This window comes from Nitrospira marina (assembly GCF_059568365.1).
Map to the genome: position 1 here is coordinate 4094280 of NZ_JCANTH010000001.1, position 57671 is coordinate 4151950.

At 49.0% G+C, this 57671-nt stretch carries 46 protein-coding genes (2 of these 46 cut by a window edge); 19 read left to right on the plus strand and 27 right to left on the minus strand.

Annotation, left to right across the window (positions count from 1 at the left end):
* Together LX98_RS17680 and LX98_RS17685 are read left to right on the plus strand one after the other, a co-directional pair.
* Positions 1-437, plus strand: partial view of an HD domain-containing phosphohydrolase gene (locus tag LX98_RS17680; RefSeq protein WP_496430110.1) — the final stretch only. The gene continues 667 nt to the left of window position 1, outside the view; the window shows 437 of its 1104 coding nt (coding positions 668-1104); its start codon lies beyond the left edge, outside the window; it ends in the stop codon at positions 435-437.
* Between the two features lie 494 nt (positions 438-931).
* Positions 932-2305 (plus strand): HD domain-containing phosphohydrolase, encoded by a 1374-nt coding sequence (locus LX98_RS17685; RefSeq protein ID WP_496430111.1) that lies wholly within the window; start codon positions 932-934, stop codon positions 2303-2305.
* Between the two features lie 69 nt (positions 2306-2374).
* Here the strand turns inward: LX98_RS17685 and LX98_RS17690 are convergent, their stop codons facing one another.
* Positions 2375-2743, minus strand: a complete 369-nt coding sequence (locus LX98_RS17690; RefSeq protein WP_496430112.1) for a hypothetical protein — start codon at positions 2741-2743, stop codon at positions 2375-2377.
* A 297-nt stretch (positions 2744-3040) separates the two neighbouring features.
* Here LX98_RS17690 and LX98_RS17695 point away from each other — a divergent pair, with 297 nt between their 5' ends.
* The 3 genes from LX98_RS17695 to nhaB all read left to right on the plus strand — a co-directional run bounded on the left by LX98_RS17695 (position 3041) and on the right by nhaB (position 8382).
* Positions 3041-4762, plus strand: coding sequence for a GAF domain-containing protein (locus LX98_RS17695; RefSeq protein ID WP_496430113.1), 1722 nt, complete (start codon positions 3041-3043; stop codon positions 4760-4762).
* A 139-nt stretch (positions 4763-4901) separates the two neighbouring features.
* Positions 4902-6593, plus strand: coding sequence for a SulP family inorganic anion transporter (locus LX98_RS17700; RefSeq protein WP_496430114.1), 1692 nt, complete (start codon positions 4902-4904; stop codon positions 6591-6593).
* A gap of 196 nt (positions 6594-6789) precedes the next feature.
* The gene (nhaB, locus tag LX98_RS17705) at positions 6790-8382 is read left to right on the plus strand and encodes a sodium/proton antiporter NhaB (protein WP_496430115.1); all 1593 of its coding nucleotides are present in this window, start codon (positions 6790-6792) and stop codon (positions 8380-8382) included.
* A gap of 141 nt (positions 8383-8523) precedes the next feature.
* Here the strand turns inward: nhaB and LX98_RS17710 are convergent, their stop codons facing one another.
* From LX98_RS17710 to LX98_RS17760, 11 genes are all read right to left on the minus strand, one after another.
* Entirely contained in the window at positions 8524-9603 is a 1080-nt protein-coding gene (locus LX98_RS17710) for an OmpA family protein (protein WP_496430116.1), read from the minus strand.
* A 470-nt stretch (positions 9604-10073) separates the two neighbouring features.
* Positions 10074-11582, minus strand: coding sequence for an NADH-quinone oxidoreductase subunit M (locus LX98_RS17715; protein ID WP_496430117.1), 1509 nt, complete (start codon positions 11580-11582; stop codon positions 10074-10076).
* A 133-nt stretch (positions 11583-11715) separates the two neighbouring features.
* Entirely contained in the window at positions 11716-13893 is a 2178-nt protein-coding gene (locus LX98_RS17720) for an NADH-quinone oxidoreductase subunit L (protein ID WP_496430118.1), read from the minus strand.
* 30 nt (positions 13894-13923) lie between these two features.
* Positions 13924-15393 carry a proton-conducting transporter transmembrane domain-containing protein gene (locus LX98_RS17725; RefSeq protein ID WP_496430119.1) on the minus strand — a complete coding sequence of 490 codons (1470 nt, stop codon included), beginning with the start codon at positions 15391-15393 and terminating at the stop codon, positions 13924-13926.
* Entirely contained in the window at positions 15390-15770 is a 381-nt protein-coding gene (locus LX98_RS17730) for an NADH-quinone oxidoreductase subunit K (RefSeq protein WP_496430120.1), read from the minus strand. The genes LX98_RS17725 and LX98_RS17730 overlap by 4 nt, the downstream gene beginning before the upstream one ends.
* Positions 15760-16209 carry an MnhB domain-containing protein gene (locus tag LX98_RS17735; RefSeq protein WP_312645979.1) on the minus strand — a complete coding sequence of 150 codons (450 nt, stop codon included), beginning with the start codon at positions 16207-16209 and terminating at the stop codon, positions 15760-15762. The genes LX98_RS17730 and LX98_RS17735 overlap by 11 nt, the downstream gene beginning before the upstream one ends.
* Positions 16206-16739, minus strand: coding sequence for a DUF4040 domain-containing protein (locus LX98_RS17740; protein WP_312645978.1), 534 nt, complete (start codon positions 16737-16739; stop codon positions 16206-16208). The genes LX98_RS17735 and LX98_RS17740 overlap by 4 nt, the downstream gene beginning before the upstream one ends.
* Positions 16736-17035: a monovalent cation/H(+) antiporter subunit G gene (mnhG, locus tag LX98_RS17745; protein WP_312645977.1), complete on the minus strand. Its 300-nt coding sequence runs from the start codon at positions 17033-17035 to the stop codon at positions 16736-16738. Before mnhG ends, LX98_RS17740 begins: the two co-directional genes overlap by 4 nt.
* Complete coding sequence (locus LX98_RS17750; RefSeq protein ID WP_496430121.1) at positions 17036-17302, minus strand: monovalent cation/H+ antiporter complex subunit F; 267 nt, start codon at positions 17300-17302, stop codon at positions 17036-17038.
* Positions 17302-17793, minus strand: coding sequence for a Na+/H+ antiporter subunit E (locus tag LX98_RS17755; RefSeq protein ID WP_496430122.1), 492 nt, complete (start codon positions 17791-17793; stop codon positions 17302-17304). The genes LX98_RS17750 and LX98_RS17755 overlap by 1 nt, the downstream gene beginning before the upstream one ends.
* Before the next feature lie 485 nt (positions 17794-18278).
* Positions 18279-21299, minus strand: a complete 3021-nt coding sequence (locus tag LX98_RS17760) for a putative inorganic carbon transporter subunit DabA (RefSeq protein ID WP_496430123.1) — start codon at positions 21297-21299, stop codon at positions 18279-18281.
* A gap of 542 nt (positions 21300-21841) precedes the next feature.
* On the opposite strand from LX98_RS17760, the gene LX98_RS17765 reads away from it, so the two are divergent.
* On the plus strand, positions 21842-22186 hold the full coding sequence (locus tag LX98_RS17765) for a Na-translocating system protein MpsC family protein (RefSeq protein ID WP_496430124.1): 345 nt from the start codon (positions 21842-21844) through the stop codon (positions 22184-22186).
* A gap of 251 nt (positions 22187-22437) precedes the next feature.
* The gene (locus LX98_RS17770; protein ID WP_496430125.1) at positions 22438-23034 is read left to right on the plus strand and encodes a hypothetical protein; all 597 of its coding nucleotides are present in this window, start codon (positions 22438-22440) and stop codon (positions 23032-23034) included.
* Between the two features lie 342 nt (positions 23035-23376).
* Here the strand turns inward: LX98_RS17770 and LX98_RS17775 are convergent, their stop codons facing one another.
* Positions 23377-24954, minus strand: a complete 1578-nt coding sequence (locus LX98_RS17775) for a di-heme oxidoredictase family protein (protein ID WP_496430126.1) — start codon at positions 24952-24954, stop codon at positions 23377-23379.
* A 431-nt stretch (positions 24955-25385) separates the two neighbouring features.
* Between LX98_RS17775 and LX98_RS17780 the strand changes: the two genes are divergently transcribed.
* Both LX98_RS17780 and LX98_RS17785 read left to right on the plus strand, forming a co-directional pair.
* Positions 25386-26192 (plus strand): right-handed parallel beta-helix repeat-containing protein, encoded by an 807-nt coding sequence (locus LX98_RS17780; RefSeq protein ID WP_496430127.1) that lies wholly within the window; start codon positions 25386-25388, stop codon positions 26190-26192.
* A gap of 109 nt (positions 26193-26301) precedes the next feature.
* A complete protein-coding gene (locus LX98_RS17785; protein WP_496430128.1) occupies positions 26302-26742 on the plus strand; it encodes a hypothetical protein in 441 nt (146 codons plus the stop codon).
* A 24-nt stretch (positions 26743-26766) separates the two neighbouring features.
* Here the strand turns inward: LX98_RS17785 and priA are convergent, their stop codons facing one another.
* The 6 genes from priA to LX98_RS17815 all read right to left on the minus strand — a co-directional run bounded on the left by priA (position 26767) and on the right by LX98_RS17815 (position 37542).
* Positions 26767-29082, minus strand: coding sequence for a replication restart helicase PriA (gene priA, locus LX98_RS17790; RefSeq protein ID WP_496430129.1), 2316 nt, complete (start codon positions 29080-29082; stop codon positions 26767-26769).
* A gap of 614 nt (positions 29083-29696) precedes the next feature.
* A complete protein-coding gene (locus LX98_RS17795) occupies positions 29697-31085 on the minus strand; it encodes a sigma 54-interacting transcriptional regulator (RefSeq protein ID WP_496430130.1) in 1389 nt (462 codons plus the stop codon).
* A gap of 3 nt (positions 31086-31088) precedes the next feature.
* Complete coding sequence (locus LX98_RS17800) at positions 31089-33014, minus strand: ATP-binding protein (RefSeq protein WP_496430131.1); 1926 nt, start codon at positions 33012-33014, stop codon at positions 31089-31091.
* A 326-nt stretch (positions 33015-33340) separates the two neighbouring features.
* Positions 33341-33865: a hypothetical protein gene (locus LX98_RS17805; protein ID WP_496430132.1), complete on the minus strand. Its 525-nt coding sequence runs from the start codon at positions 33863-33865 to the stop codon at positions 33341-33343.
* Between the two features lie 132 nt (positions 33866-33997).
* Positions 33998-35797 (minus strand): SulP family inorganic anion transporter, encoded by a 1800-nt coding sequence (locus LX98_RS17810; RefSeq protein WP_496430133.1) that lies wholly within the window; start codon positions 35795-35797, stop codon positions 33998-34000.
* Positions 35798-36150: 353 nt separating this feature from the next.
* Positions 36151-37542 (minus strand): alginate export family protein, encoded by a 1392-nt coding sequence (locus tag LX98_RS17815; RefSeq protein WP_496430134.1) that lies wholly within the window; start codon positions 37540-37542, stop codon positions 36151-36153.
* A 494-nt stretch (positions 37543-38036) separates the two neighbouring features.
* On the opposite strand from LX98_RS17815, the gene LX98_RS17820 reads away from it, so the two are divergent.
* The 6 genes from LX98_RS17820 (at position 38037) to LX98_RS17845 (ending at position 45676) form a co-directional block, all read left to right on the plus strand.
* Positions 38037-38165, plus strand: coding sequence for a hypothetical protein (locus LX98_RS17820; RefSeq protein ID WP_496430135.1), 129 nt, complete (start codon positions 38037-38039; stop codon positions 38163-38165).
* Between the two features lie 279 nt (positions 38166-38444).
* Complete coding sequence (locus LX98_RS17825; RefSeq protein ID WP_496430136.1) at positions 38445-39833, plus strand: sigma 54-interacting transcriptional regulator; 1389 nt, start codon at positions 38445-38447, stop codon at positions 39831-39833.
* A gap of 1561 nt (positions 39834-41394) precedes the next feature.
* Positions 41395-41970: a c-type heme family protein gene (locus LX98_RS17830; protein WP_496430137.1), complete on the plus strand. Its 576-nt coding sequence runs from the start codon at positions 41395-41397 to the stop codon at positions 41968-41970.
* A gap of 176 nt (positions 41971-42146) precedes the next feature.
* Entirely contained in the window at positions 42147-43850 is a 1704-nt protein-coding gene (locus tag LX98_RS17835; RefSeq protein WP_496430138.1) for a SulP family inorganic anion transporter, read from the plus strand.
* A gap of 33 nt (positions 43851-43883) precedes the next feature.
* Positions 43884-45230: a sodium:proton antiporter gene (locus tag LX98_RS17840; RefSeq protein ID WP_496430139.1), complete on the plus strand. Its 1347-nt coding sequence runs from the start codon at positions 43884-43886 to the stop codon at positions 45228-45230.
* Positions 45227-45676, plus strand: a complete 450-nt coding sequence (locus LX98_RS17845) for a CBS domain-containing protein (protein ID WP_496430140.1) — start codon at positions 45227-45229, stop codon at positions 45674-45676. The genes LX98_RS17840 and LX98_RS17845 overlap by 4 nt, the downstream gene beginning before the upstream one ends.
* 58 nt (positions 45677-45734) lie before the next feature.
* Here the strand turns inward: LX98_RS17845 and LX98_RS17850 are convergent, their stop codons facing one another.
* Positions 45735-46196: a hypothetical protein gene (locus tag LX98_RS17850; RefSeq protein WP_496430141.1), complete on the minus strand. Its 462-nt coding sequence runs from the start codon at positions 46194-46196 to the stop codon at positions 45735-45737.
* A gap of 212 nt (positions 46197-46408) precedes the next feature.
* On the opposite strand from LX98_RS17850, the gene LX98_RS17855 reads away from it, so the two are divergent.
* The 4 genes from LX98_RS17855 (at position 46409) to LX98_RS17870 (ending at position 50750) form a co-directional block, all read left to right on the plus strand.
* Positions 46409-47422 (plus strand): zinc-dependent peptidase, encoded by a 1014-nt coding sequence (locus LX98_RS17855; protein ID WP_496430142.1) that lies wholly within the window; start codon positions 46409-46411, stop codon positions 47420-47422.
* Between the two features lie 148 nt (positions 47423-47570).
* On the plus strand, positions 47571-48434 hold the full coding sequence (locus LX98_RS17860; protein ID WP_496430143.1) for a universal stress protein: 864 nt from the start codon (positions 47571-47573) through the stop codon (positions 48432-48434).
* A 688-nt stretch (positions 48435-49122) separates the two neighbouring features.
* Positions 49123-49947, plus strand: a complete 825-nt coding sequence (locus LX98_RS17865; RefSeq protein WP_496430144.1) for a class I SAM-dependent methyltransferase — start codon at positions 49123-49125, stop codon at positions 49945-49947.
* A 302-nt stretch (positions 49948-50249) separates the two neighbouring features.
* A complete protein-coding gene (locus LX98_RS17870) occupies positions 50250-50750 on the plus strand; it encodes a hypothetical protein (protein WP_496430145.1) in 501 nt (166 codons plus the stop codon).
* 355 nt (positions 50751-51105) lie between these two features.
* Here LX98_RS17870 and LX98_RS17875 read toward each other — a convergent pair whose 3' ends face one another.
* The 7 genes from LX98_RS17875 to LX98_RS17905 form a co-directional block, all read right to left on the minus strand.
* Complete coding sequence (locus tag LX98_RS17875; protein WP_496430146.1) at positions 51106-51564, minus strand: IPT/TIG domain-containing protein; 459 nt, start codon at positions 51562-51564, stop codon at positions 51106-51108.
* Positions 51565-52258: 694 nt separating this feature from the next.
* Entirely contained in the window at positions 52259-52576 is a 318-nt protein-coding gene (locus LX98_RS17880) for a tetratricopeptide repeat protein (protein ID WP_442432881.1), read from the minus strand.
* Positions 52577-53198: 622 nt separating this feature from the next.
* A complete protein-coding gene (locus tag LX98_RS17885) occupies positions 53199-54098 on the minus strand; it encodes a response regulator (protein WP_496430147.1) in 900 nt (299 codons plus the stop codon).
* A gap of 45 nt (positions 54099-54143) precedes the next feature.
* Positions 54144-54509: a response regulator gene (locus tag LX98_RS17890; RefSeq protein WP_496430148.1), complete on the minus strand. Its 366-nt coding sequence runs from the start codon at positions 54507-54509 to the stop codon at positions 54144-54146.
* A gap of 89 nt (positions 54510-54598) precedes the next feature.
* Positions 54599-55048, minus strand: a complete 450-nt coding sequence (locus tag LX98_RS17895) for a cupredoxin domain-containing protein (RefSeq protein WP_496430149.1) — start codon at positions 55046-55048, stop codon at positions 54599-54601.
* A gap of 433 nt (positions 55049-55481) precedes the next feature.
* The gene (locus tag LX98_RS17900; protein ID WP_496430150.1) at positions 55482-56195 is read right to left on the minus strand and encodes a response regulator; all 714 of its coding nucleotides are present in this window, start codon (positions 56193-56195) and stop codon (positions 55482-55484) included.
* Between the two features lie 11 nt (positions 56196-56206).
* Positions 56207-57671, minus strand: the 3' portion of a protein-coding gene (locus LX98_RS17905) for an ATP-binding protein (protein WP_496430151.1). 509 nt of this gene lie beyond the right edge of the window; only the last 1465 of its 1974 coding nucleotides appear in the window; its start codon lies beyond the right edge, outside the window; it ends in the stop codon at positions 56207-56209.

Here is a 57671-nt window from a genome sequence, read left to right on the forward strand (position 1 = left end):
TCCTCTTGAAACCCGGAAAATTAGATCCCGAAGAATTTGAAATCATGAAACAACATACGGTCATCGGCGCTCAACTCCTCTCCAACAGCCACTCTCCCGTCCTACAAATGGGAGAAGCGATCGCTCTTACTCATCACGAAAAATGGAATGGCTCAGGATACCCAAATCGCCTGGCCGGAAAGGATATTCCGTTAGTCGGCCGAATTTGTGCCATCGCCGATGTTTTTGATGCGCTCTCATCCAAACGATGCTACAAGGATCCCTGGCCTCTGGATAAAACGCTCAAGGAAATGCACTCCCTTTCAGGAAAACAGTTCGATCCTCATCTGGTGGACCTGTTTCATGAACTCCTGCCAGTCATTACTGACATTCAGCAAACCCACACGGATATAGAGATTCCCAAATTCGACCTGCTGAAAACCAACAACCACGTCTAAGCAACTCACTCCCACCATTTGCGCTCCGTGGACCCGTTTCCACTCTTATCCACCCACTTGCTCATCTTGTTAGTATGCTGGATTTTCTCACCCGCACTTGACGTTCAGAGAGTGTTCCATTCATTGCGTATCCAAATAGACCCGTGTGGTCAATAGGATTTGATCCTCTTCCCCAGATCCTTTGGCTCCAGGAGAATTTCGCACAAGTCTGATTGGTGTGGATGTCATGACCCCTCGGGATAATGCGGGATAAATGCCCTGCCTCAACTTCCCCCATGGCCCTCATTCACATTTCTTTGTTACTTTTTTCCCGGACTTCCCCTTAATTTTACATTCTTTCCTTCCGACAAAGTCAGTAGCAACACTGTTGTAGAATAACAGCCCACAACGGGGCAGATATTTGGCATATTCTTTGCCCCATGACCACACACAACCCTAGGTCTCAATTGTCAGACAAACCCGATCATGACGTATGACTAAAATCGAGAGTTAACATGTCCTTCGTTCCACTTCATGCAACCGCTCTGCGACTGGGATTGTACATCAAGATTGAGGGATCCTGGTTCAGTCATCCATTTCCAACCAACTCATTCAAAATCGAATCGGCGAAAGACCTCGAAACACTTCGTGGACTCACGAAGGTCAAGTTGTATTTCGATCCAGATCGTTCGGACCCGGAAGGGATTCCTCCCGACCACACTAAGGCGCTTGACCGGAAGGGGGTTCAAAGCGCCGTAGAACCGAACAAAGAACCTTTAAACGAACCTGAGATCATCACCCCACACGATTTCTTGGAGGAGGAAGCAACGCCGGAAGATCCTATACAACGAAAAGTCGCCCAACACCAAGCCTTCCAGGTCTACCAAGAACATTTGCAAGCAGTTGGTGGACAATTTCAGGAGGTGGTGCAAGAAGCCAAACAGGTCATGCAGGACGTGATCACTGGCCGCCCTCGAGGTCTCCGGACGGCCCAGAAAATTGTCGGAGAGCTTTATGAGATTCTCGATATCGCTGACAACTCGAGAGCACTACTGAACCTCATCGGTTCCAACGAACCGAATGAGGAATTTTTTCTGCATGCGCTCAATGTCTGTTCACTATCTCTCATGGTCGGGCAGGATTTGGGATTATCGCGTGAGGAGGCTGAAAAACTGGCTCTCGGAGCTCTGTTCCATGACATTGGCGAACTCAAGTTTCCGGCAGAGCATTTATTACGAAAAGGGTCGATGTCAGCTTCCGAACGGAAGAACTTTTTGAGTACGCATCCGAAGTACGGCGTGGAGTTGGCCGAGAAATTGCCTAACTTCCCTTATGAAGCGATTGACGTGATTCGCCAACACCATGAACGCCTCAACGGGTCAGGATTCCCAACAGGGAAAAAAGACGATCAAATCAGTAAGTTCGCCAAAATTGTCATGGTGGTGGATGAGTACGATGAATTGTGCCATCACCCGGATCCAGCCAAATCTCTCATTCCCTCAGAGGCCCTATCCTATTTATACGTCAAATGCCGTCACACCCTATGGCATGACGTGGTCGTCTCGTTAATCAGTCAGTTGGGTGTCTACCCTCCAGGCTCACTGGTTAACTTGAGTAATCAGAAGATTGGAATCGTCACCAGCGTGAATCTCGCGAACCGGCTCAGGCCGGTCATCCTCGTCTATGATGAACATACCTCTTCGGATGAACCGATTATTTTGAACCTGTCTGAAGAGGATGAGTCGCTCTCTATTGTCAGTGCCATTCGACCCATTGACCTTTCTGCCAAAATCAGGGAATGCCTCAACCCTCGCCGAATCATTAGCTACTTTCCCTCTTCCGCAGATTCCGGAGTCGGAGGTCTGCGAACTTTAGCCGGGTCCACATAATCCCTGCATAGGAAGGCCTCGTTAGACCATTCTCACGAACACACCTCGTGTTTTGTGCGACATGGAAATCTATGGGGGAAGGGACCGCCCAACGATCTGACGGATCCAGGCCACCCATGTTTTCCTCGCTTCAAGAGGAGCCTCGGGATCAGGATACTCCACCCAAAGCTCCTGATTCCCAAGATACTGCTCACCAATAAAGATGCGTTGGGTTCGTAATTGCCGATAACCCCTCTCATGCAACATGTGAATGAGACCGTGCAGGACCTGGTCTTCGGTAGGAAGGGGATCGACATCTATCTGAAGCGATTCATAGCGGAGCTTGGCCTGGAATCCTCCTTCACAGGAAATGACATGAATTTGCCGATTAAATCCACGGTCACGGTCATCCAACCCGGCAACATGATAGATATGGACGTGAGGAGATGTGGAACTCATACGCGTAAGGGCCTATCATACCTCGACTTGACATCATCGCATAAGAGGAAAAAGGCCGTCGAGCCCTCGGATGCACCAACAGCCCTTGTCCGTCCCCATACAGATCCTCTTCAGTCCACAGCAGGCCTTCGTCCAAAAGTATGCGTTCTGGACTGACGGCATAAGCCATCATTTTCCGCTGACTCCTCTTGCACTCACTGGCGTGCTTTTCGTATCGTGTTCCCGAAGTATTGTCAGTGAATGTTGGGGGAATATTTGTGTCGTATTCCCCATTTTCATGTATTCCCATAAGACCCCATGCCAAGTCCACTGTCCCTGCAAAACTCGGTTGAACGCCCTCAAAAAAACCGGGGGCAAGTCTTAGGTCTAGCCTTGCTAGTGGCCACAGTGGTCTTCGTCGTGGACCTCTTCCTCCCCATGGGAGTCGCCGAAGCGGTCCCTTATGTCGCTAGCGTGCTGATTGCCCTCCGGTCTCCGGATAAAAATGATCCGTTGCGTTTGGCAGGCCTCTGCACCCTTTTAACAATCATCGGGTTTTATTTTTCGCCTTCGGGGGCTGAACCATGGATTGGCATGACGAATCGATCGATTGCCTTATTTGCGATTTGGTCGACCGCCCTGTTAGCCATGCAGGTGAGAGAGTCTGACGAGGCGACTCGTGACCAGAGTTCCATGCTGACCGGCATTTTGTCGAATATGCCGGCCGTGGCATTTCGAATCGATCAGGAAGGGGTCATGCATGATTCCTTCGGTCGCGGCCTGGCTCGTTTCGGGTTAAAGGAACTGGCCGCCATTGGCCGTATTCCCTTGGAGCCACCTGATCGGATAAAAAACCAAGTCAAGCAAGGAACTCTTGCCAATTCGGTGTTTTACGAGAGCAATGGAATCCTGCAGGGGAAGCCCTGGTGGTTTTTAAATTGCCTGTGCAAATTGGAAGGCGACCAACCGGACCTCATTGGGTTTGGCATTGATATTACTGATCGCAAGCGTGCAGAGCGACGCCTGGCCTTGCACGATGCCATCGCAGACATCCTGACCACCGCATCTAGCATTTCTGAAACATATCCCCAAATTCTCAAAGCCATTTGTCACACGCTGGATTGGAAGGTGGGCATCCTCTGGCGAATGGACTATCACCGACAGGCTCTGGGAGCCGCCGTCATTTGGCCATCGGACTCTCCTCAAGCTCAAGCGATGTCATCATCAAACTCCAGTTGGGCGCTCACGCCTCCTGTAGGATTGGCTGGACAGGTGTGGGACATTCGAAACCCTCTCTGGATCAGAGACCTTGCCGACTACCACAAAGACCCTAGAAGCCAGGTGGCCTTGGAAGTGGGACTTCACGCCGGATTCGCCATTCCCATTTGCCTGGCTGGGAATACGAGAGCGGTGCTCGAATTCTTCTCCCCATTCCCGGAGGAAGCGGATGATATGCTGCTTCAACGGCTTTCGAATATTGGTTTTCAAATTGGCCAGTGTATCGAACGAGAGCATAAGGAACGTCGACTGGCCACGCATCATAGTTTAACCAATGTTCTCGCCGAATCAGCTGGAATGACTCAGGCGGCTTCCCTTATCCTGGAAGCCATTGGTGACAATTTAGGATGGGATCTCGGAGCTATCTGGACACTGGACCCCTCGCAACAGGTCTTGCGTTGCCTCAATGTCTGGCATTCCCCTCACTTAAACCTGGATGCCTTCCGACAGGCCTCCCAAGCGATAACGTTTGCACGGGGAGTGGGATTACCAGGTCGAGTGTGGAAAAGCGGCCAACCGTCATGGATCACCGATGTGGTATCCGACCCAAACTTCCCGCGCGCGGCCGCTGCCGCACAAGAAGGTCTCCATTCCGGATTCGCTTTCCCCATGAAATCGGGGACCGAAATTGTTGGCGTCATCGAATTTTTCCACAGAGATATTCAAAAGCCCGACGAAGAACTGTTGGCCATGTTTGCCTCCATTGGCCTTCAAATTGGCCAATTCATCCAGCGGACCGCCAAGCAAAATTTCAATGGATAATCGATAGTCTCGTGAATTAATTTTTGGCCTGACTGATTGGTAACCACGACATGCACGGGGCATATCTTTTCCTAATAGCATTTGTGACCTATCATCGGAATCTACCGCCTCCCTCCTAAAAATGACTGCTACTTATCCAGTGCTTTCATGGGTTCATGGCCTTCATTTCAATAACTTACGGGGGGACCTGTATGGTGGATTAGTGGCGGCGGTCGTGGCCTTACCGCTAGCCTTAGCCTTCGGAGTGACATCTGGACTCGGGGCCATTGCCGGTCTGTATGGAGCTATTTTTGTCGGGTTTTTCGCAGCCCTCTTCGGCGGGACTCCTGCACAGGCCTCAGGACCAACCGGTCCGATGACCGTCGTGATGGCCGGCATCATCTTGAACTTTGCCGGTGAACCGGCATTGGCATTTACGGCTGTCATCCTCGGCGGGGTCTTCCAAGTCTTATTTGGACTGATGGGGTTTGGTCGGTATATCACTTTGGTCCCCTATCCGGTCATTTCAGGATTTATGAGCGGCATCGGAGGAATTATTCTCATTCTTCAGGTTGCCCCCTTTCTCGGTTTGGAAGCAAAGTCCAAAGTCGTGGCCAACCTCATGGCCATGCCTGAGTACCTCGCATCGTTTTCTCTCCCCGCCATGTTGGTAGGTTCTCTCACATTGGCCATTGTCTATCTCACTCCTCCCACTATCGGCAAACGCCTTCCACCGGTGTTATTGGCTCTCATCGTTGGAACGATGGTCGCTGAGATGTTCTTTCCAACCCTTCCGGTTATCGGAGACATTCCCACAGGATTTCCCTCGCCGATTTGGCCAACCATGCATATCAATGCTCTCGTCATAATGGTTGAAGAAGCCCTCGTCCTGGCATTATTGGGAACAATTGATAGCCTACTGACTTCTCTCGTGTGTGACAATATGACACGGACCCAACATGACTCCAACCGGGAATTGATCGGCCAGGGCATTGGGAATATGGCTGCGGGGTTTTTCGGAGGCCTTCCAGGAGCCGGCGCCACCATGCGATCCGTGGCAAATATTCGAACTGGAGGCCGCACGCCTCTCTCTGGCATGTTTATGGCGGTCGTTCTTCTCGGCACTCTGCTTGGCTTAGGCCCTCTGGCTGAAAAAATTCCACTGGCGGTTCTTGCCGGTCTGCTTATCAAGGTCGGAATCGATATTATTGATTGGCGATTTCTGAAACATATGGCGCAAGCTCCACGAACCGAAGTTTTAGTGATGATCGTAGTCCTATTAGTCACGGTTTTGGTCGACCTCATCACGGCGGTGGGAATTGGCGTGGTACTGGCCAGCGTGATGTTCGTGAAGCGAATGGCCGATCTGGAACTTGAAAACCTCAGTGTGATCACGGGTGCCTCGAATGAAACACCGCTGTCAAAAGAGGAGCAACGCATCCTGAACCGAAACCGCGAGCGCATTATCATGATTCATGTGAATGGACCGATGAGCTTCGGATCAGCTAAAGACATGGTTCGTCGCTTAGAATCGGTGAAAAATTTCAGTACCTTTTCCAGCGTAATTCTCGATCTCACATCGGTACCTTCCATCGACGGAACGGCTGCATTAGCTATCGAAGACATGGTGGTGATGGTGAAAACGCATCAACAGGATGTCTTTTTTGTGGGTATGCGTCCGGGAGTTGCTCGAGTTCTCAAAGGACTCGGGGTGCTCGATAAGGTCCCGCCCGAGCATCGATACCCTCTTCGGTTGGATGCATTACGCCATGCGGCTCATACAGGCGGATCCACCCATCCGTACGATGTCCCTCCCACGGAAATTCAATCTGAACATCCCAAACCTTCATGAGGTATGTTTTTTGATAATGTAGCCTTCTCTGGTTCTGAAGCATTCATAGTGGCGCTGAGAAACTCTGCCCTGCGCCCATCCCTTTAAAGGCCTGGATGCGAGAAAGATCCCCAATCAGTGTATTGACCCTAACAGTATTGGTTTAATCAGTCAGACTCTATCTGGAACCACCGGTCCGAAAGGTTACCCAACTGAAATGAAGACAACAGTTCCTCAAGCGCTCATACAGAATTTCCTGAACCACACTCCAACCTGGTACAAACTGACCATTCTGGGATTTTTAATCCTCAATCCCATCTTGTTGATGAGCATTGGGTCGTTTTACACCGGATGGGTCCTCATCCTGGAGTTTATTTTTACGCTGGCCCTGGCTCTCAAAAGTTATCCGCTACAACCCGGTGGCTTGCTCGCACTTGAAGCCGTCCTATTGGGAATGACCACACCCGCTACGGTCTATCATGAAGCGCTCAATAATTTTCAGGTGATCCTGTTATTGATTTTCATGGTGGCCGGGATCTACTTCATGAAAGATTTGCTCTTGTTTCTGTTTACAAAAATTTTATTAGGCGTCCGTTCAAAAGTTTTGTTGGGACTCTTGTTTTCCATCATGGGTGCCTTCCTTTCGGCATTTCTCGATGCCTTGACGGTCACGGCGGTCATCATTGCCGTCGCCTTGGGTTTTTATAACATTTACCACCGGGTGGCCTCTGGCAAATCGTCTCAAACCTCTCATGATTCGACAAGCGATCAGGAAATCGGCTCGCTTCACCGCGAAAATTTAGACAGCTTCCGAGGTTTTCTTCGAAATTTATTAATGCATGGAGCAGTGGGAACAGCATTGGGCGGAGTTTGTACTCTCGTGGGGGAACCCCAAAATTTATTGATCGCGGACAAGGCGGGCTGGGAATTTATGGAGTTTTTTTTGCGCATGGCCCCTGTGACAATTCCAGTTTTAGCCACGGGATTGTTAACCTGTATGTTTGTGGAAAAAATACGATGGTTTGATTATGGCTTTCAACTCCCGGATCCCGTTCGCCTCATTTTGGTGGAATTCGAAACTGAACAGCAGAAACGACGGGATTCCGGGGACACGGCCAAGCTTATTATTCAAGCGATTGCCGGCATTTGGCTGATTGTTGCCTTGGCCTTTCACCTGGCGGAGGTGGGAATTATCGGACTCACGGTGATCGTATTTATTACCGCCTTTAACGGGATTATCGAAGAGCATCAGCTTGGAGAAGCGTTTAAGGAAGCGCTTCCCTTCACGGCTCTCCTCGTCGTCTTTTTCGCCATTGTGGCGGTCATCCAGGATCAGAATCTGTTTTCCGGCATCATCGGGTATGGATTAAGTTTGCAAGGATCTCATCAAATCGGCATGTTTTATTTGGCCAACGGTGTTCTTTCGGCTATCAGCGACAATGTCTTTGTTGCAACGGTTTACATTCAGGAAGTGCTCCGTGCCTTCCAGGCGGGCACCATTACCCGCGACCAATTTGACCTTTTGGCCGTTGCGATTAATACCGGCACGAATATTCCCAGTGTGGCAACCCCCAACGGACAAGCCGCATTTTTATTTTTATTAACCTCCTCACTGGCTCCGGTTATCCGCTTATCCTATGGAAAAATGGTATGGATGGCACTTCCCTATACGTTGACCATGGCCAGTGTCGGCCTGTTTTCCGTGTATTTTTTGTTGGATCCGGCGACAGCATATTTATACGAGACCGGACTCATCCAACACCATAGCTTGGATAGCTCGGGCCATCCCACAGAACCGCTGGCACATTAATGGTTGAAGAGGTCAGATAATAAGATAGGGAAAAGAAACGGCATCTCTGCAGCAAGGTTGACGCATGGCTCGATGCAAGAGAGGAATGAAATGGTGAACCACTTCTGAAGCCCAATCGTTGGTTGTGGCCCTCGCCTCTTATTACGGGGCGAGTGTCGCCACAGTTTCATTGCCCTGAATCACTCGTTCCGGATAGAGGACAATTTCCACACGACGATTTTGGGCTCTTCCCTCCTCGGTCTCATTCGTCATCACCGGTCGCATATCGGCATAGCCCGTCGCTGAAAATTGTTTGGGATCCATTCCGGTTTGTTCAATCAGATACCGTAACACTGTCGTGGCGCGTGCCGTTGAAAGTTCCCAATTAGTGGGGTACTGTTTTTGTAGTTGTCCATATATGCGGTGGTTGTCCGTGTGGCCTTCAACTTGAATATTTTTCCCCGGCACGGTCGCTAACACCTGGCCCACCTGCTTCATAATCCTCAGACCCAGAGGGGTCAAATCCGCTTCACCGGATTCAAACAGGACTTGTCCCAGCATGGTGAGGACTAATCGATCATGGTGTTGAGTCACCACCAGACTGTTGCCAAATTTGTCCTCAAGCGCCTTGGTAATGCGATCAATCTCCTCTCCGACTGTGAGGACTTCATATTTGACCTTTTCCAGTTGCGCTTCCTGAGCCTCCCGAGCTTTTCGGACCAATTCCAACTCATGCTTTAAACGCTCCACTTCTTTGAGCCTGGCCTCCAGCGCCGAAAGCTCTTTTTCCAACTGACCATTCTGTTCACGAAGGTGAGACATCTGGCTGATTTGCCCGTCTAAACCCGACCTGACCTTTGTGAGCGCGGCTGCCAAATCATGAAAATCCACCGGTTCTCCTCCAAAAAGAGGATCGGTTAAAGAACCGGCTCCTTCCGAATTTACGAGTTTTCGGATTTGCGTATACAACGCTTCCACTTCTTGTTGGACCGCGGCTAATTGTTCTTCCTTAATTTGGTCTTGCACTTCAACGGTATGCTCAAGGGCTGTCTTGGTTTCTTGAAGCTGCAGGACTTCAGTTTGTTTCTCTTCAACAGCCTGCTGCAAGCGTTCAAGTTCCGCTATCGTGGACTCTTGATTTTTTTCGTATTCTTGGAGGGCACGTTCATGTGATTGTTGACTCACGCAACCGACCACAACCGTACATGCCACTGCCACAAGTAAAGTGTTCCCCAGTTTCATAGTGCCTGCTCCTTCACGTTTACCGCCTCTCCTCACCCCAGGTTCTCTACTATCAATGAAACCTGAGCATTCAAGACTGGTTGGTAACTTTGGGCCTCTATGGCTTCAATTTTCTCTTCTGGGTGCCATGGCCAACCTTAGTGACCGGAAGGTTCTTTCGCCACCAGAGAGAGCAGTGAAGATTATTCTCGGCAGTCTGGACAGGACACTTGAGAAAACCTGCAGGAACAAGGAAGTAGCTGCTCAAAGAGGTCAGAATGACCTGTCAATATTACCCAATGAGCACCACCGACACTGTTTCAATTCGCAAGGGACCAATGCAGAAAGATGAAAAGAAAAAATGTTGGCGCGGAAGGGTACTGGGGATGGGAGAAGTTTAATCGTTATCTCTCGTTCTCAACAACGGAGAGATGTCCAAGCCATGGTTCATCGAAAACTATCGTCTTTATCGCGACTGCAGGCTTCGTTCCTCACCGAAGGGACACCTCGTGGATTATCCCCACCTGGTACTGTGCCATATGCTGAGCCAAGTGCGTGACGCTCGAATCCATCATTTCCATGAGTGGTGACGGATACAAGCCGATCCCCAAGATTAAAACGGCAAGAGGGATCACCGTCACCAACTCTCGCATATTCAGATCCGGTAGTTGTGCAATGGTCGAATTTTTTGGTTGACCCAACACCACCCGTTGGAGCATCCAGAGCATATAGGCCGCCGCAAGGACAATGCCCCCCATGGACAACAACACCATGACATAGCTTTCAAAAGACGTTCCGACCAAGACCAAAAATTCTCCAATAAAATTGCACGTCCCAGGCAGTCCGAAGGATGCCACTGAAAACAGACAAAAAAGTGCCACAAACCGGGGCATGGATTTTTGCAATCCTCCGTAATCCTGAATCGACCGGCTATGGGTCCGATCATACAATTGACCGACAGCCAAAAAGAGGGCTCCTGTGGTTATTCCATGGTTCACCATCTGCAAGATGGCTCCTTGAATACCATGGTTATTGAACACGAAAATTCCCAATGTCACGAATCCCATATGCGAAATGGACGAATACGCCACCAGCTTTTTCAGGTCAGACTGGGCCAAGGCCATGTACCCCCCATACACAATAGCCGCCACGGATAACCACAAGATAAACGGTGCAAAGGTCACTGAGGCTTCAGGAAACATGGGGAGACAAAATCGTAAAAATCCATATCCACCCATTTTTAAAAGCACCCCAGCCAGCAGGACGCTTCCGGCGGTGGGAGCTTCGGAATGGGCATCCGGTAGCCAGGTATGAAACGGCAGCATGGGTAATTTAATGGCAAAGGCTAGGAAAAATGCCAAAAATATCCAAAACTGGGCCTCGGGGGAATAGGTGTTCTCCCCCAACGCTAAAATATCAAATGTCCGCCCCCCTTCCACGTACAACCCGAGTATCGCCAAGAGTAAGATCAGGCTGCCTGACAAACTGTACAAAACGAATTTGATGCCGGCTGCTATGCGTTGGGGGCCTCCCCACAGAATGATCATAAAATACATAGGAATCATCGTGACTTCCCACAACATGAAAAACAAAAACAGGTCCAGAGCGGTAAACACCACAATCATGGCCCCTTCGACCAACAGAATCATGGCCATAAAGGAGCGTACACGAGTGGTAATTGACTTCCAGGAGCACAGGACGCAAAAGGGACAGAGCAGAGTCGTGAGTAAAACCAGAAGAAGACTAATACCATCCACTCCGACAGCATATTGAATATTAAAGGTCGGCATCCATGCCATCCGCTCCACAAATTGCATGGCTTGAGTGGAAAAATTAAATTCTCCCAGCAGCACAAGTGCAAGAACAGCGTCACCCAGCGTGCACACCAGAGCTACGCGCCGAATCCATTCCTGATCCTGAATACACGCGATGATCCCAATACCCAAAAACGGCATCGCAATCATGATACTCAAAAGATGCTCAGTGAAGATTGTATTCATAGTCTCCCCTTCATGACATGCCGGTCATGGTACATCCAGGATGAAGGACGCCCTCTCATTTTTCCCACTCCGCGGGCTTGAATTTCAGTGTCGTGTTCGTTATCCCTCAATCACTGACAAGCTATCTGCGGAATCACACGACATACCAAAACAACAACCCAATCCCCACAATCAGCCAAAAAATCATGACCAGTAAATGGTGCTGTAACGTGCGAGGTTCCAGTTCCTGTATCATATTCCCTGTGCTCGCGGCTTGATTCCCGGCACGAACCACATTCTTGTCGAGAACCTTGATTTCGATTCTTTTCCATAGCCAGTTGGCGATACCTAGGCTCCGATGGCCGATACCCACGACGACCCGATCGACACCGCGAAGGTCCACCACCCGCCAGAGCCAACCGGCTATTCCTACGCTATTCCGTCCCAGACCTACTACCAGCCCGTCTATTCCCCGAAGGTCCACCACCCGCCACATCCATTTCGCCGCCAACACTGACCCATTTGCGATTCCCATGATGAGGGCGTCAAACACATTCCGGTCGACAACCCGCCATAGCCATCGGGCCAAGCGGAGAGTGGGCACCACAACATACGCCTCATATATTTCATCGAAATACAATTTATTCAGGAAGTGGACATACCATCGCTTGCTCATTTCCGATTGTTGGACCCAGGAACCCGAAAATTTTGTCAAAGAAACGTACCCAACCGCGATACCGAGTCCAGCCACAGCAAATGCAATAAGAAGTTGCAAGCCGGTCTCACTCGAAGTTTCCTTTGGAATCTGAGCCACCCGATGTCCCACAACAGGGGACAGAAATTCCGAAAACCAACTCCACAGGACCAGCAACAGGCTTCCAAAAATTCCAATAACAGCCAAAATTCCCAGAAAGTGGATGGGGGAAAAGAAACGAGGCTGGATGGCCTGGCTCCCCACTCCACTCCCATACCCTATCGCATGCGGTTGACCAAACAAGACCAGGACACCACGCATGACATACATGGCAGAAAAAAATACCGTCAGAAATCCCAAAATCCAAAATGTCCATTGGGCGGAAGATCCCGATTGAATCATCCACAATTGTTCATACGGCCCGAAAAAAATGAAAAACGGCGGAAGACAGGCCAACAGCAAAGCGCCCAACACTAAGGGCCCCATAGAACGCATTGATGACCCATGAAGAAAATGCGACGAAGACACATGTCCATGGGAGCCAACGGAACGAAGTGCATTTCCGGTCGATAGAAATAAAAATCCTTTCAAACATCCATGGGCCAGCATATGAAAAATAGAGATGACAAAGGCTCCGACTCCGCAGGTCATGATCATAAAACCGATTTGACCAATGGTGGAAAACGCCAGCATACGCTTAATATCCACCTGAGTCAGGGAGACAAGGGTTCCAAACAGTGCGGTCACCCCTCCGATCAATGCAATGACGGTCATGGCTTCTGGCGAAAGCATCACGAGGGGACTCATGCGAACCAACAAAAATGGGCCGGCATTCACCATGGTCGCGGCGTGAATCAACGCGGAAACAGGGGTGGGCGCTTCCATCGCGAAGGGGAGCCAGACATGGAATGGCACTTGTGCAGACTTTCCCATGGCTCCCAGGAAAAGAAAAAGTGTAATGAGGGTGAGGATATGAACGGACACGTCCAGCCCTAGCCAGCCGAACAGGTTGATGGTGTTTCCCTGTAGGGATGAGGCTTCCCCTAAAATCGTCTGAATATCCAGTGTCCCAAAAGTGGAATAGGTCAGAATGACCCCGAAACCTAAGCCCACATCCGCGACCGAATTCACGAGAAAGGCCTTGGTCGCGGCCTGGGCAGATGATTGCCGCTCCCCCCAATGAGAAATTAACAAATAAGAACAAATCCCCATGATCTCCCAGGATACAAACAGCATGAGCAGATTATTGCTCATAACCAGCATGATCATCGAAAACGTAAACAGCGCGATGACTGCAAAGAAACGGTTATACCGGGGATCGCCGATCATATAACGTGACGCATACACATGCACCACGCTGCTCACACCGGTCACCAAGAGCAGGAGCAACACCGTGAGCTGGTCGACATAGAGACCCAAATCTACAACCAGGTCTCCCGATTTAAACAGCCGGTAGAGTGGGATGGAGAAGGCCCCGTCTGATGCCACTCGAGCAAACGCGATGGTGGAAAACGCGAAGGAGAGAGCCATCGCAGGAATGCCGATCTTATGGCCTTGCTCTCCAAGCCAGGGTTTCCCCAGCACGAGAATCAGGACGGCCATCAGAGGAAGGAGGGGAATAAGGATGAGGAATGTCATAATCAGGATGTCACCATATGCCCGATCCTGCTAAAGCCCGGGTGGAATCGCGTTCTTGAGGAGAAAGCTGACAATGTGATCGCTCATCAATCCCAAAACAATGACCGCCACCGACGTGGCGCCGAGACTAATTTTCACCGCCAATGGAATCTCACGTATGAGAGCAGGTTGCTGGGCGGAGCGGTCCCGAAATACCCGTTCAAATAATTTCACGAAGTAGGCCAGAGTTAACAGAGTCGCAATCAGCACCGCGACAATGGCAAGGTAATTTTGCGCTTCCACCGCGCCAAGAATGATATACCATTTCCCAAAAAATCCCCCGGTTGGAGGAATCCCGATCATTGATAGGGCTATGACGACCAGGGCCACCGACATCCATCCCGCTCCTCCCTGCAGTCGTCCAAGATCCTCAATAGTGCGAACCCCGTAGAGATGAATAATCGCCCCCGCCCAAAAAAACAATCCCGCTTGCATCACGGCATCATTCAAGAGGTAAAACACTCCTCCGACAAAACCGGTTTGATTTCCGAGACTAATCCCCACCAAAATCAATCCGATATGCGAAAGCCCTCCATACGCAAACATGCGTTTGATTTCTACTTGGGACAGAGCCAGGAATGCGCCAACCAGGGCTGCAAGAGCCCCAAGAATCCCCACTAATACCAAAAGGCGGATCTGATAAACCACCGCCTGGGCTCCAAGAACCCAAAACATAATGCGAATCCATCCATACAGCGCGACCTTCGTCACTAAAGATGCCAGCATCGGTGACACTCTATCTGGCGCATACGTATACGCATCCGGCAACCACCCGTGGAGCGGTACCAATGCCATCTTGATACCCAGCCCGATGAACATGAATAACACACCAACGGCAAGGGCCTTGGATGTCACCAGAGGGGGTACCCGCTGAGCCAGATCTGCCATATTGAGCGTACCCGTCTCGGCGTACAAATACCCCACTCCCAGGAGATATAAGGAGGCTCCGAAGGTGCCTAAAATTAAATACCGGAATCCGGCAACAAGCGCTTTCCCGCCGGCCAACCCGACCAAGGCATAGGCACACAGGGCGGATACTTCTAAAAACACGAAAAGATTGAACAAATCCCCGGCAAACACCATGCCGGTCAGACTCGCGATCAATAATAAGACCAGGGTATAAAACGGGACAATCCGGCTACCAAGGTAAGGAAACAAGACTGAACTGAGGAAGGTGATACACACCAATCCAACGAGACTCAAAGCCACGGTCATGACGCTGGCCAAGCCGTCCGCCACCCACTCAATCCCGACCGGAGCGGCCCATCCCCCAAAGTCATAATGAATGGTCCCGTTTTGAAGAACTCCTACCAGATTAGCGAAGGAAACCGGGACCATCGCAGCCAGCACACCAATCGATAATGGCCGACACCACTCACGATGCTTGGTCCCGATCAATGGTAAACAAATGGCCAAACCGAGAGGTAAGAGGAAAAGAATTGCGGGAAGGTGTCGCGTCATTCCAGCCTTTTGAGAATTTCTTCTTCGTCCAGGCTGCCGTATTTTTTATAAATGGCATCGGCCAGCGCCAAAGATACTCCCAGGGTGGCAACACCCACTACAATCGCCGTCAATGTCAGCACATGAGGGAGAGGATTCGCATAGACTTCCGGTTGAACGATCTCGGTAGTGGAGAGCAAAATGGGCACCGTGGCGCCTTGCTTGGCACTTGTGGTGACAAGGAAAAAGATCACGCTCGTTTGCATGAGATACATCCCGATGAGTTTTTTCACCAGATTGTACCGGGTCACCATAATATAGATGCCCCACAGAAACAGCAGGACAAAGGCAATGTAGTTGGGGCGCTGCAGCCACCCTCCAATCATCTCAAACATCATATTCCTGCTCGGTATCGTGATAGGCCAAGCTGAGAACGATAGAAATCCCTGTCACCGCAACATCCACGGCCACGCCGATTTGTGCCAGCAAAATCCCTGTATACCGACGGGCGGGAGCATCCAAACCCGGAATCTCCAAATTGGCATAGTTCAGAAATTCCCCACCCCCGATGAGGCATAAGCCACCTACTCCTACAAAAATAATCAATCCGATCCCATCGCCATGCAAGACCTTTTCCACCAAACGTCCCTGGGGTGACTTCAGCCCGAACACCAAAAAAGTCAGAATCATACTGGTGGTCCAAATGACGCCGGCGACAAATCCTCCTCCAGGACCGTACTGGCCGAAGAACAAGACGTACAACGCAAACAACTGGGCCAGAGGGATAAGCAAGCGACTCATGGTCTGAACAATGATGCTGTCGTGGATCTGTTTCATGAGCCTGGCTCCCGTAATAACAAGGCACAGGCAATACCGGCCGTAAATATCACCACGGTTTCTATCAACGTATCAAATGCCCGGTAGTCCATCAGCACCGAGGTGACCACATTCGGCGTGAGCGTGTCCGCATAGCTATTCTGTAAGTACACGGGAGAAATGTGCACGTTGGGCGGAGAGGTAGGGTCGCCAAACTGAGGAAGATCATTCGCCGCTAATAATAACAGCAGGCCCAGCAAGGGCAGTCCGAGGACTCCCGCTAGAGGAGGAGGGGGACGACGAAGGCGGCTATCCTTGGGAGCGGTATCAAACAACGTGATAAGGAACAACACGGTACCCAACCCGGCGCCAATAACGGCTTCGACAAATGCCACATCCACTGCGCCTAACCAAGCCCAAACCAGGGACAAAAAGAAACTATACGACCCGAGGATAAACACTGAACTCATCAATTCCTTGACCAAAAATGTGGCGCTGGCCGCGGTCAGGACCAGAAGTAACAGCAAGGCAATATTCACGGAATACATCATTGGTCTTCCTCCGTCTGAGGTTTAAGGCCAGACCGATAGGCCGCTCGAATCGTGGCATGAGCAATGACCGGATTCAACAGGATGAGCAAGACCAGAACGACCAGAATCTTCAACATATTGATCCCGAAGCCCTGGTACAAAGCAAGGCCCGCGAGAACACAAATGGCCCCTAGGGAATCAGTCAGGGAGACCGCATGGGATCGCGAAAACACATCAGGGAGGCGTATTGTGCCAATTGCGGCCACCACCAGGAAAAATACTCCTGCCAGAATTAATCCGATAGCAATAACGACCATTTAGGGTGCTCCTCGTTGCTCAAGAAATTTGGCAATGGCAAACGCTCCCACCAGGTTCAAAAGCGCATACCCCGTGGAGATGTCCACGAACATCTCCACACGGTCATAGACCGTTCCTATGACGACGCCCAGAATGATGGCTTTGGTCGATATTCCCGCCAATCCTAATACCCGATCAAACACCGTGGGACCCTGGATCACCCGGTATAAATACACGAGGATCAGAAATGACAACGTAATTAATAAAAACAGAAAAAAATCAATCATCACAAATTCGTGTTTTCCTGAAAGACCTTGGCAATTTTGCGCTCCATCCGGCCGGTGGTGAGATCATTCCCTGCTGCCTCATCTATGGCGTGCACAAGGAAAGTATTGTCGTTAATTTCCACGGTAATGGTGCCTGGCGTGAGGGTCACAGAATTCCCAAGCACAACGATCGCGCCCCGATGTTTTAAATGAGATCGATAGGTGATAAGTCTGGGCTTAATGGGTAACGACGGATTCAGAATGAGTTTCGTCAAATGCAGACTACTCTCCACAATCCGTAAAAAAAGCCAGGGGCCGTACAGCACCATACGGCCCCATGGGAATTGCTGAAAGGGAGAATGAGGGAACCCCGTATTCAACCATGCAATTCCACAAGAGGCCGTGAATCCGAGAACGAGGTGAAAATTGTCGTATTTCCCTGATAACACAAGCCAGCCACAGAATAAGGCCAAGGTGTTAGCGATAAACTGTTTGGGAAAGGAAGATTTCATCTAAATGATCTTTAGATTAAAACCTGAACGGCTCGAATCAACCAACCCGATTAAGTATAAAAAAAGCCAACCAAATGTTTTTCGAATGAGGTGTTCAAAAAACCTGGTTGGCTTGTACTTTCTCCAGCCAATCGGAACTAACCCAATGCTGGGAACCCTACTGCCATGATGAACGTTATTTCGGCTAACCGGATGCTCCCACTCTCCCAATTCAGCCTGCGCCAAATAATAAAAGGGGGCCTCATCCTTTTGAACACTCTGCAAGCCTCCGACCTTATACCAGGCACCCTCTTCCATTCACAACTCCGAATCGAAGCGATAGGTTCGACTGGAGTTGTTTAAATAACCTCCTGAGGGCTGCTTGATCCCGTAGAAGGAACTGAACGCCCTCAGGAATACTCATCCCTCGTGGGAGATGATAGGAGATTCGATCAGGAATCCAAGGCACGGCGGAAGTCAAAACGTCATTCATTCTTTTCGTGAAATCATATGTTCATCGTGACTGGTTCCCAGGTTAAGTCAGAGAGATACCGTGAAAAGTTTTTAGAGTCCGGATCAAACGCGATGAGGTTCATCCATTGGTTATGGAATACATGCTGAAGCAAAGCGTGCTTCTGAATGATAGACCGTATTCGATCCGGCGGCGCCTCAATGATGGCCAGTAAGCGCATGGGTTCATGATAGTGCCGCGCCCCATCGTTTACCGATTGGAGAGGAAGACCTTTTTGCAGGTCACTTTGACTCCCTAACATCACACCAACTCCGGCAACCATATTATGAATGACCTTGCTCCCACCCCCATAGGCCCAAGGATCCACCGAGGAAAAGTAATACGTTAAGTTAATCAATTCGCCCACGATGAGAGGTGCGGTCATAATTTTTTCAAGAAGACTCCCATCAGAATCCGGGGCAGGGTCGTAAGAATGCAAAAAGACTCTCCCGTCCAAATCCAGACCTTTGGTAAGTGTCCGCTTTCCAATCAAAAATGCGGCATTCCCTGACAATCCCCATTCGGGACGCGAATTAGCCCAATCCATGCTCCGCTTCCTGACATGCTTGAACGCGTCACTGGGAGACACCCCGGTGGGAGCCCCTGGAATGCGCTGGCATCGGTCCAATGCCTGATGTGTGCCAGCCTGCTCCAAGTCCCTCACCAACAGTGCTAAATCCTCTACATGGGTAGCAGGAACATCGCCCAGGTCATACATCGTCACTCGGTCTGTGGTCGTGTTGTGTTTGGCGGGAAGAAACCAGGTGTCTTCTGGGATGACCAGACCATGATCGCTCAGAATGCTCCGAACCTCCGGATTATTGGCCATGGCTGCAAAGACACGAGCATTCGGGTCACCATGACTGCCTCCACATGCGCCACAATCCAGCGCCGCATAGTAAGGGTTGTTTTCGGACTGGCTCCCATGACCGCAGACCATCACAAACCGGCCAAAGTTTTTCGTGAGCCCGATCACTCGCAATCCCCCCTCCACAAAGGCCGCTTGCTCCAATGGGGTGAAACCCATGGCCAGTGCTCCCCATCGAGGATGTCCCTGCTCGTTTCCACGTGAAGCCTCAACGGGAATTTGCGTGGCAACGGTGCCCCCCAACCACTGCTGCAACCACTGCTTGACGGCATCGAACGATGTTCGAAACAGCGTTTTTCCTACCAACCCGACGCTAAAAAACATCCCCAGCACATCAATCAACATAAAAGAAGCAAATGGATTGTGTTTCAGATCATGGAAGAGATGATGACTGAGTTGATGCCACCTCGTTCCCGAGAGGTAGTCCTTCACCCGATCATTCTGCCCGACTCGGGGAACTTCGGTCACTTCCGCATTTGGTGTCAACAAGATCGGACACAAAGCCAAGTGGTCGTGGCTATCAAATGCCACATGACTCATGGGCACACCGAAAAATCCCGCATATCCAAATGTTTCATACGACCCCTGAGCTTCAAGATGACGCCGAAACGACTCCGAGCGCGCATCGATACAAAAAATCCCTTGTGCCCGCGGCCGCTCATTGTTAACGGATGCCACCCCTTGATGTCCGCTGATGGTTCTCAGCAAATACTCCCGATAGACGTCCTCATACGCTTCAAGCCATACCGGTCCATGTTCAGATTGGGGGAAGAGGTCCAGCCACTCCAGTAAGGTTGACATGTCGCTGTACGACAAGTCATGGACCTCAATTGGGGTCAATTCCAAAAACTGAGCCAAGTGAAAAAGTCGCCAAGCTTGATGACACACCGCATGAATATTAGGGTCGGAGACATGAGAAGGAGGAAGGCCCAACGCCTGTTCACGTTGTTCGTTCCAATAAGCGAGGAGTGCAGGTAGCGTCCCCTTGATGCCCCATTCCCGTTGGCAAAGTCCCTCTACCATTCCAGATTCATAAAAAAGGCGAACGGCCAGATATTGCAGTGGATCAATAGGGTAATGTTGTTGGGCAGGATACCCGGTGTGGTCACTACGCCATCGGATAAATCCTGCCCAACCTGGCAATTGAGCCAGATGCCGTGAGAAATAGTTTTGCCAACGTTCCTTTGGAATTTTGAGATCTTCCAGATGTTTGCACAACATTTCCTCCGGTGCATCGGACAGTTCGCCGAATTTTTGTCGAAGATCTGGAATCCCGAGGAATCTGCCCGAGAGATCCCCTTCGCCTAATTCTCTCCATGCAGCATAAAACCCTTTGTCTCTTGAAGGCATACTCCATCCCGCAACACCTTCGTCGACAAATGCCCCAATCCATTTGATCATGTGGGCATTGATGGTCTCAACCAACACGCTACCCGTCTCACTATCCAGCCAATCGCCCAGCGTCCTGTCTATAGGTAAATCAACCGGGACGAATGCAGTCTCACGTTCTGATGCATTAGCGCTCCGACTGGGATCAGGTGCATGGAAAGAAGGCAGACCCGACACAGGGTCAGACAACTGGCACGCCGCCAACGAACTTTTCCAGAGGTTATGCAGATAGGCGGTTTCCGGATCCTGGCGGCACTTCTCGCACTCCCGAATCGTTCGGTCAATAATGGAGGAACGAGAATCCTCCGGAAGATCGGATCGAAATCGTGTGGTCAGACCCTCCAATTCCAGGGTCCACGTCAGCATCACAGCAGGTAGGATTTCAATTCCGTATGCGGCATGAATGCGCCAGACATCGTGGATATGTATGGTGCGTGCTCCAACTCGAATGGTAGCCCGTGAAGGTAATGGGGGCCCTACCCGCCGAAGTGCCCGTTCAAGAGCCGGCAGAGTAATCCGACCTTGATAAAAAAATTGGCGATACTCTTCAACCGGCAGAAATCCCCTGGCGCCCAGCAACTGATTCGCTTCCTCAATCGCACGGGCAAATGGTAAATGCTCGAGGTCCCGAATGGGATTGTAATAAGCAAAGGTTTTCATCGGCCAATACGGCCCGATGGGCTGACACGCCTCATCAACGATTTCTCGCAGCCATTTCCAATTCGTCACCGTTGAACGATCTTGCTCAAGCCTGTTCATTGCCCCCTTTCCACCATTTAAGAGCACGGACATCCCATAACGTCAAAATAAGGTTTGGAGAAATCATTTGTGCTCTTCCTGGTTAAAATAATGGGAATCAGGGTGAAATGGCAGAGGGGAAAGCCTGACAAGACCATGCACTCACCTCGTTAGATCTACGTCAATTTAGCAGCGTGCAATAAACTCTATTGACAATAAAAAAGCCAACCGATGGGTGTCTCCTCTTTTTAGCTTCAGGAGATCACTCGGTTGGCTTATTCTAGCGCTTGCCTCAATCACATGGTGAATGAGCCAAGCGATCCGACAAAGCCGTTCTACGATCAAGGTCAAAACCAGCACATTACCACCCTCCTCCGGCATTCGAGGAGAAGTATATTCTCTTCTTGACCTCACATGAACAATACGCTTATATCAGGGCGATAGGTTGTTCCTCAAGTTCCTGAGATTCTTTCCTACGGCGATTGTGATAGATTCATAGTGAATGGGCAAGGTCCGTCTTGGCGGAAAGCATTACTCTATGCCCCCCCTTCACACGAGGTGAAATGGAATCGGCGATCCGGAATGCCATTATTAAATTCGAACAGGAATTCATGGGCCGCGGCCCCACCGATGTTCGAGCCAGCATTCTACGCGACACCATCCTCATTCGGCTCAAAGGCGTTCTTACCCCAGCCGAACGCCAGCTGGCTAAGAGTGAAGAAGGCATTGGAATGGTCAAACAGATGCGGCAAAATCTCATTTCACAGGGAAGAGAGCAACTGTGGCGTGAAATGCTGGAGATCACCGGTGCGGAAACGACTGCCCTGTTTACGGATATCGATACCCGGATCGAAGAACACATCATCGTCCTGACTTTAGATCGTGATTTGGAAGCGACATTCCGGTAAACAGTCTCATTTTGAGACATCAACCACCTCAGAGGTACCCTGTTCATAACCTGGGCGGCTAGGCCGTCTGCGAGTCTCATGGACCGGATTTTTATTTCCTTTTTTCTCCATTTCCCGGCTTTTGGGATGGACAGATAAATTTGAGTCTTGACTTCCAGGGGATTTGCCTTATCTTTAAAAGTATGAAAGCACAACGTATTTTAACACATGATGAGAAAAAAGCTTCTGAGGCGGCCTTTCGGGGCTTGCCAATGAATGATTCGTGGACGGATTCTGCCAAAGCCGTTTACGAAGGTCTTCTTCGAGCACTAGGGAAGACACCTTTGAACGATCTTCCTTCAAAAAGTGAACACACCCAGTCTCCGGAAAGTTCCGATCTTTTGCCTTCAGATTTCTCTGAACCGTCTCAATCGGCTCTTCCACTGAGTTCAGGGGATATTCCTGCTGAATTTGAATCACTCCCGATCCGATCCCGGAAAGAAGCCATTGAATCCGGAATACTCAAAGATGTCACACCAATCGCACAAAGCGTGGGGCTGGATTTCTGCGTGGGCATGACCAACCCCCTCTGGGATCAATACATCACTCCTTCCCCGGATTACACAGAAGAACTAATTCAATCCCGTCTACGCGATACACTCGTGGCTGTCCGCCTCAGGTTGGCCATCCTGAAAACACCAACTCCGCTGGTGGATGTTCCTATCATGTTACAATTCCCCCCTGAACCCACCCCTCAGCTCTGCCTCACCTTTGCACTATTTCACAAGGATCCGGTTGATGGTGATTGTCTGCTCCTAATTCATCCAGGCGAGGTCTTCGCAACCCGTCAAGCATTTGAGAACAATTAACTCCCTCACGTGCCATATTTCAGGACATGCTTGTCGGCAAGCAAAGTCTTCTCCGATTCCACCCCCATACCGATTGTGATTGCTGCCGGACGATATAACTCAAAATAGACCCTCAACATTTTTTGTGGCGGCTGACTATCAGTGATGAGGCGAAAAGCAAGGGGAATGAGACGCACAGAATTTGAAACCCATGTGGTGTGGTCCTCCTGCTTGTTCCACCGCACAAATATTAAAAAGGCAAAGGCGGGACATCTCTCATTGCAAGAGAGGGTTCAAACCCGTGAGCTTATAGCTCACGGGTTTGATGCCAAGAGGCAGGGAAGAACGAGGTAAAAAATCCCTTTATTCTAAATCGCTTGGATCGTTGAATAATGAAGGCAACGCAATATTGCCATGGTCGTACTGAGGGAAATTATGTGATTGCGAATCACCCGGATTCAAATTGGAAGCCGTATCGTCAGGTGGAAACAACACCAACGTCTGGAGAAAATCAATTACCTGCCCTTGCTTCACTTCCGGTAATCGGGCAAAGCGATCACGAGCATGTTGCGCTTCACCACCGTGCCGCATGATAACTGACCACAAATCAATACTTCTCCCGTCATGCCCATAAGGGGCAGTCGTCCCCACTCCCCATAGCGGTTCGGTCATCAACTCTTTGGTCAAGGTACCATCCCAATTGCGTTCCCAGAAATTGGGGCCAAGATTATGCCGTTTGAAATCCGCATAAATATTCTTCACAACAAACCGCTGACCCTTGGGTTCTTTCACCGATGGAGTACCTGAACCAGGAACTTCTTGGAACAAAGGAGTCGCCACGGCAAACAGGTCATTGAAAATCCCTCGGCGGCTGTCAAATGAAGTTTCCACATCAGCCACCCGTCGATCTTTTTCAATGACTAAATTTTGGATATGGCAACCGGTGCATTGAATGTCCTGAAAGAGTTTCTGCCCTTGCTTAGTATCTCTGGTCTGGCGGCCTATGCCGGGCTTAAAATAATTCAACAAATAGAATTCCAGGTGGTCCACCAGACTCACGGGAATTTCATTGGCCACCCCATCCAGATCCGGATCATCACTTTCACTCAGAGCCGGAGGTGCTTCGATGGTGTCAACCTTTCCATTCAACACCATTCCCGATGGCGTTATCACTTCTCCACCCTTAGCCGCCTTGGCCAAATCCGGATCAAAAGCCTCCATACCCATTTCTCCATTCAATGCCCCGACAACAAATTCCCTGATGGAAATGGTGCCGCCATGATGAAAAAATGGCCGTACCCGAAGATCCTCATCAACCCCTTCTAATCGGGATGGATCCACCGAACCGTCAGGATTCACTCTAATGTTTCCATAGGAAATCCCCTTACTCTTTAACGACACCTCCACCGATTGTCGTCCCCCCTTGGCTTTGGCAATGGCCTGATCCCGGGTTTGCCGGAGGTCTTGAGAAATTTCATCCGCAAGCATTTCGATAATTCCTAACCCGAACAAATGTGGGGCATCCCGGCTATCCGGACGGGTAAACACAACTCCACCAAATCCCGCCGATCCTCGTGGCCGTCCGTGGCAGGCCGCACAACTATCGGCTAACCCTGCGCCCAGCGAAGCATCGGCGCTAATATCTCCGAATCCGTCACCATTGCGTGGGCCCATTCCTTGAGATATGGTGAATTTTCGTTGAAAGAGATTTCGACCACGACGAATGGAGCGAAACGGATCCCGGCTAATGATGTACAGCGAGGAATCGGGAGTGTTAATATCTCCCCGGCCAGCCCCAATTTGCTGCTCCAAAGATTTCTTAATCCCTGCCTGTTCAGTATTAGGATGTTGAAAAATATCCGTTTCCTGTGCCTGCGCTCCAGGGAAACCTGTTATAAACGATAACGTGCTCAGCACTATGAACACAAAGAACATGGACATACCATTCTTCTCATACCGTCGCATAAGGAAGCTCGCTTTCCTGGGGGAAAACAGTTGAAATTATTGAGGGGGAGTCAGAATTCTCTGACAAAAGCAGTTGAAATTATTGATGGGGAATCAGACTTCTCTTTTAATGCAGAAAAACTCTTCGATCATTCAAAAATACATTTAGACAAAAAAGACTTTAGAATTTATTTTTTGTACAAGGAAAAAACTTAATCAATTTCTATACCAGAAGAGGAAATGGCAAAATTACAGATATTTTTCCTTATTTTGGGCATTGGATGTTGGATAATGAAATGTCAATCTAAGAAATTTCTGTATGATTCACCCTTCGGTTTGTCTTCGTCTACTTAAGGACGTTCAATACATTTTCACCGTAAATTTGATGGCCCTCGTTTGACAGAACCATTTTGCAATAGGAGATGGCCTTGTCCGCTGAACACTCACCTCTTCACGAACCGCCACCCAATCCTTTCGGAGGAAAAACGTTAATTGTAGATGCGGAGCACCCAGATTGCTTCACCCTACCCAGCGAAGCTCTCGCTCACGCACAACAAGATGATCAAATATTTATTCGACCGGGGGTTTATGAAGATCGGTTGGTAATGACTGAGCGAACCATCCATCTTGTCGGCGCCGGTCGGGACCAGGTCACAATATTCAATCGTCGGAGCGGTCCTTGCTATCTACAACGAGTTTCCGGCGGACAGATCAGTGGTATCACGTTCCGGTATGTGGGCAGCGACCAACATTCCGCCCTGAATATTTTAGATTCGGTGTGCACCATATCTCACTGCAGGGCCACAGAAGGGCTTTTATCCGGAGTCGTGATTTATGGACCGGATTGCCGCCCGACCTTGCTCGACAACGAGATCTCTCATAATCGGGAGTCCGGTATTTTTTCGTTTGCCGGAGCTCAACCGTATCTTCGGGAAAATACATGTTTTGGCAATCATCATTTTGGAATGGCCGCACGGGACGAGGGCACTCGACCCGATATGATTAAAAACATCTGTCGGGAAAATATGCTAAGCGGCATTCTTCTCTTTCACCTCGCCAGGGCGCTTATCCTCGAGAATACTTGTGAAGAAAACGCGCATTGGGGAATTGTGCTCACTCCGGATTGTGAAAGCACTCCAAAATCTGATGACCTCCCACAATCAAATCATTTGGCACATAACCCTCGCGGGGCCTATACCCTCACCACCGAACCTTTGGCTGATATTGGTCGCTAGATCGAATCGGCGCACGACTGGTCATACACCAAGACCATACAGGATGCTGGGTAACGAGGGTCTATGATATGGTGCGCAACGTTGACAGGACTTTCCAGGACGATTCGAGATGAATGATTATTTGTGGCATCAACTGAACGCTGTATTGGGTAGCCTCACCGTGACGGTGGGACTCTGGTTATTAGTGGGAGCCTTATCGGTACCTATGGGGATGGCTCTGGCCATCGGATTGGCCCTCCTATTGGCCTGGAAAAGTCCGTCTATTGGAACTACCTGGGCGATTTCCACACTCCTCTTAGGAGTGGAAAGTTTGGCGTGGCCCATCATGCAAATGACCGATCTTCAAAAGCTGGGGCCAGAACCTCCATTAGAAGAATTGGAACGGATTTTCACCGCCGTGTTGTTTGGCTTGTTTTCCGGCGTGTTCTGGATGACCTTTGCCTATGGCATTTTCAAACGCACTCGAGAGAAGAACACCCCGACCTCCCCTTCACCATCCCTTCCCAAAACAAAAAACCAGAAGAAACAGTCAAGAAGGCGATCAGGCTAATCCCGTGATAAGGCCAAACCCCTGCTATTGAATGTCCATGGGGTCCACATTAAATTCAACGATTACCGGATCTTTGGGAAATTCTGCTTCGTACGCCCGCCGAAGGCTGCGAAGATCTCGCTGTGCTTCCGATAAATCAGCCGTTTTCATCAGAAAAATTATACGATTTTTCTTGATCCGCCCTGGTTTCTTGGATGCCATCGGACCCAGGACCATTGGGGTTCCCATGCCCGCTTTTCCCGCTGCACCTTGAGGTCTTCTCCCTTCAAACTCCTTCAATCGTTGATGGAGAAAGTCCACGATTTTTTGCACCCGTGGCGCCTGCTCCCCCGTCACAACCAACAAAATTACGTGAGTAGCCGGGGGATACCCTAAGAGATTACGCAACTCCAGTTCCTGGTCATAAAACATTCGGGGACACTGGTGCCCAATGGCTGTGAGTACATGATGATCAGGTATTCGGGTTTGGAGAATCACCTCCCCGGGCTCCTGTCCATACCGGGCCAATCTGAGAGCCCTCGACAACATCTGAAACGTTCGTTCGGCTGATCGGAATTCAGGAATATGGAGCCCAAGATCAGCTTGAGGTAACCCAATGACCGGAGCCGTAGGTGGCTCTGATTGATGAACTAAAAATTCCGTCCCGATCATTACCCCAATATCCCTCTGCCGGAATTGGCGTAACATCGTATCAGCCGCTTCGGGGGTTTTTACATTCTCCCGATCGAACCGAGCAACCGGGACTGCGGGAAAAAGACGCCTCACCTCTTCTTCCAGTCGCTGCGTTCCCATGCCGGAAAATCGAAACACCCTGCCCTGACACGTGGGGCAGGTTTCAGGGGTTGGTTGAATTCCCTCACAGTAGGTGCACACCAAACGGGAAGGTCGCTGATAGAGTTTCAAGGCAACTCCGCAGGTGGGGCAACTCGGAGCCTTTCCACAATCCCGGCACACCAGCGCGCCGGAAAACCCTTTACGATTGAGAAGTAAAATTACTTGCTTCCCCTCGTCCAAGGACTGCGTGATCCTGGTGACTAAAACTGGGGACATGATGGTCTCATACGGTAAGGTTCGTAAATCAACCATATTCACATGGGGAATCTGCTGTGATGAGCGTTCCAATGCCTCACCGACCTGCTCTGTAAATCGTCCGTAGAGTTCCAAGGAAGGCGACGTCGAACCATATACTACGAGAGCCTGGTCATATTCTCCCCGCATTCGTGCGACTTCCCGGGCGTGAAAATACGGAAGATGCTCATCTTTGTAGGACGGATCCTCCTCCTGATTGATCCAAACGAGCCCCAAATTTGGAACTGGCAGAAATAGTGCTGATCGAGTCCCCACCACGACCTGCACGTCGCCCTGTCGAATTCGTTCCCATCGAGCAGCACGAACTATTGTCGAAAGATGGCCATGGTAGATCTCAACCTGAATATTGCCAACAAGTCGTACCTGTTCGCCAAGGATTTCGGCTTGCTGAACTTCTGGAGCAAGGATGAGGACGCGACGGCCTTTATTCAGAATGGTCTTAATCATCGTGAACAGCAGATCCTGTCGAATTGATTCCGATCCCACAACAGGCACCTCCTGAAAACCGCCGGTTTGGACGGCAGAGAACAAGTTTTGCCATACCTGGTTGTCTTTAAAGCTGGACGCCGAACGTTGAAGAGATTCCGGGAGTTCCCCTGATTCTTTAGGAGAATCAAATAGGCCACGGGAAGTTGAATGCATGGGGTTTCGTCCAACTTTGCTTCCACGAACCGGACGTTGAACCTTGGATCCTGAAGGCAGGTTCGTCTGTTCAATAATCCATCCCTTCTTTTTCGCACGAGTTAAAGTATCTGAAACATTTTTCATCGTTCGCATAAGAGAGGATCGGAGCAATCCCCTGGGAGCCTGTTTTAACTTGCGAAGCAACAATTGGACGTTAGATGCCAGCGAGCGGTCCAATAAGGCCTGTCGACCGTCGTCCGTTAGGGATATTCGCCTTACTACTGGTATCGAATGTGGGGGGACAATCAACCGCAAGCATGCGGGGAAAGGAGCCAGATAATAATCTGAAATTTTTTCAACCAGCCGAAGAAGGTTGTGTTCCAAAGGACGGTTCACGGCATCGGCCTCCAACGAAAGAATGGCACGTAACGGTTTTTGGCCGAACTTCGGTTGCTGGGAAAAAAAGTTTTGTGTTTCAAAAAGCGACACGACTACTCCAGAGACGACAGTAGAGCCTAAAGGTACCGCCACGGGACTTCCTACATGCAACAGAGAAAGGAGATGGGGGGGGACTTGATAGGTAAAGACCTGGAACCGTCTGGCCGGCAGGACAACGTCAGCAAGCATGAGTGATTACGGTTTTCATGAGGACACAATTCTATCAGCGAGTTATTCTGCCTACAACGCTATTCCACCTCAGCCCTCAGATCAACAAACATCTTGAGGGCCACAGGCAGGTAAGCACTGAGCTATAAAAAATTTCCAACCGACTTGCCTGCTCATCCTCATAATCAATACCTAGCATGCTGGGTAGAAGAAAATCAGGTTATCATGTTTCATCACTGAAGCTTCCAGCATTCCTGTTTGATACGGCACCTTGACGATTTCGATAAAAACAGGAAAGATAGAAACGACCGGATGAAATCCTATCCAGCCGGTTAGGCAAGAATCGGTCGGTTCACAGGCTTTTGCCCATACAACACACCGCAAGAGAGATCAATACCGAGGGCACACAATCGGAGGAGGATAGCAAGATGGGAGGCTTGGAAACACTTGGAATTTTGGCTCTACTGATTGGGGTCATTGGCATCGTTGTGCTTCTAAAAAGTCGAAAAAAACCCCAATAAGGACCGGACAATTCCCCCTGACCACCTCAATGCATCAACTTGTTCTCTTGTTCTGAAAAGACGAACATACGAACACCATCATTTGGCGGACATTTCAGACACCGCCAGATAGGATCAAGACTCGGGGATTTTTTTGAGACGGCGGTCCAAAGCAAAGCGAGTAATGCCAAGATATTTGGCAGCGAGACTTTTATTATAATCGGATAACCGCATGACTTCTTCGATCAAATCGCTTTCAATGCCCGCAAGGGATTGTTCTCCGAGAATCATTTCCATGCGCACCACCTTTTGATCCCCTTGAGTGACCGCAATTACTGAGGAACGAGCCTCTTCATGGACTTCACGGGGCAGATCCCCTTCCGTCAAACTTTTCCCACGACAAAAAATAGCCGCACGCTCCATAATATTTTCCAGTTCACGAATATTTCCCGGATAGGGATAGCGCTCCAACAGCCGTTGGGCCTCCGGCTCAATAGCCGAAACCTCTTTGCCAAGGTCGCTGCTTTGTCGAATTAACGTCGCAAGAGCCAGAGGGATAATATCTTCTATCCGATTCCGTAATGGTGGGAGATTCAATGACACCACATTCAGCCGAAAAAACAAGTCCTCCCGGAATCTGCCTTGCGCCACATCTTTGCGCAGATCACGATTGGTGGCCGCAATCAGACGAAAATCCACCTCAATATCCTCTTGCCCACCCAACCGTTTAAAGGAACGCTCCTGTAACACACGGAGCAATTTCGCCTGCATGGAAGGATTGAGGTCTCCAATCTCATCTAAAAAGAGCGTCCCTCCTTCCGCCTGCTCACAGAGACCGGGTTTGCGCTGGTTCGCACCCGTGAAGGCCCCACGCTCATAGCCAAACAATTCACTTTCAAATAATTCCTGAGGAATGGCGGTGCAATTCACCCCCACAAAGGGACCTTTGTCCCGAGGGCCGTTATGATGAAGGACTCGAGCGACAAATTCTTTCCCTGTTCCCGTTTCTCCAAACAGGAGGACCGTCGTTTTCAAATTCTTTGCCATTTCCTGAATTTGCCCAACCAATTCCTTCATACTGGGACTATTGGCAATCAAACTGTTGAAGGCATATCGACCAGGCCTATCCTGCGTTTCAAAATCGATACGGCGCCGTAAAGATAGATAATCCAGCGCACGATCGATCACAGGTTCCACACTGGAGAAATCGACGCTTTTAATCAGAAAATCATAGGCCCCGAGTTTGATGGCTTCCACGGCATCTTCCACCGTGCCATAGGCCGTGAGGAGAATGACAAGGGACTGTTGAGATTTCGCACGAATATGCTTGAGAGTCTCTAGTCCGCTTAACCCGGCCATTTTCAAATCTAATAGAATGAGATCTGGCGCATCATGGTCAAGGGCTTCCAATAAGGCTTCCCCCGAAGCAAAGCTTCGCACATGATGGTGTCGTTTAGCGATCCGTCGGCTGATGGCTTGGCGAACCACGTCATCATCATCCGTCACAAAAATGTTCGCGCGCATGGGTTACACCGTGGGAAGTTGGGGTTGGCAAACGCAAGGCAGCCACCATGTCATGGTGGTCCCAATACCTGACTGACTTTCCGCATGGATTTCACCTCCATGGGCTTCAATAATATTTCGACAAATAGGCAGTCCCAGTCCAGTTCCACGATGCTTACCGGTGGTAAAGAACGGCTCGAAAATCCGGGGAAGAGCACTTGGACTGATTCCCTTTCCATTATCTTGGACTTTAATACGCAGCCCCGGTATTCGTTCAATGGTCTCCTCTTCAACGGACAGACGAAGACATCCGCCCTCTGACATCGCCTCAACGGCATTTTGGATCACATTTAGCAACACTTGCTTCAGTTGATCCCGATCAGCTTGGATGGAATTCAGTTTGTCAGGCGGATGAAAATCAATCTGAATGGCCTTTTGTTTGATTGGTTCATTGAGGACCTGCAAAGACTCCTGTATCAGATCTTGCAATTGAAAGGTTACCGGGAGCAAGTCTCGTGGTCGCGCAAAGTCAACAATTTGGTTCACAATGCGATCCAGTCGCCGGGTTTCCTTGAGAATGGTAACGAGGTCTTCATGCCGAGAATCACCATCAGGAAAATCTTCCATCAGCAAGGTGGTGGTTGACCCGATACCCACCAGCGGGTTTCGAATCTCATGTGCAATACCTGCAGCCATTTGTCCCAATGTGGCCAAGCGGTCAGACCGGTTCAATTGTGCACGCATATACTCTAAAGCCGTGATATCCACATTGAATCCCTGGTACACCATGGTCTGGCCGCCGCGATCTTGAATCGGAACCGCGCGACATAAGACCTTGCGCACAGCTCCGTCTGGATGCAAGAAGCGAAGGACCCGCTCAAAGGGCTCACTTTGGTAACAGGCATCTTGAAAAGTTTCGCGCACTCCCTCCCGATCATCCGGATGAATCGCTTCCCACATATGTTCAGGATCCAACACCTCATCGGGATTCCTCCCAGCCAGGACCCAATTCTGCCGGTTGCTAAAAATCAGATGATCTTTTTTTGCCGTGAAAATTCCGATGGGCGCATAATCCACAATCCCTCGATATTTGGCCTCAGAAGAAGTTAAATCCTGGTTCAGCGTTCGGAGTTCCTGTTCGGATTGTTCAATTCGCCGGATATGATTCCGGATTTGGGTGCCCATTGTCTGCATAACTTTCGTCAATTCGCCAATTTCATCGTCCCGTTGGAAAACTGGAATATTCGGAATATTCCCTCCGGAAACATTTTCCACCGCCTTGACCAAGGTCGTTAATGGTCCTGTAATGGACCGCGCAATGAGATGAAGAGGTACCAGCAACAAAATCAACGCCAACGAACCTCCCCACACGACCACCCCCATCAGGGCCGCCCGGTCTGCGGCACTACTCCCAAGGGCGTGTTGCAATTGCGTGACTTCTCGCCGGTCAAATCGAGCCATTTCTTCACGAATGGCAAGCATAAGGATACGCCCTTTTTCACTCTCGACATAGTCCGTGGCCTCCTGCGGAAAACCCGCCTTGACCCGTTCAATCAGCCGATCTTTGTCATTCATCAATTGCTCGACCATTCCTTGAACAGTTTCGATGACCTGTCGCTGATCCTCAACAGACCTGACCATCTGTCTCAATGAATTCCCAAGTAACAACACTCGTTGCCTGGCTGCCAAATAGGGCTGCAAAAAGGGAGCCTTTTGAGTCAGAATAAACCCCCGAAATCCGGTTTCGAGATCCACAACTAAGCGCATATATTCAGCCGACGCGCTTTGCACCAGATACACATCATTCAGGCGATCTTCATCCAAAGAAAAAGTCTGAACGCTTCTATAGGTCACCAGGCTCAAAATCAAGACGGCCAAAACCGGGACTCCAGAGACTAAAAGTAGCTTTCTGGCAATCGGAAGATTTAAAAATAATTTATTGAGAGACATAGCGACTTCTCCGAAATTCTCTTACAATTTCATCAAACCTTTCGCTGACAGGCCTGACAGAGCCCGATCCCCACGCCACTATACCCCAATAGCTGGGCTAATCTCATTATGGGAGGTCCCCAACGTAGGATCATTCCTCTAATTAGAGTTTATTGCTTGAACAGGTCGACCCGGTGGCCCCCTCCCAACTCACGGAGAAAGATTCCCTGGTCAGATTAGGGGAGTCCGTGATCACTGGCGAAAATCCATGGTCGGTAAAACCGCATTATGAAAATCGGAAAGCCTGCAAGCATGAGGAAGAGGCAAGAGGTAGACGCACCCAAGACTTACTTGTAAAAGGTTGAACCAACCATAGATGCGGGAATCCTTTGAGCTGAATGGGGTGCTGAAACAGCCGCCACATAATGCGTCAAGACCCCTTGTGTATAGTCCGTTTCCGTTACTGGTTGCAACAACACATGCACAGCCAGGAGTCCCACGAGGGCCATGGTGACCATATAGGGAAGAGCCATCCACACCATCCGGCCATACGAAAGGCGAATAAGTGGGGTGAGAGCGGACGTCAAAGGAAAAAGAAAGGCCGCCTGCCCATTTGGAGTGGCCACACTAGGAATATTGGTCCCCGTGTTGATAGCGACCGCCAAAAGATTAAATTGATCACGGGGAACCACTCCCTGGTGAAATGCCCGCAACATCTGTTCTATATAGATCGTGGCGACACAGACGTTGTCCCTGATCGCGGAAAGAAGGCATTTGGCCATAAAAAAAATGCCGATCTGGTGTCCACCATCCCTAGACAGTACATATTGGATACTGTTTCCAAAAAGTTGTTGCTCCTGGATCACCACCACAACCGAAAAAAACTCTACAAGGAGGGCCGTAAACGGGAGAGCCTCTTAAAATGCCTCCCCCAACTGATGCTCCTCAATAATTTTATTCAAGGCCGTCACTCCCATGACTCGTAAGCAAGCAAAACGACCACGCTAACCTCCCGTCAAAACCGGTTCTATGTGGGCTTGTAGCCTAACCTCCACAGCCTTTTTTTCCACGATCTGCATAGCGGTATCCAAAGCTTCATTAAAATGTGTGCAGATATAGTCTTCCTTCAGTCTGGAAAGCTCATTTAAATCGGCAAGAATTTGTCGGGTTCGAGGGGACATGCCGGCGGTTAACACCGCCACCCCGCGACTGTTGGCAGCTTCAATTAAATCGCCTAACGCATAAGCACCCGACAAATCCAATTCATCCAACCATTTGCAACGAATGATGAGCACATCTTTGTCGTCAAGATGCTCCACCGTCTCGTTCAGCCAATCGATCGCACCGAAAAATAATGGACCGTGAGGACGGACGATGATAATCCGGTCTCGAACGATATGCTCAAAACGACCGCTCAGCTCTCCCATATTGTCCCCATTCCGGCTGATTTTTCTGGCATAATCCCTGGCGAAGGAAAAAATGAGGTCTTCTTCTTCCTGTTTTACATCTTCATCCCGCTGACTGAGATCGGCTTTATAGCGATCAGACTGGTCTTTTACAAAACGGAAAAACGCCACTGCAAGTCCCATCGCCATGGCAGACAAAAGATTCCAAAACACAGTCATGAAAACCACCAGACCAAATACCATCAAATCAGAGGTGGGCAATCTCCGAACTACCGGCAGAACTCGCATATCCAGAATGTCATAGCCGGCTTTGAGGAGAATACCGGCCAAGGCGGAAAGAGGGATGGATGCGGCCAATGAACCCAGTCCGAAAATGAACGAAAGCAGAACAAGGCCCATGGTTATGGAGGACAAACGGGTACGAGCCCCACTTTGGATATTCACAACACATGGCATGGTATTCGTGGCTCCCCCCAGCCCTCCGACCAATCCTGAAAAGAGATTGGCTGATCCTTGGGCAACCAATTCACGGTCACTATTGTGATGTGTTCCGGTCATATTATCGACTATGAGACAGGTCAGAAGACTATCGAATATACACAACCCCGCCAGAGCCGCAGCCGGGACGAAGGCTTTTTCTAGAATGTTGAGATTGGGAAGATACAGCTCGGGTAAGCCCGTGGGAATATCTCCAATTTTAGGGATGTCTAGCCCCAGGGCAACCGTAGTTACCGTACCGGCCAATAATCCGATCAATGGACCTGGCAGCCAGGTCACAGGAGAAATTTTTGGCCAAACGATGACAATAAGTAAGGTCAACAAGCCGATTCCCAAGGCCACGGGGGATGCATGGACCAAACTGGAGGGCAATTCCGTAATAGCAGAGGTAATACTTTTGGCGCCGGGAAGTCCTAAAAATGGGTTGAATTGCAGCAGCATGTACAACACACCCAAACCCGTCATAAATCCGGAGATGACTGAATAGGGTGTGAACTTGATAAATTGCCCGAGCTTCAACAGTCCCAACACAATCAATATAAAACCGGCTAAGGCGATGGTCGTAAATACGAAAACCAGATCGGGGCTCCCATCGGCTAATTTATTGGTCTGGGTCATTGAAAGGATTTGAATGGTCATGGGTCCCGTTGGCCCACCAACCGACCACGCTGATCCGCTTAAGGGCCCCGCAATAAGACCCGCCGCCACTGCCGACCACATGCCCGCAATTGCCCCGAGCCCCGAAGCCACACCGAAGGCCAAGGCCATGGGAAGCACCACCATCGCCACAGTGATCCCCGCCAGCACATCCCCTCGCACATTGCTGACAATCCCTTTAAAATTGTCTTTAAAATTAAAATCCTTAAGATATATACGAATACCCGGTGTCAGGTGCCCCATTCCTAATTGCCTCCGACTCATTCGCCTATTTCGTCATTGCCTTTACAAAAAGGCAAAAATATTCCTTTAAAATTTACGACAAGCTTCATGCGCAACTTACATGCCAATAATCGAACAGTGAGGGATCAGAGAAATTTCTTTGATTTTTTCTTTATAATTCCAACAATATCTGGGCCCTGATCCTCTCCCAGTTAAAAACAAGTTTTTCTCGCTAAGGCCTCCTGTGCGAATTCGTACGGTGTGACCTGTGCGAAATAACTCCCGTTACGACATGAACAAGAGAAGAGGACGTTTCCCTTATAGGAAGGATGAAGGGAGGGGCCGGTGAAACCCTATCAGGATTAACCGAGGAATTAGAATGTCAATGTCGCCATGGTATAGACATAATCGACATCGGCCGTCCCAGGGCTTTGTGGCACTCGGTTAAAATAGGAGCCTTTGAAAAAACGCGTATATCCCACCTCAAAAGTTGTATGTCGGAAATAACCGTTCTGAGGGGCCCACGTTATGGAGCTATCCAACATATTGCCAAGGAAGGTGCCCGCTTGACCGGTCGGATCCTGCAGACCGCTACCCACAAAAGGGCCGCGGCCATCTGCCAGCCAGAAGGCTCGATAAGATGCCATCAATCTGACCGTGGAGATCGGTTGGAGAGTCGAGCGAAACCCAAGAGGTGAAAAAATATTGGATGGAAAGATAATGCCCAAAATTCCGCTTGGTCCATATTCTGCGCGGCGTTTTGCGAACAAGAAATCAAAATTCTTTTCCGGATTCCGGTTTCCGGACGAGTAGTCGAACAGATAGACAAATCGTAAGGGCCATTCAGTCGCAAAACTATAGCCCACCTCACCGTGATGTCGATGTGCAAAGTGTTTCGTATGATCGACCTCTCCAACCTGGTACATCGATTCTATTTCGTAATCAAATTGTTCTTTTGCAGGCTTGGAAAATACCCGAAATCCCATAGTGGAAAGATTACGTTTTTGAAGATTACTCCCCTCATTCAACTGAAAAATATATAACTCCCCATTAGCCCAGGGGACATGACGGCTGGAAATCGCCGCACCGGAAAAGTAGCTAATTGGGCTAGTCCAATCCGGGCTAACCGTATGACGTTGGACCGGTTGTGTGACAAAGGCACGGAGACCCCAATCAGAGCGTTTATCTCTCCCAAGGGTTAATTGCACACCATCAAATGATGGAGTAAAGCTTCCAAAACGATGCCCTGCGATGAGACGCCCTTCTCCAAAATCCATGACTAAACGACCGACTTCCAGCTTACCTGAGGTCCCTGTTCCTAAAAAATTCTGCGACACCAGATCAAGATGGAGTTGAAAAATATCCAGATGATCGACAAAATTGGGATTGTGATCCTGCCCCCGATCAGCCACAGGGGCCCGAAAATCTGCGAGTTCCAGTGTGAATCGGATAGGGTCCCAAATATCCTTAATTCCCAACAGAATTCTCGTCCGCTGCGCAACCATCTGATCACTTCCTGCTGTGCCTTTCGTAAAACTCTGATTAAACGTTTCATACCGTGTTCGATGTTCAACTCCCAAATCCAGCCATTCCGGCGTCAGAGCAGAAAGAGTATTCGGCTGTTGCAAAACAGTTTTCAAGCGATCAAAATCACTCGGGAATTCTTTGGTATGAGTTCCATTTTCAGCCCCATGTGCAGGATTTTCCTCTAACAGACCTCCAAGCAAGAAAAGGAGGCCTAAACAAACCACCCCAATATTTTTCATCGAATCTCCATACAAGACAGAAGCCGATCATAATAATTTTCATTTTCAAAATTTTCCTATTTTTCATTTGCTACGCAAAACTAGTACCAATTTCTAGACATCGAGGAATCTGAAAACGGCATTGGAGAGGTACAACAATAATAGGATGCGTCCCTGCCGCCAAAACCGTCAGATTAAGCGTGATGGAGGTGATTTCGATTGATTTTCAAAATTTACCTTACGTTCCTATCAATTTCCCCCTGGCTTTTGCCTAGATGCACGGGGACCCAAGCCTAAAAAATGGTGCCATTTCACACATCACCCCCTGTGCATCATCGCACGCCGGCTGATTGTGTTCGGCAATACGGCGCAAACTTTTTTGATACGGCTATGACTGAGAATTGCGTGGAACCAACAAATACCATTGGTGGAGCTCAACTGTTGAACACCAAAATCCCAGAGGTGCTCTATGGGTATAGACTTTTCGTTATAGCGTTTGTAAAGAGGACGCGACCATGAACACATTGACGAAAGCATGGCTGTTTATTGTTATTCTCGAGTTGGCAATCAGCATCTACCTGGCCGAAACGTACAACTACATTGAAATGGTCGAACCTCTGCGCTATGCGTGGAAGCCATGGTGAGTGCGTCAACGAAAGAGGACATACAACATCCGCATTGCCTCTACCCCATTCATGGTCATTGAGACCGAGATCTTCCGAAAGTCAGTCCTGCCAGTTATCTAATACCCCTTGAATTCAGGACGATAGCAGGGACTCTCATTCCAATTATTACAAAAGACACCTACCCCAAAAAATCACTGTTTCCAGAACTCCTCTGCGGTTGATATCGATGACCAAAGATGGGAAAGTACAAAAAATGCCGGTACAACTTCTTTAAAGATCTCCTAAACAAGGACTGCTATGCGTGCAACAATTTATGTGACCGACGATGATCAAAACGTGTGTTCTGCGTTAAGTCGCCGGTTGGTGAGAAAAGGGCACCTCGTAAGAAGTTTCCATTCAGGACCCTCGCTCATTGAGGCTTTGGAACATGAACTGCCTGATTTGCTGTTCCTGGATCTTAAAATGCCGGAAATGGATGGACTCGAAACCTTACGCCAAATTCGACAAAAGATCCCGAAAACCCTGGTTGTCATGTTGACTGCTTATGGAAGCGTAGAAGATGCGGTGGAGGCGATGCGGCTCGGAGCTTATGATTTCTTGATAAAATCCATTGATTTTTCAACGGTTGAACCAGCCTTACATCGAGCCATCACCTTCCTGGAGCTAAGGCGTCGAATTGAGTTTTCGGCTTCTGAGAAACAACGGCAATATTCCTGGGAACATGTGATCGCCAGGAGTCCAGCCATGACCAAGGTCATTGAACAACTCAAATTTTTCGACGCCCAGGACGTCCCCTTAGTGTTTCTTCAAGGGGAGGTTGGGACGGGGAAAGAATTCTTGGCACGCATTCTTCATTATAATAGCCACAAACAGCTCGGCCCGTTTGTCACCGTCAGTTGCAACGAACAGAGGGGATCACTCCTTGAACCTCAAATATTTGGATATGAACGCGGGGCATTCAGTGGTGCCAGCCAAAGCATGCCGGGAGCAATTGAACATTCCGATGGGGGAACCCTATTTGTTGATGAGATTGAACATCTGCCAATTCCCATTCAGGGATCATTAGCCGAGGCCATTCGAACACGTGCATTTTGTCGAATGGGAGGGTTTGACCGACTCCCCATCAACAATCGAATTGTAGTGACCAGTTCGATTCCGCTGGATCAACCGGGCTACCAGGAAATATTTCATCCAGAATTACGTTCGCTACTCGAAAAACAGCAACTCTTCATTCCTCCCCTGCGGGAACGGAAAGAAGATATCATCCCTTTGGTAATCAAAACCATTCACGCCTATGGTGAAGAGATCGGCCGTCCAAAACTCGATATTGATTCTTCGGTACCTCCGCTATTGGATACGTACCAATTCCCGGGGAATATTCGAGAATTAGAGGCTATGATTCGCAGAGCGGTGTTGTGCTCGCAAGGACCTGTCCTTACTTCTCTGGATTTTTATTCTCAACATCCTGGCAGCGGAGAAGGTCTCCCTCCAAATACTGGTCGGGTGCTCTTTGAAATCGGCCAACACAGTCTACAAGACATTCAAGTCATGGTGATTAATGAAGTCTTGAGATTCACCAAGCAGGACAAAGAACAGGCAGCTGGCTATCTTCACATTTCTACACGGACACTGGATGAACATCTTCAATTTCGGAAAAACTATCCCCACGAGACAGAGGGATCGTGAGAAAGTAGGCGGTAGTTGCTCCATTCATTCGCCTTTCTTTTTTGGCACATTCTTCTTCTATTTAATACGGGGTAAGATTCCTCCATACTCGCTGAGCTCAAAGGCAGGCCTCCAAGCCTTTAACAGGCATTTGTCATGGCCCCACCGAGTATTTAAAAATATTCGCCATAACTTCCCTCCCACTCTCATCCTCAAAGCTCTCCGATGAATAGGGCGTAAAAGTTTCTGAACAAAGAAGCCTTGTCCCAAGGTTTGGCGCATTGATAAAGATTCTCCAAGACCGTTCTCGAGGAGAAACCAGCCTGGACCTGAACCCAGGCGACGTGGAGCAGAGCCTCCTAACGCAACGGCTGTTGTGAAAATTGGGATTCGGAGAAATTCCCGATTGGGTCACTTTGACCAAAGCCACCCAACATATCATCTCATCAGAGAAGATCTTGAACGGATGATCCAACTAACCGTCGATCCCAACAAAACCGACTATGCGGTATTGACCGGTGTGCAAATTCACGGGCCAACCATAAAGACTGGATTTGGATTGAGACTTCTTATGTTTTCGTTGATGGGGAAAGAAACCCATTACTGTAGAAATTTAAATTCTTTTTTATAAAAAAATTGTTTGGCAACGCTATTCCTCAATAATTAAATGAGTGAAGCCGGAAGCGTTTCATAAAACTTCAATGAACAATAAAGATCTCGCCAATTTCAGGGATTTACCCTGATCGGGCCAACCCTTTTGGCAACTTCATCAAGGCTTAACCTGCCACACTCCTAATGTGGATGGAATCCTAGACTCTATTCGCAATGGTGAAATTTATAGGTTCAGGGAACTTGCCCGAGGGCATCCGAACCCCCATATCTTCACACCTAACATATCCTATTCCTGGCTACCCTACGACATGGTGAAATTTGGAACGTCCTCGGTGATTTTTTAAAGGTCTCATGTTCCTAACCGCAGCGGCTTTCCATTCTACCCACTCGTGGTTGGAGTTCTTCTCATCTATCCATTACCTCCAAAATTAGAGCGATATCGCACAGTCCTATCTTGATAAATCCGCTCGTTTTCATGAGTAGAAATGAATGCACTTTTCTTTTGGATATATAAGCTACTGTAATATTTATTGAATTTATAAATCATCCAAATAAATCCATTTGGCACTTGCCTTGCTTAATATTTGGTAACACGAGGTCAAAAGGTATTTGGAGGATGATAAAAATGGAAGGCTTTACCCTTATTTTACTTATCACATGGGCGGTACTTTCGAGGTTCTAACATGGAACATGTCCCTCTCATCGCAATTTTGACAATCATAGTCATTGCATTGATGAATCGATTGGGTTTGGATTAATTTCCTTACCCCCTTTCGGTTTTCCTAATTCTGTTGGTTGCTTCTCTGCGCCTGCTCTTCGCCCCTCATCTAATTGCCCTAGACACAATTTAATGTTTTAAAAAGTATGAGGTTTTGTTGATCTCCTGCTATAGTTTTGTATAACTCCCACTCAATCACAGAGTGAACTTGTGCAAGAAAATGGCATGTAGGCTCACAAGTTAGGTAAATGTATGACCCGTCAGTTCTTTTTCATACTCCTTTTCTCCATTCTCATTTCTCTGGTAATTGGTGTGGTTATCGGCGGACGTCTTGCACCACAGGAAGGCATGCCTATTCGTGTGGTTGCAAACTATTTACATGCCGTTCTTCAAGCAGACCGGACCTTTTACACCCAACATGTCGTGGAACGGATGGAAGACATGCTGATTGTGACCGCAACGGAAAATTGGCGGGAAGAACGGACATTGCCGTTGCCCGCACAATTTTTCAAAGAAGCCTCCCGTGGACTACAGGTTGCCGGCAAACCGTTTCGATACCGGTTGATGGGTCTTTGGCCATTGAATCCAGAAAATGCGCCTCACAATGACCGTGAACGTAAAGCCCTGGAACAAGTTGTGGAATATGGAGAAGTGACTGAACAAGAAATCCAGATAGACAACCGGTCTTATTATCAAGCTATTTTTCCTGATCGAGCAGTGAGCCGAGCCTGCATCAACTGCCATAATGCACACAAAGAAAGTCCCAAACGGGACTTTAAATTAAATGATGTCATGGGAGGACTGGAAATTTTAATTCCCCTTAACTAACCTTCACTGTATCAAAATTTACAGCCCATTTCGGTCACCTCCCTTTCCGCAACCTTATTCATTTTTTCCTCGTTACCCTTTTGAAAACCTTTTTCGCTTCCCACTTGACGAAGAACGGTGTGATAGAGTGAAATCCTCGCCCAGTTTGTCTACATTTTTATCCTAGGATATGCCCTATGGGGCTTGTTCACGGGTTACGTTTCAACAACCTTCGCGGTGATATCTATGGAGGGATGGTTGCCGCTGTCGTAGCGCTCCCGTTGGCGCTCGCTTTTGGCGTCGCTTCTGGCCTAGGAGCCATTGCCGGTTTATACGGGGCGATATTCGTCGGATTTTTTGCTGCGCTTTTCGGAGGTACCCCCGCTCAGGTTTCCGGCCCCACGGGACCCATGACTGTGGTGATGGCTGGAATCGTCACAATCTTTGCAGGCAATCCTGGTTTGGCCCTGATGGCCGTGATTCTTGGCGGTGTCTTTCAAATCCTGTTGGGACTTTCCAGGGTGGGACAGTACATCGCGTTGGTCCCGTATCCAGTGGTCTCGGGGTTCATGAGCGGCATCGGCTGTATCATTCTCATTTTGCAATTAGGCCCCCTGGTTGGCCATGCTTCCAGCCCCGAGGGTGTAGTCGCGACACTCAAGGCAATTCCGGGATTTTATGGAAACCCGGTGTGGGATGCCGCCCTTGCCGGAGTCCTCGTTTTGGTCATTATGTATTTGACTCCCGGCAGGATTGCGAAGGTGGCTCCTCCTTCTTTATTGGCCCTACTCGTGGTGACCCCACTCGCCTATACTTTTCTTCCTGATGCTCCTACCATCGGAGAGGTTCCACGGGGATTCCCCACCCCTCTCATGCCAACATTCACCTGGGACACCTTGCAAATCGTACTGGAATCAGCCGCCATCCTGGCTGTTTTGGGAGCGATCGACAGCCTGTTAACCAGCCTGGTCTGCGATAACATGACCCGGACCCAACATGACCCGGACCGTGAGCTTATCGGCCAGGGCATAGGGAACATGGTCGCCGGTGTATTTGGAGGTATCCCAGGTGCCGGAGCCACCATGCGGTCGGTAGCCAATATCCGAACCGGAGGACGGACACCGATCTCCGGCGTACTTCACTCCATAATTTTATTGGCAGTTCTTTTGGGACTTGGCCCATTGGCCGAGAAAATTCCCTTAGCCGTTCTCGGGGGTATTTTGTTCAAAGTTGGCATTGATATTATTGACTGGCGGTTTTTACGACACATCCTGCAAGCCCCCCGTATCGATGTCGTCATCATGACAGTGGTGTTACTGACCACCGTGCTCGTGGATCTCATTACCGCCGTGGCGGTGGGAATGGTCTTTGCCAGTCTGTTCTTTGTCAAACGCATGGCGGATTTGGAACTGGCTAATCTCCACATCGTGACGAATCCAACTCCCAGCACCCCTCTTTTACCGGAAGAAGCCGCAATTCTGGAACAAGCCAATGGGAAAATTCTCTTGATTCATGTGGATGGGCCCATGAGCTTTGGATCGGCCAAAACCATGGTCCGCCGCTTGGAAACCGTCCCGGGCTTTAATACGTTTTCTAGCGTTGTTTTGGATTTATCCAAAGTCCCGGCCATTGACGGGACAGCGGCATTGGCGGTGGAAGATATGTTGAATATCGTCAAGGCCCACCACCAACATCTCTTCTTCGTGGGCATGCAGCCTCACGTGACCGAGGCATTGGATGGCTTAGGAGTGCTGATGCAGATTCGGCCTGGCCATCGCTTTGCCAGCCGTTTGGAGGCCCTGAAGAAGGCCTCCTTGGTAGAAGGAGCTCCCTCTAAGGACCCACCACAACCTTCGGCACCAAACAGGAATCTTCCTGCGACTCCCTCTGAAAAGGCCTGATTCTTAGACCCTAAAAATTAGGTTATTAGAAATATGCACGAAACACCTATTCAGACCATCTTTGATCTCTCCCCACTTTGGGTAGCGACATCAATTTTAATTTTGACCTATGCCGTCATTATCGCTGAACGGTTTAATCGGGCGATTGTAGCGCTTCTTGGAGCCGCTGCCGTTATTGGAACAGGAGTCCTCACACAGGACCAAGCGATTCAAGGCATTGATTTCAATACCATCGGCCTACTCACCGGCATGATGATCCTGGTCGGAATTACCAAAGAATGCGGCATCTTTCAATTTCTCGCGATCAAAGCCGCGAAGGCCGCCAAGGGTAGTCCGTGGGGCATCCTGGTTATGCTCTCAATGGTCACCGCAGTGCTCTCGGCATTTTTAGATAATGTCACGACAGTGCTGTTGGTCGCACCAGTGACCTTGCTCATTGCTGACGAGCTGAAAATCAATCCATATCCTCTGCTCTTTGCAGAGATTAATGCCTCGAATACAGGTGGCACGGCTACGCTGATTGGTGATCCCCCCAACATTATGATTGGCTCTGCCACGAGTTTGACATTTAATGATTTTGTAATTCACCTGGCTCCCGTCGCCATTGTGGCCTTCAGTGCCACACTCATCCCTCTTTGGTTTATGTTTGGAAAAACCATGTTCGCATCACCAGAAGCCCGGGCCCGCATTATGGCTTTCAACGAATATGAAGCCATTCGGGATGTTGGTCTATTGAAACAGTGTCTCCTGGTCTTTAGCCTGGTTATTCTCGGATTTACCTTAGCCCATTCGATAGGCATGGAACCCGCCACCATTGCACTGGGTGGCGCCGCCCTGCTCCTGTTACTCGTCACATTTTCCTTAGACAACGAACAGGCAGGACATAAAGTTCATGCATTATTCGGGCAAGTGGAATGGATTACCATTTTCTTTTTCTGCGGCTTGTTCATTATCGTCACCGGTGTGGAACATACCGGCCTTTTACAGTCCATTGCCGATTGGACCTTAAGTGTAACCGCAGGAAACTTCATGGTTACGACCCTGACCATCCTTTGGGTTTCGGCTATTCTTTCCGCTATTGTGGATAATATACCCTTTGTGGCCACCATGATCCCCATGATCAAAAGCATGCTCCCGGTCTTTCAGCAGGCCGGTATCCCACTTGAACAGGCCGAAACCCTCTGGTGGGCATTATCGTTGGGCGCGTGTTTAGGAGGCAATGGGACGCTGGTGGGAGCTTCCGCCAATTTGATTGTGGCGGGGATTGCGGAACGCAATGGCGTATCATTTCGATTTCTGCCATTTTTAAAAATGGCATTTCCGCTCATGATTTTACAAGTACTGATCAGCACCCTTTACATTTGGATGAGGTATTTATGAAGGCTCAGGACATCATGATCCGCCAGCCACAAACCATCCCTCCACAATTGACGATCGGGGAAGCCCTTCGCCAAATGGCGGATCTGCGCCTCCAAGACTTTCCGGTCGTGGATGAGAAAAGGATGTTATTGGGAACACTGAATTTCTGGCAGATTCTTGAATTGGCCATGCCTCCCTACATTTCCCAAGGGGATCTTCCCGATGTTCGTTTTGCTCCGAACCTTGTACGATTCCATGAACGCCTCGGAGAACTGAAACCAAACCCGGTCACTCAGGTGATGAACCCCCATCCTCCATGCGCCCGGCCGGATGACTCCGTACTGGCCTGCGCGGCTTTGATTATGAAAACTCCGAAAACGGTCTATTTACTGCCCGTGGTGGAAGTAGATCGTCAACTGGTGGGAATTATTTCTGCCTGGGACCTCATTAAAGAAATCGCAGGGTAGAAAACAAGGCGGGACATGATTGCATCATCTTTTTCTTCAGCTCCTGACTCCTTCTGATTCAAGGACCCGTATTAAACGATTCTGTATATACTTCCACTTGATTGATTACCCACCTGCCCTCAGGATTCTTCAGCAGGACATACAACTCATCCTGCGGCTGATCACCCATCAGCGTGACAATGTGAGCGTGGACAATCACATGGGCTTCTTTGCCGACCTTTTTTTCATGGGCTATCTTGGCACGCACATATTTCAACTGTAGGTCCCGAAGATATGGGCCTCGGATGGCAATCCATTCTTCTTTGGATACACCTTCTCTAAAGGCCGTTGTCGTCAGCTCAGCGGCCCGTTTCATATTACCCGGGTAGACTTCAAACCACTGTTCCACCACCTGGCGAGGGGTGGAGAAAGATGGCTCTTGAGACCCCGCTACTCCGTCATCGGCCACACACACGGCAATCGCTAGGCAGGTCCCTGCCACCCACCAGACAACCCCTCGCCCTTTGCCTTTTGACTTCATGGTAAAGTCCCCCTTATCTGGAAAATTCCGGATATCTTGAAAAAGTCCTTGGCCATTTCAATATACTAAACGGGTAGGATCAAGGGGAAAGAATGAAATGCTGTGCCAAGCTTGCAAGGTCAACCATTACCCCCTCCCCTTAGCGATCCTTTTTTTAGATTTGAGAGTGCCACGAAAATTGGTAACGTAAAGAATCTTAGGGCTTATTTGACATGGCACCATTGACAAACCAGCCTGGAATCCATCGGGGGAAAAAACCTCACCCCCAGGAACATCTCACCCATGTCCTAGCCATCATCTTAACCGTAATTGTGTGTTTTCTCGTCTTCGCCATCCTTTGGCCAAAACAACCATCTCCACTCGACATCGTCATACGATTTCTGGGCATCGCGCTGGGCGGCGCCTGGTTGTATCGCTTCCTGACTCGTCATATTCGGCACCGGGCAATGATTCGTCAAGCCCCGTTTCCTACCGAATGGGAAAAAATTCTGGCACAGAATGTCCCATTTTACCAGGCGCTTTCTCTCCGTGACCAAGACCGTTTTCGAGAAGAAGTCCATATTTTTCTTCGTGAAAAGCGAATCACCGGCATTAATACGTCGGTTGATGACACCGTCCGGGTATTGGTTGCAGCAAGTGCCATCATTCCCATATTTGGATTTCCAGGCTGGGAATGGGAACATATCAGTGAAATCCTGATTTATCCGACCTCCTTTGATGAGGGGTATCAAATGGGATCAGCTCAAGAGCACCCTATTTCAGGCATGGTTGGAACAGGGGCGATGAACCGCATGATGATTTTGTCCAAACCGGATTTATTACAAGGTTTCAAACAATCTTCACACGGACATAATGTGGGTATCCATGAGTTTACCCATTTATTGGATAAATCGGATGGCACCGTAGACGGGGTTCCTGAGATTGCCTTGCCCGGCCTGGCCGTTAGACCCTGGCTCAACCTGGTTCAGAATGAAATGAACAAAATCCGAAAGGGGCATTCGGACATCAATCCCTATGGGCTTACGAACGAGGCGGAATTTTTCGCAGTGGTCTCGGAATATTTTTTTGAAGAACCGGTGAAGATGAAACAGAAACATCCTGCACTCTATAAAATGTTGAAACAGATCTTTCGCCAGGATCCCCAATCACGAATTACGGGGGCCCTCAAGACCATGCTCCGCCCGAAACAGGTTTCCCCAAAACATGAAAGCTCAAGAGTTTTTTGAGACTTTTGGGGACATCTCGACTTGAATACCTGGCTCAAGATACAAAACATGCAGCGCTGACCAAAGACCCAAGCCCCACACACAGACCGTTTAGGAAGGCAAGACCATGCACGATCACTATCGTAAGACGAAAGAGGAGAAATGACCAATGCGAGTACTCCTGGCCACTGATGGATCGGAACAATCCTCCCACGCCACCAAAGCTGTCTTGAGTTTAACCTCAGTCAGCACCCTGACCGTTCTGCACGTTATTGATCTCCCTCGGTTAACCTTTTCTATGCTCGGGCCTGAAATTGCCTATGATCTGTCGAAAGTCGCAGAAGAAGCACTCCGCAAAGACGGTGAGCAGGTTTTAACACGCAGTAAGGCTCTCCTCTCAGACAGCGTGAAACCGCTGGAAACCCGATTGGAAGAAGGCTCACCGGCCGAGCTCATTTTAGCGGTGGCCCAGGAAACACATCCTGATCTCATTTTGATGGGGGCTCGTGGAAGAGGGCAGGTAGAGGAACTTTTTCTGGGGAGTGTTTCACAACGGGTTCTGACCCACGCAGTCTGTCCAGTCCTGATCATCAACGGGCCATTAACGGAAATCAAGAAAATTCTGATTGCCATCCAAAGCCCCGCTGATGTTCAAAAGGTGCACCAGTTTTTAACGAAATACCCATTTCAACCACAGACAGAGATCACGCTCCTATCGGTGGTACCGCTTCCACGTTCCCTCTTTCGGGGCGGTGTCTCTGCACCGGAGGAGAAAATCGAGCAGGCTTTAGAGAGCACCGAAGCCTTCCTTGATCAGGCCGTCAGTCAACTTAAAGGCTGTTACGATTCAGTCAAGGGATATGTGGGATTAGGAGCCCCGGCGAATACGATATTGGAACAGGCTGCAATCACGGAACCAGATCTTCTGATGATGGGAATGCACCACCCTTCAACGATCACTCGGTTTGTACTGGGCACCGTGTCCCATACCGTGCTCCACCAGGCCACGCGATCCATTCTCGTTATTCGATAACAGGACGGGATGCGTTTGGCGTCAGCGTTCTTTGGCTTTTACTCCTGAATGATAAGTGGAATTAACATACACGGGAATGGGTCAATCTCCAAGATGCTTTTCAATTAATGGTTTCACATCCTTCCAATCTACTCCCCCCACTCCGGTCGCAAGCCGTGGTAACGCCACACTGCTGAACTTTCATATTCAATCGTTTCGAAGCGCTTTCAAACACCCATCGATATTATCAACCGATGCTTTTCCCGGATTGGCTCCATGACTCGGTGGAGCTTCCTGTGTGAAGAGTTTGATTATTCGCACGTTCCCAGTCCTGGCCCAACTCCATCACTCACCGGACTTCGGAGTGGAAACCTGGCAATAATAACGAAAGTCTTTGTACATCGAGGGCCACCGCTCCCGTAACGCGAGCGCCAATCCATTCGCGAATTTGTTATTGGGGGCTACACCATGGGCAACAGCCACGGGCTCACTTTATAAAATGTCACCTTCCACTTCATAATCATGCGCTTCCCTCCCTGTCAAATATCATAATCCCTTTGTCTGGTAAAAGGGGAATAACCATAGACAAGGCCCACAGGCCATTTTTGCAGACCATTCTCGCATGATCATTTAAGACCCCTCCCATCCCTACCGAAAAACATAAAGAGCGATCGAGACATCAATCCCTCTTCAACAAGTCCTTCCAAAGATGAGAAATACGGAACACGACTCCGGTTGGCTCAATGTCCAAGGGCCCAAATGGATATCCCTGACCGACCGGCTGCGATCGGGCTATCATCGATTCTGGTATGAAGCCTCGCAAGCCCTGAGATGGTCTCGGGGACCATTCCGCGAAGGTCCCAAGGGGCCACTGACCCATCTGACACCGACTCAACAACACAGAACCGAACAGCTGGCGAAGTCATATCGTTCACGCTTCGAAACATCGCTTACTCCCGAAATTGCTCTTTTGAATTATTCATATCTGGACATTTTGGATCGTGCCAGACATGCTGTTGGTTGGTCTGTTCCCCTCAATCAACGGGTCTGTGATCTCGGGAGTGGCAATTTCGCTTATGCTGCAGCCCTACACACATTCTTCCATCCCAACCGCCTGACAGGCGTCGAGGTAGATGGGCATCGTCTGTATTGTAACGGGCGAAGCCGCATCGATTATGCCAGCGGACACATTCAAGATTTGTCGCAAACCGAGTATGTGGTTGCAGACTTTCGCCAGTTCACCAGACAGGCCGATATTATTACGGCCTGGTATCCATTCGTCACTCCGAAACCCTTACTGGCCTGGCGATTACCGCTTAGCTTATTCAATCCGGCCGCTGTATTCGCCCAAGTGGCCAATAATCTCATTATTGGCGGAACCTTCGTCATGATCAATCATAGTACGGCCGAAGCAGAGGTGGCGCGAGGCATCGCGGAAGACGTCGGCCTCGTCTGTGTCGGCCACTATCTTCATCACGCTTCCCTCCGTCCGCGAACAGCAGAACCGGTGGTATCCATCTGGCATCATGGGTAATGGGAATTAACCGGTTGGTGATTGTTTTTCACAGGGAACGAATTCCGACTCGATCTCACGATTTTCAACCTTTTGTTTCCCTTACAAGACAAAATTACCAAAGTTTCCGCTAGACCCCCCACTAACAGAAACTATCATACCGTCCTCCACTCATTTATAATGCCGCAAAATTTGTTTGCCGCTTAAGGCCGGATCTCGGAAGGGCACTTCGATTCTCACGTTCGTCCACTTGGAGAAAATCCTTGCAGAACGGAAAGAAAAGAAACCGCAGCCTCCAACATCCACAATCGAGGATTTGGGCCTTGTCCCTTCTCCTAATTGTCCTGACATTCTATGTAGACCTTCACATACCTTTAGGAGTTGCCTGTGCCATTCCGTATATCTTAGCCGTCTTGATCGGGTCTTTTCTGCATCCCGCATGGGCTATGCCCGCAATAGTCCTTGTCTGTTCAATCTTGACCATTGTCGGGATTTTTTACTCACCCGAACCTTTGGTTGTTCCAATTTGGAAAGTTTTCACGAATCGTGGATTAGCGCTTTTTGCCATGTGGATCATTGCCATACTGTTGTATCATCGCAATGCGCTCATCGCCCGAAGAGAAGAAACCCTCACACGAATCCAATTGCTCGAAGGCCTTTTACCTATCTGCGCGGATTGCAAAAAAATTCGTGATGAGAGGGAGACCTGGCACCAATTGGAAACCTATTTTACCGCTCACTCCAATATGACCTTTACCCATGGCATTTGCCCGGAATGTGAGAAACAAGCCATGGCGAAGTTCAAACGCGAACAATTAATTTAATAATGTTTTATAGCTTGTTGAGAAAGAAGATGGGAACAGGACAGGACAAAAAGGACTTCCTGCGCGGCGGTCCGGGAAAAATTTCTCACACTCCCCACTCAAGGTCCTTTACGGATTGGCTAAAGTCGGGGGAGCAAGCACACGCAGGACCGAGATAGGAGGACGGTTGAATATGTTCTCAGGCCATTTGTCTTTTCAATCCAATCAAGCCCATTGCTGATGAGAGAAGGTGCCGATTAACACAACCTTTTTAATCGGTGGCTTAAAAGGGACGCAATCAATAAATGATTCAAAACTGAAAACCCAGGAAGGAGTGAAATATTCAAAAATGGGTTCCATTACTTGCGAAATGCACTTAGTCTTCTGATCGAATCAAAATTCCCTTTCGTGCCGTTCCACCACCTGTCTCAATATTTAAAAATGTGACGCCGGATCGTAACCCTTCTGGCACGACGACTTCCACCCGTTCATCATTAACAAACGAAAATGCCTTGGCCGGGACTGAACCAAAAGTCACATCGTGCAAACACTCCTTTTTCTTTCCGAAATACTTTCCCTCTACCACAACACTATCACCGGTTTTCATTTCGTCCGGCTTTACATGATCAATTTGAGGACGGACGCTGGAATCACAGATGGGATCATTTTTGACCTTGTCCTCATCAAACCCTTTAATCGATTCCGGAATCACAAAACCACCTGACTCTTCCACAGATTGACCAGGTACTCCTTGTCCCCAGGAACCAGCCACCCCGATCAGGCCAAATCCTAAAAAAGCAAGGGGTCGTAAAAAGTAGGAAATCCTCACCAACATGAGAAACCTCACAAGTTAGATTGTTAGGAAAGAGTCCCTTTGCCATTATCAGCCAAGGAACAAGGGATCAATTCATCGATCGTATTCTTCTTATTAGATTCCTTCGGCCACCCCATCGTCAATCACACCTCACATTGGAAAAGATTTCTCCGTCCCAGGGAACTTCGAAAACTCAAAAGATTCTATCGCAACATTTTTTTGTGCTTCCCACCACATTGAACTATTTCAGATTCCAATACCTACCCAGCGGAATTTTTCTTCGGCACAGGCGAATGCATCCCCCTTCTCGCTCCATGCGTCCAGGGCACCATGGATAACGTGGCCAAACTGATTGAGCTAAGTGCTTACAGGCTGATAGAAAGTAGTAGGTCTAGTAAGGATGACTATGTAGGTGAATTTGGACTCTCCAATGGTTCCGCGCCGATTGGAATCCGTACCTCTCCGAGAGTCCCCTGAAATCGAAGGACCAAGTTACATTCGAACGTTTCGAGTCTCTCCAGTATCGGTGGGGAAGCCCTCCATAACTGTGACGAGACAATTGGAGCCATTAGGAGCTATGTCCCGACAAAAACGTGGTCGTGGAAATCAGCATGTCCATCTCACCATCGTCGGGAAAACTCACCGAAGGCATTGCGCAAAAAATTTTGGGGGAAATATGACAACCATTATTCAGACCCCTTACTAGAAAGAGCCCTTATCCCAATTCCTGAATGAGAGCACGCATCTCAGGCACGAGATCCCCACCCCCGCTGGAACGACCTGACAAAGCCGCATCGATACCCGCCGCCAACACAGTCTTGGCCTCCTCATGACGCTTCAGTCCAGCCAATGCCCGTCCTAAAGCCAAATGGGAGGCGACATGAATGGGATCTAATGTGACAGCAACACGCAAGTGCTCCACCGCTTCTTCAAGATGCTCCCCTTCCTTTAGTAGCTTGTCTCCAAGCCCATATCGTCCTAGAAACCCATCGGGTTTTTTCGCCACCATTTGGCGAAATATGTCAATATCCATGCTCTGACCATCCTCTCCGAAAATATTGATGTAGCCTCCAATCATACCATCCCCCTTAAGGGATCAGCCAGGCACAAGCCACATACCATGCACACCCTCACCTCTTTGTGAAAAGACGAGAGGAAAAGACCGGGCACACGAATCGTAACCCATGCCCACTAAAACAAATTTACGAACTGAAAAAACAATTAACATCCATTCCTGTCACCTTGATCCATCAAAGCCCTTTTCATAATTCGGTGCCTTGTGATCTGTATTCAAGCAGCCGGAGAAGATTAAAAAGATAATCTCTTTTCTCAAGCTAAGAGGAGTTGGCGTTCCTTTGTGTGAGGGATTAGACAGCGCAGGGGTGGTGATGGACGTGGATAAACCTTTTTAGGATGTCTGCCAAAATTGTTCATGACATCTGCATTTCTATTTGGTCAGGACGAACCACAGAAAACCCATGAGTGGAAACGGACGATGAATGGGGAACGAACAAAAGCCACCATAACGAGCCCGGAGATGGCAGGTATCAAAAAAACTTGACGGATATAATTCTTCGCAAACCCTGCAGTTTCACTTCCTGGCAAACACATATAGTTAGTTTAAAAGAAAAATTTCTTTCACATTCCATCCCGCTTCACACTTTCTGATTATTCCCCTGAAATCCCGTAGATTTCTTTAAGACTTTTCCTACGAGAGAACTCAGCTCAGGAAGATCATGCGGCTTTTTCAGCACTGCCTCAAATCCCGACTCTAACGCCTGCCTTCGAATCTCCTGATTGGGACTCCCCGTCACCAAGACAAATGGGGGACAACAACCATTGCCCACATATTCAAGATTTCTCCGTAACTGAATGCCATTCATCGCAGGCATTTGGAAATCCGTCAGGACGAGGTCATAGTAACTCATTTGAATATGGGTAAATGCCCAGGTCACATCTGACACTTGACTACATAAATACCCTTCGAGCTCCAAGTACGATTGATAAAGGTCCAAAAGTTGGCGGTCATCATCAATAAGCAGAATCCTTTTCGTGTTGCCTCCTGCCCCAGTGCTGAGAAAATTCTCTTGCCGATCCTCACCAGGCAACATTTCCAGAGAGTAGCTTTCAAGCATAATGGCTCTCATCAGGTGAAGGAAATTTTCCCAAGCATCATAGGTTTTTCCATCCATGGCTTCCCCACCCAATTCCGTCAGCACATGCAGGAGCGCATATACGACAGGAGGATAGTGCTTGCTTTTAATACCATATTTCTTGTGTCGTTCCCCTAATTGAACGAGGAAGGAACGCAATTCCTCAGGATTTTCCATGTGCAAGACCAGTGTTCGGAATCCACGTAGAAACGCCGCATATTGCTGGGGTAACTGGGCCTGAGGGAAAAAGGTCTGAAACTCCGGGAATTTATCAAACAACACATTATAAAATCGAAAAACAATCTGCTCTCCGTGAGATGCCACGATCTCAAAACTTTCCTGAATCCGTGATAGATCAGAAGTGGGAATTCCCGGAGAAATATTCAATTTACCATTCTTCATGACTGCCTTTCTGAGGATAAAAATCCTTCCTGGGTTCACAGGTTTCTAATTAAAAAGTCGCAGACATTTTTCGGTCAATACGTCTGGAGCGATCGGTTTGATGAGATAGTCCATCGCGCCCTTAATAATGGCAAGCTGCATTTGCGATCGGTGTTCAGAGGGTGACATTACGATTACCGGCGGCAGCGTCGAAGACTGCGCTAATTGTTCCAGCATAAGAAGGCCTCCCATGAGGGGCATGCATAAATCGAGTAGTACCCCATTGACGGTGTGATGTTGAAGAGCCTCAACCCCTTCCTTCCCATTGCCAGCAGTAAGAACCTCAAAGCCCAGGGCATTCAGACGATCTCTCAGAAACAGAAGGACGTCCGCATCATCATCGACAATGAGAATCCGCTTTTGATTTTTCATCGTTAGTTAGCCCGCATCAGATGGAGAGATCGTCCCATCCATGACGATCCACCGCATGGATGAGCGACTGCATGCCTACAATCATGGCTTTACTGAGACTCCTTGACATCAGTGATCGTGAGATGATCGTGTATCGCACCTTGGCTTATGACCGTGTGATAGGGAAGAACAATAATTTCACCCCTCATGATGGGATGAAGCACGCAATAATAGGGATACCGACCGGGAGGCAGTGAAGGAATCGTGAATTCCTGACCGGGTTGAACGCCACCCGTATCAAATGCGCATGTCCCACCAGTTCGACAACCATCGTGTGTGACGCTATGCGGTGATGAAGTAGGATTCACAACATGAATTGAGACTCCATCGGGGACAATGGCCAAAGCCGGTCTATAATAGGGTGCCCAATAGTCCATTGAGACCCTCACATCCGAAGGCTTGGTGGAGGCCGATGCAGGGCCACAGATTGATAGAAATAAAAGGAAAATTCCTAACACAGTCAGAGTGGAAGAGGCCGTTGCCCAGTTCATTTTTTTCATCTGTTCACCTCCCGATTTATTACCGCTTCCAACCGGTTGTTGTGGCTTAATCAGATGGTAAATTCAAACCCATAAAGAATCTATTTGATTTGTGACCCATTCAAATAAAGATTTCATAAAGATTCCTGATGGCGCCATTTCCTGATTCCTGTTTAGATCAATACGGTGTTGGGCGGTAACCAATTTCATGAAAAAAAGAAGAACGGATTGAGTCACTCACCAGCCCTCGAGCGAGTGAAGAGGCCATACATTCAATTCGGATGAGCATGGCAGGGCCTGCCGAAGCGTATGTGGAAGGACGTTGCGCTGGGAAAATCAAGCCAAGGCGGCCTAAGAAATTACGAGCGAAACCACAAAGAGGGGAAATGGTTACAGCAACTGGGAAGGTAGGGGACAATCATTGATAAAGAACACCTGAAATGCAAACGGACAATCAGGGGGTTTTCTCACCTTCCTCAAAATCGGTGGCAAATCGATAGCCGACGCCGGGATCGGTGAGAATATACTGAGGTCGTGCCGTGTTTCTTTCCAACTTTTTTCTTAAATTTCCAATAAAGACACGTAAATATTGAGCCTGCTCGCTATATCCCGCACCCCAAATAGCCCGGAGAATGGTTCCATGCGTCAAAACTTTTCCGGAATTCTGAATGAGGTACTTCAACAGTTCATATTCCGTCGGGGTTAATTTCACCGCCTGGTTTCGAATGCAGACATTTCGACTCTCGAAGTCAACCTGTAAATTTCCAAATGTGAACACGGGATCGGTGCCGTAAATTGAGGAGGTCCTCCGCAGGACTGAGCGGATTCTCGCCGTCAGTTCTTCCATGCTAAACGGTTTGGTGACATAGTCATCTGCGCCGACTTCGAGAGCTTCAATTTTTTTCGCTTCTTCCCCAATTGCGGAAAGGATGATGATTGGAATCTGGTAGGTTTCACGGATCTGCCGGGTCAGGTCGATGCCATCCATTCCGGGAAGCATTAAATCCACAAGGGCCAGGTCCGGAAGGCGGTGGCTCATAATTTGGAGGGCCTCTTCTCCGGTGTCAGCCGTCAGGACTTCATATCCTTTTGCCTCAAGATTGATCTGTAAGGAACGACGTATTTGCCGCTCATCATCAACAGCTAATATTCGAGATCCAAGCGCCATGGGTAAACCGTTTACTCCTCTTCCCCGTCAAAATTTAACATAGGGGGCGCATCAGGGGTCGGCAACGTAAAACTAATCGTCACGATTCGATTCTGTGATTCGGCCCAAATCCGACCACCATGGGCTTCGACCATACCTTTACAGATCGCCAATCCGAGACCGGTACCACGAATGAGTCGTGTCCGCGGACCCTTTAACCGGTAGAATCGGTTGAAAATACTTATCAACTCTTCCTGAGGGATTCCTTCTCCCTCGTTTGAGACCCCTACCTCCACCTGTTTCGGCGTCATTCGACCAACAATGCTGACCAAGGAGCCTGGGGAAGAATATTTAATGGCATTATCTAACAGATTGATCAGGACTTGCTGAATTTCCATCCCATCTACAAAAATAGGAGAAATTTGTTCTCCAAGGATCACTTGCAAAGATCGGCTTTTCAAAGGCATTTCCAACCGTCTAATTGCGCCTTCGACCAAATCTTCCAATAAATGCCATTCACGATGAGGAACCAGCGTTCCCGCTTCAACCTTTGACATGTCCAGAAGATTATCAACCAATCCATTTAAAAAATCGATTTCCTGATTGATCCCCTGGAGAAATTCCTGCTGGACCTTGGACGCGTCCTGTCTGGAAAGTTCAATCAACCCGGCTATCGAGGCCTTGATGGCCGTCAGTGGAGTCCGTAGTTCGTGGGAAACCAAAGACAACAGAGCGGTTTTAAGGGCATCGCTTTGACGAAAGGCCTCAACTTTTGCAGCTTCGCTTTTTCGCAAATTTTCCTCTACCCGTTGTCGTTCAAACCCATTCACGAATATTTCTCCTGCCATTTGGAGGAGTCTGATGTCCTCTTCGGACCAGGTCTTTTCATGCCTCACTGAATCAAACCCAAGAAACCCGAACAACTTTCCCCGCAAGGCCATGGGCACAATCACCAGCGATTGGATTTGCTGCCTTTGAAATAGCTGCTTTTCGGCATTCGCCTCGAGCGGAAGATTTGCCACGCTTGAGATTTGAAAAAACGGGCCGGAGTTCAGACGTTCTATAAACCAGGATACCTCCTCCATTCGAAGGCCCTGAAGTTTGGATAGCTGGGGCTCAATACCCGTCTGACACCATTCATGGGTATTGTTCATGGTCGTACCGTCATCCTCAAATATAAACACATAACTTCGATCCACCCCTCCGAAAATTCCGATGGCTTCCAATGCCCGATTTATCTCCGCATCTAAATCTTTTGCTTCAAGACTGATGAATTGGGTTGAAAGATTCGTCATGAGATTTTCAATTTCGATTCGATACCGTAGAGCGGTTTCTATTCTGGAACGTTCCTGGATTTCATGTTCAAGTTCCTGATTGGCCAGTTTGACCTGTCTCGTTATAAGAATTCCGAAAATTATCACTAAGGTACCGATCAACGATTCCCAAACGATCATGTTCGAGATCTTTTCCTGGGAGTTTCTGCTGTATAACTTGACC

Coding starts and splice junctions, on each gene's coding strand:
- LX98_RS17685 (WP_496430111.1), top strand. CDS start 932: ATGTCCTTCGTTCCACTTCATGCAACCGCTCTGCGACTGGGATTGTAC.
- LX98_RS17690 (WP_496430112.1), bottom strand. CDS start 2,743: ATGAGTTCCACATCTCCTCACGTCCATATCTATCATGTTGCCGGGTTG.
- LX98_RS17695 (WP_496430113.1), top strand. CDS start 3,041: ATGCCAAGTCCACTGTCCCTGCAAAACTCGGTTGAACGCCCTCAAAAA.
- nhaB (WP_496430115.1), top strand. CDS start 6,790: ATGAAGACAACAGTTCCTCAAGCGCTCATACAGAATTTCCTGAACCAC.
- LX98_RS17710 (WP_496430116.1), bottom strand. CDS start 9,603: ATGAAACTGGGGAACACTTTACTTGTGGCAGTGGCATGTACGGTTGTG.
- LX98_RS17715 (WP_496430117.1), bottom strand. CDS start 11,582: ATGAATACAATCTTCACTGAGCATCTTTTGAGTATCATGATTGCGATG.
- LX98_RS17720 (WP_496430118.1), bottom strand. CDS start 13,893: ATGACATTCCTCATCCTTATTCCCCTCCTTCCTCTGATGGCCGTCCTG.
- LX98_RS17725 (WP_496430119.1), bottom strand. CDS start 15,393: ATGACGCGACACCTTCCCGCAATTCTTTTCCTCTTACCTCTCGGTTTG.
- LX98_RS17730 (WP_496430120.1), bottom strand. CDS start 15,770: ATGATGTTTGAGATGATTGGAGGGTGGCTGCAGCGCCCCAACTACATT.
- LX98_RS17735 (WP_312645979.1), bottom strand. CDS start 16,209: ATGAAACAGATCCACGACAGCATCATTGTTCAGACCATGAGTCGCTTG.
- LX98_RS17740 (WP_312645978.1), bottom strand. CDS start 16,739: ATGATGTATTCCGTGAATATTGCCTTGCTGTTACTTCTGGTCCTGACC.
- mnhG (WP_312645977.1), bottom strand. CDS start 17,035: ATGGTCGTTATTGCTATCGGATTAATTCTGGCAGGAGTATTTTTCCTG.
- LX98_RS17750 (WP_496430121.1), bottom strand. CDS start 17,302: ATGATTGATTTTTTTCTGTTTTTATTAATTACGTTGTCATTTCTGATC.
- LX98_RS17755 (WP_496430122.1), bottom strand. CDS start 17,793: ATGAAATCTTCCTTTCCCAAACAGTTTATCGCTAACACCTTGGCCTTA.
- LX98_RS17760 (WP_496430123.1), bottom strand. CDS start 21,299: ATGAACAGGCTTGAGCAAGATCGTTCAACGGTGACGAATTGGAAATGG.
- LX98_RS17765 (WP_496430124.1), top strand. CDS start 21,842: ATGGAATCGGCGATCCGGAATGCCATTATTAAATTCGAACAGGAATTC.
- LX98_RS17770 (WP_496430125.1), top strand. CDS start 22,438: ATGAATGATTCGTGGACGGATTCTGCCAAAGCCGTTTACGAAGGTCTT.
- LX98_RS17775 (WP_496430126.1), bottom strand. CDS start 24,954: ATGTCCATGTTCTTTGTGTTCATAGTGCTGAGCACGTTATCGTTTATA.
- LX98_RS17785 (WP_496430128.1), top strand. CDS start 26,302: ATGAATGATTATTTGTGGCATCAACTGAACGCTGTATTGGGTAGCCTC.
- priA (WP_496430129.1), bottom strand. CDS start 29,082: ATGCTTGCTGACGTTGTCCTGCCGGCCAGACGGTTCCAGGTCTTTACC.
- LX98_RS17795 (WP_496430130.1), bottom strand. CDS start 31,085: ATGCGCGCGAACATTTTTGTGACGGATGATGATGACGTGGTTCGCCAA.
- LX98_RS17800 (WP_496430131.1), bottom strand. CDS start 33,014: ATGTCTCTCAATAAATTATTTTTAAATCTTCCGATTGCCAGAAAGCTA.
- LX98_RS17810 (WP_496430133.1), bottom strand. CDS start 35,797: ATGGGGCACCTGACACCGGGTATTCGTATATATCTTAAGGATTTTAAT.
- LX98_RS17815 (WP_496430134.1), bottom strand. CDS start 37,542: ATGAAAAATATTGGGGTGGTTTGTTTAGGCCTCCTTTTCTTGCTTGGA.
- LX98_RS17820 (WP_496430135.1), top strand. CDS start 38,037: ATGAACACATTGACGAAAGCATGGCTGTTTATTGTTATTCTCGAGTTG.
- LX98_RS17825 (WP_496430136.1), top strand. CDS start 38,445: ATGCGTGCAACAATTTATGTGACCGACGATGATCAAAACGTGTGTTCT.
- LX98_RS17830 (WP_496430137.1), top strand. CDS start 41,395: ATGACCCGTCAGTTCTTTTTCATACTCCTTTTCTCCATTCTCATTTCT.
- LX98_RS17835 (WP_496430138.1), top strand. CDS start 42,147: ATGGGGCTTGTTCACGGGTTACGTTTCAACAACCTTCGCGGTGATATC.
- LX98_RS17840 (WP_496430139.1), top strand. CDS start 43,884: ATGCACGAAACACCTATTCAGACCATCTTTGATCTCTCCCCACTTTGG.
- LX98_RS17845 (WP_496430140.1), top strand. CDS start 45,227: ATGAAGGCTCAGGACATCATGATCCGCCAGCCACAAACCATCCCTCCA.
- LX98_RS17850 (WP_496430141.1), bottom strand. CDS start 46,196: ATGAAGTCAAAAGGCAAAGGGCGAGGGGTTGTCTGGTGGGTGGCAGGG.
- LX98_RS17855 (WP_496430142.1), top strand. CDS start 46,409: ATGGCACCATTGACAAACCAGCCTGGAATCCATCGGGGGAAAAAACCT.
- LX98_RS17860 (WP_496430143.1), top strand. CDS start 47,571: ATGCGAGTACTCCTGGCCACTGATGGATCGGAACAATCCTCCCACGCC.
- LX98_RS17865 (WP_496430144.1), top strand. CDS start 49,123: ATGAGAAATACGGAACACGACTCCGGTTGGCTCAATGTCCAAGGGCCC.
- LX98_RS17875 (WP_496430146.1), bottom strand. CDS start 51,564: ATGTTGGTGAGGATTTCCTACTTTTTACGACCCCTTGCTTTTTTAGGA.
- LX98_RS17880 (WP_442432881.1), bottom strand. CDS start 52,576: ATGGATATTGACATATTTCGCCAAATGGTGGCGAAAAAACCCGATGGG.
- LX98_RS17885 (WP_496430147.1), bottom strand. CDS start 54,098: ATGAAGAATGGTAAATTGAATATTTCTCCGGGAATTCCCACTTCTGAT.
- LX98_RS17890 (WP_496430148.1), bottom strand. CDS start 54,509: ATGAAAAATCAAAAGCGGATTCTCATTGTCGATGATGATGCGGACGTC.
- LX98_RS17895 (WP_496430149.1), bottom strand. CDS start 55,048: ATGAAAAAAATGAACTGGGCAACGGCCTCTTCCACTCTGACTGTGTTA.
- LX98_RS17900 (WP_496430150.1), bottom strand. CDS start 56,195: ATGGCGCTTGGATCTCGAATATTAGCTGTTGATGATGAGCGGCAAATA.